Consider the following 57,671-nt stretch of genomic DNA (forward strand, 5'->3'; position numbering starts at 1 on the left):
GGGTCCAGCCGCGCAGCGCCTTGATGACGTCCGTGCCGTCCATGTCGGGCAGGCCCAGGTCGAGTACGACCACGTCGGGCTGGCGCGCGGCGGCAAGACGTAGGGCGGTGGCGCCGTCGGGTGCCGGGTCCACTCCGTATCGGCGGGCCTCCAGGTTGATCACGAGGGCCCGGACGAGCTGAGGATCGTCCTCCACCACCAGCACCCGGGTCATCGGTGTGCGCCTTTCCTCTTGTACGGAAGGCCGGAGCCTGCGGAACCTGCTTCATGGCTACGGGAGTTGACGCATCGGGGGTGTCGCCCCGTACGCCAACTCCCGCGTGGTGCGCATAAGGCCATCAGCTCTTCGCCACGAGTTCCTTGAGTGCGACGTTGAGTTCGAGGACGTTGACGCGGGGCTCACCCATGAAACCGAGGATGCGGCTGCTGGTGTGGTCCTTGACGAGCTTGTCCACCTGGGTGACGGACAGGCCGTTCTGCTCCGCGATCCGGTGTACCTGGAGGTCGGCGTACGCCGGGGAGATGTCCGGGTCGAGGCCGGAGCCGGAGGACGTCACCGCGTCGGCGGGGACGTCGGAGAGCTTGACCGTGTAGCCGCCGACCGAGTTGTCCTTGATGACGGCTGCCTTGGCGGCCACCACCTGGGCGCAGAGGGTGCCTTCCTCCGACTTCGCTGTGCACTTCCCGTTGATCGCGCCGTTGTCGCCGGACAGGTTGGTGGCACCGGAGAGGATCAGCTTGTACTGGGTGTTGACGCTGTTTTCGCCCAGGCCGTTGGAGGGGCGCGGCTGGAACCACTTGAGGTCGGGTTCCGCGGTCTCCTGGCCCTTCTTGAGCGGCAGGTCGTAGCGCTGGCCGATGAGGGACGAGCCGACGACCTTGCCCTCGGACTTGATCTCCGAGCCGTTTGCCTTGTCGTGGAAGACGGCCTGCGCGACGCCGGTCACGGCGAGCGGGTAGATCACACCGCAGACGACTGTCAGGACGAGCAGCGCACGCAGTCCCGCCCACAGCAACCGACCTGTGTTTGCCACTGAGTTGTTCATCGTGATCAGCCGATTCCGGGGATGAGGGAGATGAGTACGTCGATGATCTTGATGCCGATGAACGGCGCGATCAGGCCGCCGAGCCCGTAGATCCCGAGGTTGCGTCGCAGCAGCTTGTCGGCGCTCACCGGCCGGTACTGCACGCCGCGCAGGGCGAGCGGTACGAGCGCGATGATGACGAGCGCGTTGAAGATGACCGCGGACAGGATCGCCGAGTCCGGTGAGGACAAGTGCATGATGTTGAGCTTGTCGAGGCCCGGGTAGACCGCCGCGAACAGCGCCGGGATGATCGCGAAGTACTTCGCGACGTCGTTGGCGATGGAGAACGTCGTCAACGCGCCCCGGGTGATGAGGAGTTGCTTGCCGATCTCGACGATCTCGATGAGCTTGGTCGGGTTGGAGTCGAGGTCGACCATGTTGCCGGCCTCTTTGGCGGCCGACGTTCCCGTGTTCATCGCCACGCCGACATCGGCCTGGGCGAGGGCGGGGGCGTCGTTGGTGCCGTCGCCGGTCATCGCGACCAGCTTGCCGCCCGCCTGCTCGCGCTTGATGAGGGCCATCTTGTCCTCGGGAGTGGCCTCCGCGAGGAAGTCGTCGACGCCGGCCTCCTCGGCGATCGCCTTGGCCGTCAGCGGGTTGTCGCCCGTGATCATGACGGTCTTGATGCCCATACGCCGCAGCTCGTCGAACCGCTCGCGCATGCCCTCCTTGACGACGTCCTTGAGGTGGATGACACCCAGGACGCGGGCACCCTTGTCGTCCTCTACGGCGACCAGTAGCGGAGTGCCGCCTGCCTCGGAGATTCGGTTGGCCAGGGTGTCCGCATCGTCGGAGACCTGGCCGCCATGTTCCTTGACCCAGGTGATGACCGAACCGGCAGCGCCCTTGCGGATCTTGCGCCCGTCGACGTCGACGCCGGACATGCGGGTCTGCGCGGTGAAGGCGATCCACTCGGCGCCGGCCAGCTCGCCGCGCTGCCGCTCACGCAGCCCGTACTTCTCCTTCGCCAGGACCACGATCGACCGCCCCTCGGGGGTCTCGTCGGCCAGCGAGGACAGCTGCGCGGCGTCCGCGACCTCGGCCTCGCGGGTGCCGGTCACCGGCACGAACTCGGAGGCCTGCCGGTTGCCGAGCGTGATGGTGCCGGTCTTGTCGAGCAGCAGGGTCGATACGTCGCCGGCGGCCTCGACCGCCCGGCCGGACATCGCCAGCACATTGCGCTGAACGAGGCGGTCCATGCCCGCGATGCCGATCGCGGACAGCAGTGCGCCGATCGTCGTCGGAATCAGACACACCAGCAGGGCCACCAGGACGACCATCGTGAGGTGCTTGCCCGCGTAGTCCGCGAACGGCGGCAGTGTGGCGCACGCGAGGAGAAACACGATGGTGAGCGACGCGAGGAGGATGTTGAGCGCGATCTCGTTGGGCGTCTTCTGACGCGCGGCGCCCTCGACCAGGGCGATCATGCGGTCGATGAACGTCTCACCGGGTTTCGTCGTGATCTTGATGACGATGCGGTCGGAGAGGACCTTCGTGCCGCCGGTGACCGCGGACCGGTCGCCACCGGACTCGCGGATGACGGGCGCGGACTCACCGGTGATGGCCGACTCGTCCACGGACGCGACGCCTTCGACGACGTCACCGTCGCCGGGGATGATGTCGCCCGCCTCACACACCACCAGGTCGCCGACGGTCAGGGCCGTGCCCGGCACCTGGTCCTCGGTCTTGCCGTCCTTGGACAGGCGGCGTGCGACGGTGTCGGTCTTGGCCTTGCGCAGGGTGTCCGCCTGCGCCTTGCCGCGGCCCTCGGCCACCGCCTCCGCCAGGTTCGCGAAGATCACAGTCAGCCACAGCCAGGCACTGATCGCCCAGCCGAACCAGTCGCTCGGATCCTTGAAGGAGAACACCGTCGTCAGGACCGAGCCGACCAGCACCACGAACATCACGGGCGACTTGACCATGATGCGCGGGTCGAGCTTGCGGCAGGCGTCCGGCAGCGACTTCAGCAGCTGCTTCGGGTCGAACAGACCTGCGCCGACACGTCCTTCGTCCTTGTGACCGGTCGGCACATCGCTGTGCGGCGCCCGGGTCGGAGTGGCTTGGGACATCGCGTCCTCGTCGTTTTCTGTACGGGTCTTGGCTATACGAGTGGTCATGACGCCAGCCCCTCGGCCAGCGGGCCCAGCGCGAGGGCCGGGAAGTAGGTCAGGCCGGTGATGATGATGATCGTGCCGACGAGGAGGCCGGTGAACAGCGGCTTCTCGGTGCGCAGGGTGCCGGCCGTGGCGGGGACGGGCCTCTGCTCGGCGAGCGAGCCCGCGAGCGCAAGCACGAACACCATCGGCAGGAACCGGCCAAGGAGCATCGCGAGACCGATCGTGGTGTTGAACCACTGCGTGTCCGCGCTCAGGCCGGCGAACGCCGAACCGTTGTTGTTCGCCCCGGACGTGAACGCGTAAAGGATCTCGGAGAATCCGTGCGCGCCACTGTTGAGCATCGAGTTCGGCGGTGTGGGCAGCGCCATCGAGATCGCCGTGAACACCAGCACCAGGGCCGGGGTGATGAGGATGTAGCAGGCCGCGAACTTGATCTCGCGGGTGCCGATCTTCTTGCCCAGATACTCCGGCGTACGGCCGACCATCAGACCGGCGATGAACACCGCGATGATCGCCATGATCAGCATGCCGTAGAGACCGGAACCGGTACCACCAGGCGCGATCTCGCCCAGCTGCATACCCAGCATCGTGATGCCGCCACCGAACCCGGTGAACGAGGAGTGGAAGGAGTCCACCGCACCCGTCGAGGTAAGGGTGGTCGCCACCGCGAAGATCGACGAGCCGCCGACCCCGAAGCGGTTCTCCTTGCCCTCCATCGCGCCGCCCGCGATGTCGAACGCCGGGGCGCCGTGGTGGAACTCGGTCCACATCATCAGGGCCGTGAACCCGATCCAGATCGTGACCATGGTCGCGAGGATCGCGTAGCCCTGCTTCAGGGAGCCGACCATGCGGCCGAAGGTGCGCGTGAGAGCGAACGGGATGAGCAGGATCAGGAAGATCTCGAAGAGGTTCGTGAAACCGTTGGGGTTCTCGAAGGGGTGGGCACTGTTGGCGTTGAAGTAACCGCCGCCGTTCGTGCCCAGCTCCTTGATCGCCTCCTGCGAGGCGACCGCGCCACCGTTCCACTGCTGCGAGCCGCCCATGAACTGGCCGACCGCGTGGATTCCGGAGAAGTTCTGGATCGCGCCGCACCCCACGAGGACGATCGCACCGACCACCGAGATCGGGATCAGGATGCGGACCGTGCCGCGCACCAGGTCCGACCAGAAGTTGCCGAGCTCACCGGTGCGGGAGCGGGCGAAGCCCCGGACGAGGGCGACCGCCACCGCGATACCGACGGACGCGGAGACGAAGTTCTGCACGGCCAGACCCGCGGTCTGCACGACGTGGCCCATGGCCTGCTCGCCGTAGTACGACTGCCAGTTGGTGTTCGACACGAACGACGCGGCCGTGTTGAACGCCTGGTCCGGGTCGATCGCCGAGAAACCGAGGGAGCCCGGCAGGCTGCCCTGGAAGCGCTGCAGCAGATACAGGAACAGCACGCTCATGGCCGAGAAGGCCAGCACACCGCGGAGGTACGCCATCCAGCGCATCTCGGTGTTCGGATTGGCGCCGATGCCCTTGTAGATCCACTTCTCGACGCGCAGGTGCTTGTCGGAGGAGTAGACCCTGGCCATGTAGTCACCCAGGGGGCGGTAGGCCAGGCCGAGCGCCACTATCAGCGCGAGGAGCTGGAGTACACCAGCGAGTACGGGGCTCATATCGGTGCTCAGAACCTCTCCGGGTAGATGAGGGCGAGGACCAGATAGCCGAGGAGGGCGACGGCCACGATCAGGCCGACGATGTTTTCGGCAGTCACAGCTTCGTCACCCCCTTGGCGACGAGAGCCACCAGCGCGAACACCGCGATCGTGGTGACGACGAAGGCCAGGTCGGCCATCGCGAGCTCCTAGATGAGGTTCGGATTGAACGGACGATTAGAGGTAACCGCCTCCCTGGCCGAATTCGAGCGCCGTTGACGCCTCCCTTACGGAGGCGCGTACGCCTTTGACGGAACTCTTACGCCGGCTCATCCATCGGCAGGAACCACCACCCCCCATCCGCCTGAATACGCCGATGGCCCGCGCCGACGAGGGGCGGGCCATCGAGGGTGAAGGGCGTCAGGAACGCGGCGATCACCTGCCGGTACGAAGCGACGAGCACCGCGAGCAGTCCGCCGACGGCGAGCGTGACCGGCAGGGTGAAGCCGAGGCCGTGTGCCCCCTCCCCCCGCGGCGGCCGGCACCAAGACGATCGCCCCCGGGCCGTACGCCACTGACGTCATCGCGTCGAGAGACAGGGCGGCCAGGCCGGTGCGGGCAGTGAGCCGATGGCGCTCGCCAGTATCCGGGGGTTCCTCGCCGTCAGGGGCGGCGCCGGGCTCGGCGGTCAGGACAGACATGGGGCACGTGCTCCTACACGTCACGAAAGGCCCACGTACACGGGGAGGCGATATGCCGGTGCACCCAAGTTCTGTCCTCTCACCGCCGTCTCCGACCTCTCCTTGCGGCATCTTCGCGCCGAAGCCCCCGACCTTGACGTGAGCCTCATGAGCACGTGACACGTACGACTCCACGGGAGTGAGCCCTTCCCCACGGCCGCACCCTGACTGGGACGTCAAGGTCGGGCAGCGCGTCCATCAGAGCCCCGTCAAGGTGCGGGGAACGTGCTCCCCGGGGCTTTACCGTCGGCTCCATGGGACGCCCCGACGACGCACGACAAGACGCGGTCCACAGCCACGCGAAGCCCCCCGCAGCAGTGACGCACGACAGCCGCTGGGCAGGGGATCTGCGCAGTGCGATTCAGTGCTCGGCAGTAATCCTCGGCCTCATGCTGATGATCGACTGGGGGGCCGGCAGCTTCACGGCCCTGCGCATCACACTGTGGGTCGCCCTCGCGGCGCTGCTGTTCATGATCCTCTACCCCGCCCGGGTCACCGCGGGCCAAGGCTGGCTGGCCTCACGCGGACTCCTGCGCGAGCGGCGGGTACGCACCGACATGTTGGTGTCGGTGCGTTGCCTGGGAGGCGTCTCCCAGCGGCTCCGCCTGCGGGACACGTCGGGCCGACGGCTCGAGATCAACCCCCAGATCCTCGTGAACAACCCCGAGCTGTGGCACCGCTTCTCCAAGGACGCCCAGGAGTCTGCCGCCCGCGGACACCTGACATGCGGGGCAACCGCACTGCTCCGGATCTCGGCACGGATCGACCGCGAGACGGCCCTGACCGTGTTCAAAGCCTCCGGCCTGGACTGAGCCCTTCGCGCCCATCGGCCGACGTCGCGTCGCACCGGCCTCACTCACACGACCGTCAGCGAAATCGATGGGTCGTCACACCCGCCTGTCCGCCGGATGCGGCTGCACCCCGGTCATGAGGATGTCCAGGCCACGCCGCGTCGTCGCCAGCACCACGCGGTCGCCCGCACGCAGGACCTTCCCCTGCGAGGGGCGCCAGTCGAACCCGGGCTGGCGGAACCGGATCCCGGCGAGGGTGTCCATCGACGACTGAGCGGGTCTGTCCGCGGCAGATCCCACGGCCAGGACCCGCCACTCGTGCTCCCGGAACGCCTCGTGGACCGAGCGTCCCTCGAGCTCGGGATGCCCCGCCACATCCACCACCGTGAACAACAGCGAGCCCCGCTCGACCGGCATCACCCCCAGCACATGGCGGCCCATCATCGCGGCGGCGAAGGACGGTGCGGCGAGCGCCGAGACACTGCGGCTGCGGGTCGGGGCCTGAGGGTAGGAGGCGCGCAGGGTGCGCTGGACCGTGGCCGCGAAGTCGTCGTCGTACAGCCTCATCACCACGCGCACACCCGGGGTGGTCTCACGTGCGGCCATCACGATGTCGAGATTCTCGCCGTCGTCCCGGGTGAGAACCAGCAGCGACCTGCTGTGCCGGATGCGCGCGCGGTCGAGTACACCCGGCGTTCCGGCGTCCTCAAGGACCAGCGGAACGTCGAGTTCACGGGCGAGGGCGACGCCGCGCGCGTGCGGATTCCGCTCGACGGCAACAACCCTGTGGTCCGTGGTGCGCAGCTGCGCCAGCACACGGGTACCGATCTTCCCGAGACCGACCACGACGATGTGGTCGGTGAGGTCGTCGGAGGGCGCAAGGCCCACGGAGGCGCTGCGGAACGCCTCGGTGGCGTTCATGGTCGCGGCCACGACGAGGGGCAGGACGGCGAGCCCGACGAAGCCCGCGACCAGTTGCAGCACCCGGCGGGCCACCGCCTCGTCGGTGGCAGGGTCGCCCATGGTGAAGATGTCCAGCAGGGGGAGGTAGACGTTCTTCCACCAAGGGTGCTCGTGCCCGAACAACGCGGTGGCGACCGCGAGCGCGACGACGATCGCCGCCAGCACACCGAAGACGGCGATGACCTCGCGGGAGAGGAAGACCCGCCACGGCAGATGCGCGAGCCGCGCCCTCAGCCAGCCGCCGACGGGTCCGCCCCGCTCCCCGGCGGCCGGCTCGGAGGCGTGGTGGTGGGTGACCTCCTCGAGCATCAGCCGGCCGTGCGTGAACTGCCGGTGGTAGGCGGTGCGGGTGTCGGGCAGCAGCTGGGTGCCGTCCTCGCCCGGTGTCTCGGGGCTGTCGTCGCTCGCCGGATCGTCCTGGTGGGCTCCGGAGAGCACCGCGAGTGTGGCCAGATCGGTCGACCGGGGTGGCGATCCGGCGGGCCGCACGACTCCGCGGAAGACCTTGCCCTCGACCTGGAGGGTGTGGCCGTGGCCGACCGCGGCGGCGGCCACGAGCTCGGGCACGGCCGTGTCGGCGTCGGACAGAACCGTGGTCGACATGTCAGGCCGGGGATCGTCGTCGCCTCCGCCCATGACCTCGGCGGCTGCACGGTCCAGGAGGCGCTCGAGGTGGCGTCCGCGCTCGCGGTTGAACATGCGGATGACGAGGCGGATGGACGGGTTGAGGCCCCGGGCCAGCAGCGCCGCGGTCATGTTGATCTGGTCGTCGGCGTAGGTCAGCGCGAGGGCTGCGGCCCGCTGCACGCCCGCTGCACGCAGGATCTTTTCGTCGGGGTGTGCCGCCACCAGGAGCTCGATGGGCGAGTGCGGGTCGCGGTGCAGCGCGGCGATCTCTGCGCCGTGAGCGTCGCGTCGTGAGGGCAGCACGACGGTGACGGCCTCGCCGCACACGGCGTCCAGTTCGACGGCGAGCCGGTGCGCGAGCCCGTCGTCGCCACAGATCACCATGTGCTGGGAGCGGTGGCCAAGTTCCGTGCGGAGATGGAGAGTTGACGTCACATCAGTCAAGAACGGCAGGGCGGAGGGGTCCGGTTCCGGATCACCGGGAGTCCAGCGTCAAGGTTCCGTATGCGTACGTCCGCACTGCGGGGCGCACCAGGCGTCCCGCAGGCCGGCCGCCCGGCCCCTGGCCGGGTGTCAGCCGTCCTTCAGCGGGCCCGCCGTGTCGAGGGCCGCGCCGGTCTGGTCGGCGAGGGTCACCGCCACGAGGCGAGCCTGGAGCGGCGGGACAGGACCCGGGCCAGGAGTGAGCATGAACCGGCCAAGGTAGTGGCCGTTGCCGTACGTGCGCAGTTCCGTCTCGCCCTCCGGCCAGCCGCTGCTGTCGACGTCCCAGCGCTTGCGGCCGACCACGACACTGCCGTCCGGCTGCAGGCGGGGCGGCTGTCCCATGAGGGTGCCGTATTCGAAGCGGCAGGCGCGCAGGCCGAGCAGTTCGGTGATCTGGTGGCGGACGTGGTCGACCACCGAGTCCGAGGACTTCGCGGACTGAGCGAGGTCGGCCGTCTCATGGATACGGGCGAGGTAACCCGCATCCGTCACCGTGATGACTTCGAGGCGGCGGGCGTGTGCCGCGAGCTGGGACACGATCAGGCCGACGACCAGAAGGAGGACCGCCGTCTCGATGTCGTCGGATGCGTTGATGTCGAAGGTCCGGTACGGCCGGGTGAGGAAGAAGTCGAACCAGGCGGCCGCCGACAGCGCCGCGAGCGCGCCTGCCGCACGGCTGCCGATGGCGGCGATCGCGACGACCACCACGACCAGGATCAGCGCGGCGTTCGTCTGTGACAGGTCGGTACGGAAGGGCACGAGCGCGAGCGCCACCAGGAACGGTCCCGCGAGGCCCGCGAGCAGTGCGAGCCGGTCGCGGAGCCGGTAGCCCGTCATCATGCCGTCACCTCTCGCGTTCGTTGCGGCGAGTGCGGGCCTGGGCCCTCGTACGCCGATGTCAGAGCTCATCGAGATCCTCCGTGGATACTCCGCCCTTCAGGGGGAGAGGAAACGGACTCCTGCGGAGCAGGGCAGCGAGCGGGTATTCGCCCTGTGGGCGGATACCCGTCCCACGCACTGTCCGCGACTTGTATGCTCGGCCTTGCCCGGCTGGCGATAACCAAGCTGGCCGGGTCTACCGCCGGGCTGGCGGGATGTCAGGTCTGTGGAGCTGGCGTAAGACTGCTGGGCGTACCAACGTCCCTTGCCGTTCATTCGGGGCAGCGGCTGTCGATGAAGCAGAAAGTTCACTCCGCGAGGAATGAATCCCCCTGCTTCAGCTGGGGGAGATGTCAAGTGCTCCTCCTACGCTCTGCTGCTGCGTACCGCTGGGGTGCTCCGCCCGCTCGGCGAAGGGCAGGGACAGCACCATGGTCAGGCCCCCGCCGGGAGTGTCCTCCGGGACGAGGGTGCCGTCCATCGCCTCTGCCAGACCTCTGGACAGGGCAAGACCCAGGCCGAGTCCGGTGGCGTTGTCGGTGTCGCCGAGACGCTGGAAGGGTTCGAAGAGGCGGTCGCGGTCGGTCGGCGGGAGGCCGGGGCCCCGGTCGACGACTCGCAGTTCGACGCGTCCCGCGTGGGAGCTGGCGGTCAGCAGCACCATGCGCCCCGCGGGACTGTGGCGGGCTGCGTTGCCGGCGAGGTTGGCGACCACCCGCTCCAGCAACGGCGGGTCGGCCAGCACGGCCGGAACCTCGTCCAGGTCCCCCACCTCGACCTCTGGAGTGTCTGCCAGCGCCGCCGGGAGGACCTCGTCCAGCGTGGTGGGGCGCAGGTTCAACGTGAGCGCCCCGGCCTGCAGACGGCTGAGGTCGAGGAGGTTCTCGATCAGCCGGTTCAGCTTGGCCATCGATTCGTCCGCGGTGGCGAGGAGTTCGTCCCGGTCCGCGTCGGAGAACTCCACATCCTTGCTGCGTAGCGAGGAGACGGCGGCCCATCCGGCGGCGAGCGGGGTGCGCAGGTCGTGGCCGACCGCCCGCAGCAGCGCTGTACGCATCCGGTCGGCGGCCTTGACCGGCTCTACCTCGGCGGCGACCTCGGCGAGCCGCGCCCGTTCGACTGCGGCGCCCACGTGTGCCGCGAAGGCGGCCAGCACGCGTCGCTCGGAGGACGGGAGTGGGCGGCCGCGCAACACCAGGAAGGCTCCGGGACCGGCGGGTACGACAGTTGCGCCGTCTTCCCCGGGCGGCTCGTCCACCAGTTCTGCCGAGTCCATGCCGAAGGTCTCACGGGTGCGCTCGACCAGCGCGGGGATGGTCGCACCGCCGCGCACGATGGTGCCCGCGAGGGACGACATGGTCTCCGCCTCCGCGGTGGCGCGCGCCGAGCGCCGCGACAGACGCAGGGAGCGGTCGACGACAGCCGCCACTATGGCGGCCACCACGACGAAGACCCCGAGCGCCAGCAACGCATTCGTATCGTTCAACGTGAAGTGCCCTCTGGGCGGGATGAACCAGTAGTTGAGCAGCAGGGACGCCGTCACCGACGCGATCACCGCCGACACGACCCCACCTATGCAGGCCACCCCCACCACAGCGAGCAGGAAGAGCAGAGCCTCGCTGGTGAGGTTGAGTCTGTCCCTGGCCACGTCGAGATCCAGCAGGAAGGTCAGCGCCACCGGCAGCAGCAGACCGGCGACCGGGCCAGCGATCCTGCGGACGGTCGACAGAGTGCGGCGGCGGGAGGGCAGCAGCGTGCCACGCCCGGCGCGTTCGTGCGTGACCATGTGGACGTCGATGTCGCTGGAGAACTTGACCACCGTCTCGCCGGTGCCGCGGCCGGTGACGAACCGCTCCAGGCGGCCACGGCGGCTGGTACCCAGCACGAGCTGGGTGGCGTTCTCGGCGCGCGCGAATTCGACCAGGGCGGTGGCGACGTCGTCGCCGACCACGGAGTGGTAGCTGCCGCCGAGGTCCTCGACGAGCCGCCGCTGCCGGGCCAGGGAGGCGTGCGAAGTGCCGGCGGCGAGTCCGTCGCTGCGCGTGACGTGTACGGCGAGCAGGTCGCCGCCGGCCGACCGGTCGGCGATGCGGGCCGCCCGCCGGATGAGTGTGTCGCCCTCGGGCCCGCCCGTCAGAGCCACGACCACCCGCTCCCGGGTCTCCCACACGCCACCGATGCCGTGCTCGGATCGGTAGGTCTGCAGTGCCTCGTCGACGCGGTCGGCCACCCACAGCAGAGCGAGTTGGCGCAGGGCTGTCAGATTGCCGGGCCGGAAGTAGTTGGCGAGGGCCGCGTCGACCTTCTCGGGAGCGTAGATGTTGCCGTGCGCCATCCGGCGGCGAAGCCCCTCGGGCGGCATGTCCACCAGCTCGATCTGACGCGCTCTGCGGACGACCTCATCGGGCACCGTTTCCTGCTGCGGGACCTTGGTGATCTTCTCGACGACGTCGTTGAGGGATTCGAGATGCTGAATGTTGAGCGCGCTGATGACATCGATCCCTTCCGCGAGCAACTCCTCGATGTCCTGCCAGCGCTTGGGGTTGCGGCCGCCGCCGGGGACGTTGCTGTGGGCGAATTCGTCGACGATCGCAACCTGAGGGCGGCGGGCGAGGACCGCGGCGAGGTCCATCTCCGTGAACTCGCCGCCGCGATAGGCGCATGAGACTCGATCGACGACTTCCAGGCCGTCGAGCATCGCCTCCGTGCCGGGGCGCCCATGGCATTCCACGAACCCCACCACCACATCAGCCCCGCGCGCCGCCCTGCGCCGGGCCTCGTCGAGAATGCGGTAGGTCTTGCCCACTCCCGGGGCAGCTCCGAGGTAGACCTTCAGACGTCCGGGACGCACGTCACCCACGCCGGTCCGTGCCTCACTCCAGCCGGTCCGTACGTCACTCTTATCGTTCCGTACGTCACTCATCGCAGCCGATGCGCTCCGCTCACTGACGATCAACTCTCCCGGAGGGAAGGGTTACTTCTCTCTACCGAAGCGCTTGTGCGAGGGCATCGGCGCGCCCCTTGACGGATCCTTGGCGCCGTTCACATGGACATTGACACCACATTGACGAGATCTGGTCCGCCAGGGTGAAAGAGGCGCGCCGGGGCCTACGGTCGGCAGAGGGCCACATGATCCCCATCTCAGGGCCAACGGGGACGGCGTACGAAGCGCAGAGACCGCCGGGCTCCACCCGCCGGCCATGTGCCCCTCGCCGGGCTCATCGCGAGCCGGCTCACTCAGCGGTGAGCTCCGTGAGCTGCTCAGCAGCGGTGGTGCTGCCCTTGTCGGCGAGACGTCGCAGCTCGCCCAAGTCGCCGTACTCGGTGGCGAGTTCAATCAACTGATCGGTCGCGGTGACGTTACTGGCATCGGAAAGACGCCGCAGCTCGCCCGCGTCACCATGCTCACCGGCCATTTCAATCAACAGATCGGTCGCGGTGGCATTGCCCCCGTCGGAAAGACGCCGCAGCTCATCCATGTCACCGAGTTCGGCGGCCAGTTCGATGAGTTCGTCGACCGCATCCTTGTCACCCTTGTCGGCTCGCTCCCGCAGGACGGACAGGTCGGAGTCAGTCATGGTGGACTACCTCTCCCTACTCGTGGCCCTGGGCCGACCGGCCCAGGATCTGGCGTGTCCTGACTGGACACCTCTCCGCTATCCGCCCGAGGTGGGCAGCTTGCCCGACGCTCGAAGTTCCTCGCGGCGCGCGTGCCACTCGTCCCGCAGCTCGGGCAGCCGCTCGCCGAGGAACTCGGCCAGCGCGACCATCTCCGCCAGCGGAGCGCGACGCTCCGGCGGAGCGTCGTCCAGCACCGCCAACCCCTCCCGAAACAGAGCCGCATGCTCCTCGTGGAGGGCGGAGTCGAAATTCTGCGGCTGTTGACTGTCCGGGTTCAGACTCACCCGGTCCATCCGCTCACCGGCGACCCTCGTCCGCCGCGCCATCCGGTAGCTCTCGAGCAGCTTGACGGCACCCGTGATGGCACTTCGGCTCGCCAGCAGCCCTTCACCCAGCTCGTCGATCGTCTGCTGCGGCGGATCGCAGACGAACAGATATCCCAGCAGACGCCCCGCCATCGGCGGGAAGCCGTACTGGCGGGCGTAGGAGCGGCCGACATGGTCGGCGAAGATCAGCTGGGCGTCACGGGGCACGTCATCGCCGATAGCAGCTCTGACTGAGATGACACTTATTTGTGTCATCTCGGTTCTGCGGCCTGGGCGCCCCTCAGGTCAGCGGAACTCCGCGTACCGTGGCCGCAGCCCGAGGGCGGTGAGTGCGACCGCCGCGAGAAGCGCCCCAAGGGCCCAGGGCAGCAATCCGCCCACCGCGGATCGGCCCGCCTGTACCGAGGCAGTGAAGTGGTGGCGGTTGATGTCGGTCACTTTGTCGAGCGCGGCCATCCACGCCCCGAAGTGCGCGTTGGACATGTCGGGCTGCCAGCTGATCCCGAACGCGACGGCCTCGCGTTCCTTGCCCTGCGCGACCAGAGCACGGATCTTGCGGTCATCGCGCTGGTAGACGGCGTATGTCTCGACCGCCTTCTCTGCCGCTGCCCGCTCGCCAGGGAAGGTGATGTTGTCGAGTTCGCGCCGGAACTCGCCGGTGAAGCGCAGGTCTTCGTGGTCGGAGCGGTACGCCTGCCAGGTCGTGGCGAGTTCGTCGTCATACGTGGCGAGGGTCGCGCCCCGGACGCCGTACAACTTCTGCGAATTCGCCACGAACGCTCGCTCGTACTGGCCGCGACGCTCCTGATCGAGGAGGTAGCGGCTCTCGTCGGCGTTCGCGTCGTACGCGATCGCGCGGGCGCGGGAGAGCGCGACGACGGAGTCGAACGCGTCCCGGCGGGCGCCCCGCAGTTGCTCGGCCGTCTCGGAGAGCGCCTGAGCGCCGAGGAGGGTGGCGAGCAGGACGCAGATGGTGGCGGCCAGGACGCCGGGGTTGAGGATCCGGTGGAAGCGGCGTGCCAAATACCACTGCAGTACGGCGAGCACCGCAAGGAGCAGTACGTCGAGCGCGATGACAGCGGCGAGTTGCGCGGAAAGCGCCGAACGGGCCTGCGCGTACTGCGTGTTGAAGGCCCGATTATTGGAGGCCACCAGCTTGCGTGATTCCGGCAGGAGTTTGCGCTGGAGCAGATCCGTCGCATCCCGGTAGTCGGCGAGGGCCGACGCCTTGCCGCCGGTGCGCCCGTCGTTCTCGAGAGCGCGCCCCACCAGCTCCTGGTACTCGGCGAAGTGGTCGGTGAGGGATTCGACGGTGTGCTCGTCGGTGCGGTCGCCTTGGGCGGCGACGGCGAGGGTGCGCAGGTCGTGGCTGACGGTGGTGCGGGCGTCGCCGTAGAAGCCGACCGCTTTCCCGTACGGCGTCTTCAGACGCCCCTTGCCCGCGTCGCCGCTGGACAGCAGGATGTTCGCGGCCTGCGCGTCCATGTCGTTGAGGGCGAGGTTGAGGTCGGCGGCACTGGTGGTGCGCGGCGAGTCCCGGTCGGCGACCGCGTCCCAGGTGCCGGAAGCGGCGAGCCCGGCCAGCAGAAGCAGCAGCGCGAGGGCGGCGGTCAGCGAGACCGTGGACACGTGCAGGAGGCGCAGCCGCGCGGGCAGGGTGGCCCAGAAGCGGCGGCGCAGAGCGGCCCACGCGTCCACGGCCTCGCGACGGAGGTGAGGGCCCGGTCGCGACCCCCCTCGTGGCCGCGGACCGGGCCCGCCTCCGGGCGGGGCGACCTGTCCGTGCTGTGGCTCCGCGACAGTCTCGGCCTCGACCTCAGAACTGCGCGTGGTACCGGCCGTGATGGTCACGAGCCCTCCAACGTCACGCCACGGACGGTCGCCCGTGTCCCCCGCGCCGCTCAGTCTGCGACCGGAATCGGCCACGGACGTGGTCCGTTGACGACCCCCTGACGCTTTCTCAGGTGACCTTGACGCGAACTTGATGCCGCCGTTCGAAGGGTCGTAAGGGAGGCGCAAATTCCGTTCCGGACGGCGCACTTCGGGCATCTGGCGGGGCTAGATTTTCCCTCGGCTGCCGGTGAGGCCCGCGGGCGTCAGTGGCATGACGGCTCGCCACCGGAAGCACTCCTCGGATGCTTCCGGTCAGGGCATCTCACGGGCGGCCGAGCACGTGGCGGCGGTCTCGTCGTCCCGTCGCCGACGTCCGTGCGCAGCCTTGCGGTGCCGGGCCCCCGGCGCCGCAAGGCCCGGCGGCCACCCCGCGTTCTGTCAGCCCGACCGGTCGCCGGCGCGCCGCCCTGCGCGTGGGCCCGGTTCCCCACCGAGGCATGAAGGTCCCCATGTTTTCCGCTCCTCCCCGGCAGGCCCCGCCGTCCCCTCCATTGCAGGGACCCCGGCCAGGGCCCAAAAGAGGTCCGGGACGTCACGCGCCCAGCGGGCTGTTCGAACCTGCCCAGCTCGCGCGGTCCTTCCCCGAGGCCCTGCGGAAACTGCACCCGCGCGTCCTGGTCAGGAACCCGGTGCTGTTCGTCGTCTCCGTCGGAGCCGTGCTCACCACCCTCTCCGCGGTCCTCCATCCCGCCGTCTTCACCTGGGTCATCAGCGCCTGGCTGTGGTTGACGGTGATCTTCGCGAACCTCGCGGAGGCCGTCGCCGAGGGCCGCGGCAAGGCGCAGGCGGAATCGCTGCGCAAGGCGCGTACGGACACGGTCGCCCTGCGCCTGCGCCACTGGACCTACGGCGCCGACCCGGGCAGCGCGGAGACCGAGGCGGTGGCGGCCACAGACCTCAAGCCGCTCGATGTCGTCGTGGTCGAGGCGGGCGAACTCATTCCCGCCGACGGCGATGTCATCGACGGCGTCGCGGCGGTCGACGAATCGGCCGTCACCGGCGAATCCGCGCCCGTCATCAGGGAGTCGGGCGGCGACCGCAGCGGTGTCACCGGCGGCACGACCGTCCTGTCCGACCGGATCGTGGTCCGGGTCAGCGCGCGCCCGGGACACTCCTTCCTGGACCGGATGATCGCGCTCGTCGAAGGCGCCTCGCGCCAGAAGACCCCGAACGAGATTGCCCTGAACATCCTGCTGGCGGCGCTGACGATCGTCTTCGTCCTGGTCGTCGTCGCGCTCCAGCCGATGGCCGCGTACGCCGGTGCCGCCCAGTCCACCACCGTCCTCGTCGCCCTCCTCGTCACCCTCATCCCGACGACCATCGGAGCACTGCTGTCGGCGATCGGCATCGCGGGCATGGACCGGCTCGTCCAGCGCAATGTGCTCGCCATGTCCGGCCGTGCGGTCGAGGCCGCCGGTGACGTGGGGACTCTGCTCCTCGACAAGACCGGCACCATCACCCTCGGCAACCGCGAGGCGGCCGCCTTCGTGCCTCTGCCCGGCATCACCGAAGCGCAGCTCGCCGGCACCGCCCAGCTGTCGTCGCTGGCCGACGAGACGCCCGAGGGCCGCTCCGTCGTCGTGCTGGCGAAAGTACGGTACGGGCTACGGGCTCCGACCGAGGGCGAGTTGGTCCACGCCCGGTGGGTGCGGTTCACCGCGCAGACCCGCATGAGCGGCGTCGATCTGCGCTGGGACAACGGCGCGGTGTGCGCGATCCGCAAGGGCGCTGCCCAGCAGGTGATCGAGTGGGTGCAGATGTACGGCGGCCAGGTCCCCGCCGAGGCCCGCTGGTTCGCCGACTCGGTCGCGGCCTCCGGTGGCACCCCGCTCCTGGTTGCCGTGCACGACTGGGACGGGCCCCGCGTGCTGGGCCTGATCCACCTCAAGGACGTGGTCAAGGACGGCATCCGGGAGCGTTTCGCCGAGCTCCGCCGCATGGGAATCAGAACGGTGATGATCACGGGCGACAACCCGCTGACCGCCAAGGCCATCGCCGAAGAGGCCGGTGTGGACGACTACTTGGCCGAGGCCACACCCGAGGACAAGCTCGCGCTGATCAAGCGTGAGCAGGAGGGCGGCAAACTCGTTGCCATGACGGGCGACGGTACGAACGACGCGCCGGCCCTCGCACAGGCCGACGTGGGCGTGGCCATGAACACGGGAACCTCCGCAGCCAAAGAGGCCGGGAACATGGTCGACCTGGACTCCAATCCGACGAAACTCATCGAGATCGTCGAGATCGGCAAGCAACTCCTCATCACCCGCGGGGCGTTGACGACGTTCTCCATCACGAACGACGTCGCCAAATATTTCGCGATCATCCCGGCCATGTTCGCCGGCGCGTACCCGGGACTGGAGTCGCTCAACATCATGGGCCTGCACAGCCCGACCTCGGCCATCACCTCGGCGATCATCTTCAACGCGCTCATCATCGTCGCGCTGATCCCACTCGCGCTGCGGGGTGTGCGTTACACGCCCGCATCGGCGCACGCCCTTCTGCGGCGCAATCTGACGTTGTACGGCCTCGGCGGCCTTGTCCTGCCCTTCATCGGCATCAAGCTCATCGACCTGCTGATTTCCGGCGTGCCCGGGCTCGGGTGAACAGCCCGCGTCAAAAAGGCGTCCGGGCACGTCAGAAGCGCGTAAGGGAACGGGGCTTTAGCTTGTACGGGGCGGCTCCCGCGGGTTCCATGGACACCATGAACAGCGAGTGGCTCCTCATCGACCGGCCGCCTCATCGGGCGTCCCGTCGTGTGCCCCGCTGTGCGGAAACGCCCGCGTCCGTCGTCCGCTGACGCGCTTTCCGCTGCCCCAGGGGCGCCGTGACCCACGTCCGGCGCCCCTTTCCATGCCCGTACGCACCTGCCGTACGCGGACCTGAGCCGTACGCGAAGCCGTACTCGTATCCCCGGATGGACCATGTCTGACACCACCCTTTCGTCCCGTACCGTCCTTGTCACGGGCGCCACTTCCGGCATCGGTCTGGAGACCGCCCGGCAGCTCGCCGAACGCGGCGCCACCGTGCTGCTGCACGGCCGCACCGCCGAGGAAGCGCGTGCCGCCGCCGACCGTCTCGTCGCGACGGCCGGCATCGACGCGGGCCGGCTCTGCACCGTCGGTGCCGACTTCACGCGCCTGGACGAGGTCGAGACCATGGCGGCCCGTGTCGTCGCCGAGCACCCTCACCTGGACGTCCTGGTGAACAACGCGGGTATGGCGGCGCCCGAGCGGCACACCATCACTGCGGACGGCAACGAGATCGCCTTCCAGGTCAACTTCCTCGCCCACTACCTGCTGACCTGCCTGCTGGAACCGGCACTCACCAGCAATCCGGGCGGCCGTGTCGTGAACGTCTCCTCCTCCCTGCACCGCACCGGCTCCATCCAGTGGAGCGACCCCAACCGCGCCCGCCGCTACTCCCGGCTCGCCGCGTACGCCCAGTCGCAGCTGGCCCTGACGGTCTTCGCGGCGGATCCGCGCGTCACCGCGGTGTCCGTCCACCCGGGTGTGTGCGACACCGCGCTGCTCCCCCTCTACGCCCACGACGGCGTCACGCCCACCGAGGGCGCCGCGCACGTGGTCCGCCTCTGCGACCCGTCGGTCGAGATCGTCAACGGCGCCTACTACGACCGCGCCGAGCACGTCGACCCGGCGCCCGCCGCCACCGAGGACCGCACGGTCAAGCGCCTCAACAAGCTGGCCGACCTCCTCGTCGGCCGCACCGCTTGAACTTCCCTTCTCTCAAACGGAGTTGATGCCGATGTCGAAGCGATCCCGCAAGAAGAAAACCCGCCGCAAGAACAAGGCGAACCACGGCCGCAAGGCCGGCCAGCGCTGACCCGATCGGAGGGGCGGGCGCGGTGACGAGACCGGCCACACGGGCCGCGCCTCCCCCGCCCGCCTCTCCCCCTTTCCAAGCCCACGGAGGCATCGATGATCGAGCTCGAACCCCGTCAACTTCCGCCACTCACCCGGTGGTTCCCCGCCGGAGCCCCAGGACCGGCCACCATCGGCGAGCATGCTCTCACCACGGGCGTCGGCCGCTGGTGGGCGGACCGGGCGGATCAGCCGCGCATCATCGCCGTTTCCTGCGCCGACCACGTCCTGCTGCGCGGCTTCCCGGACACACCAGAGGACCTGGCGCCCCTGGCAGGCAGCCACATCGACGCGCCCGCCCGCTTCCTGCCCGCCCTCGGCGCGGCCTTCGACCGCCTCACCCCGTGGGAACGCATGGTGTGGACCCTGCAGGCCGAGCCCCAGCCCTGCCCGGCTCCGCGCGGCGTGACCGTGCGCCGCCTCGAACCCGCCGACACCGATGCCCTGCACGCCCTCGGGCCCGATTCGGCCTGGATCCACGCCAGTTGGGGCGGCGCCGCCGGCCTCGCCACCTCCGGTCACGGCTGGGGAGCCGTGGACCGCGGCGGACAAGTACTGGCCATCGCCTGCACGTACTTCCGCGGCACCCGCTACGAGGACGTAGCAGTCTTCACCGCCCCCGACCACCGTCGCCACCGCCTCGCGCTGGCCTGCGTCACCGCCCTCGTCGCGGACATCACCGCACGCGGCCACACCCCCAGCTGGAACTGCTCCGTCCTCAACCGCGCCAGCCGCCTCCTGGCCTGGACCGCCGGCTTCCGGCTGGTGCGCGAGTACGTTCACTACACGGTCGGGAGCCCCGCACGACGCAGCCGCCTCGCGGCATGAGGCCCTGAATCAGCCGCGCGGGCGGCGGGGATCCACCGAAACTGCGGCGGCTTCTGGTGGCCGGTCGACCCGCGCCCGTTCGCGCCGCTCGCCGAGGCGAACGAACCGCGCGTGCGGGCTACGCCCCCCGGCATGAGGCACCGGGTGTTACTTCTCGGCCGTGCCGGGTTCCCCGCTGATGGACTCCTGGTAGACGTCCGCATAGGTGCGTGAGTCTTTGACCAGGTCGTCGCAGAACGCGGCGACGTCGTTGCCGATGAGTTGCAAGACCCCCTTGCCCGCGGCGGCGCCCTCCTCGAAGAAGTCGACGATGCCGGGGAGCAGGGGCCCGTCAGGCGTCGTCGACCTGGGCGTGGGTCAGTGCGAGGGGGTGGCAGGGCGCTGTGGCCCGTCGATACTCCGCTTCGTATCGGTTCGGCACGCGTGGCTGTGCGCTGCTCCTCATGGTGCGGGGATGCGGGATCAGGACAGCTTCACGGCGGTTTCACCACCCGGGAAGCATGCCCCGTGAAGGTGCGCGCCCGACTGTTCTTAACGCGGCCTTGACGCGTTCGACCCGGCTATCCGTGGGCCCGGGGTTCACTCTCTGCATACGCTGGTCCCGCCGTGTCCTCGATGGCCGGAACTTATCGAAGAGCCGTACGTCTGGAGCACGCCGATGGCCGCCACCGACCACGACGCCCGCACGAGCCGCCTGCGTGGGTGGATGCTGGAAGGCCTGTCCGACATGGCCAAGCACCAGCAGGGACAGCGGGCCGTCGAGCCGGAGCCCGTGCACAAGGGGCAGCGCTGGTGGCGGGTGATGTGCCTGACCGGCGTCGACTACTTCTCCACCCTCGGCTACCAGCCGGGCATCGCCGCCCTCGCGGCCGGGCTGCTGTCCCCCGTGGCCACGGTCGTGCTCGTCATAGTCACCCTGGCGGGCGCACTGCCCGTCTACCGGCGAGTCGCCGAGGAGAGCCCGCACGGCGAGGGCTCCATCGCGATGCTGGAGCGACTGCTGTCCTTCTGGAAGGGCAAGCTGTTCGTCCTCACCCTGCTCGGCTTCGCCGCCACCGACTTCCTGATCACCATCACCCTCTCGGCAGCGGACGCCTCCACCCACCTCGTCGAGAACCCCCATCTGACCGCCACGCTCCACGACAAGCAGATGCTGATCACGCTGATCCTGGTCGCACTCCTCGGCGCGGTCTTCCTCAAGGGCTTCCTGGAGGCGATTGGGGTAGCCGTGGTCCTGGTCGCGGTCTATCTCGGACTCAACACCGTGGTCGTGATCACGGGGTTGTGGCACGTGATGTCCGCAGGGCACGTGGTCACCGACTGGTCCAACGCCCTGACCGCCGAACACGGAAACATCTTCGCGATGATCGGGGTGTCCCTACTGGTCTTCCCCAAGCTCGCCCTCGGTCTGTCCGGCTTCGAGACGGGTGTAGCGGTCATGCCCCATGTCGAGGGCGATGCCACGGACACCGAGGAGAAACCGACAGGCCGTATCCGCGGCACGAAGAAGCTGCTCACCACAGCCGCCGTGATCATGAGCGTGTTCCTGATCGCGACCAGCTTCATCACTACGGTGCTGATCCCGGAGAAGGAGTTCGAGTCGGGCGGCCAGGCCAACGGCCGCGCCCTCGCCTATCTGGCCCACGAGTACCTCGGCAACGCCTTCGGCACCGTCTACGACGTCTCCACCATCGCCATCCTGTGGTTCGCCGGCGCCTCCGCCATGGCCGGGTTGCTCAACCTGATGCCCCGCTACCTGCCGCGCTACGGCATGGCCCCCCACTGGGCCCGCGCCGTACGCCCCATGGTCATCGTCTTCACCCTGGTCGCCTTCCTGGTCACCTGGATCTTCAACGCCGACGTCGACGCCCAGGGCGGCGCCTACGCCACCGGCGTCCTGGTCCTGATGTCCTCCGCGGCGATCGCGGTGACCATCGCAGCGCGCAAGGCCCGCCAGCGAAACTGGACCATCGGCTTCGGCGTCGTCTCGGCGGTCCTCCTCTACGTCACCGTCGTGAACGTCATCGAGCGCCCCGACGGCGTGAAGATCGGCGCCTGCTTCATCGCCGGCATCATGCTCGTCTCATTCCTCTCCCGGCTCGCCCGCGCCTTCGAGCTGCGCGTCACCAGCGTGACCCTGGACGACATGGCCCAGCGATTCGTACGCGACATCGCCAGCCGCCGGATCCGGTTCATCGCCAACGAGCCCGACAACCGCGACAAGGCCGAGTACCGCGACAAGATCGAGCAGATCCGCCACGACAACGACGTCCCCTCCCCGGAAGACTTCGTCTTCGTAGAGGTCACCGTCCTCGACCCCTCGGAGTTCGAGTCCGGCCTGACCGTCCGGGGGGAGGTCCTCCACAACCGGTACCGGGTCCTGACGCTGGAGAGCTCGTCCGTCCCCAACGCCCTGGCCGCCCTGCTCCTGGACGTCCGCGACACGACCGGGTGCACCCCGCACATCTACTTCGAGTGGACCGAGGGCAACCCCTTCACCAACTTCCTCCGCTTCTTCCTCTTCGGCCAGGGCGAGGTCGCACCCGTCACCCGTGAGGTCCTGCGCGAGGCCGAACCCGACAGGGACCGCCGCCCCCGGATCCACGTCGGCTGAGCCGGCAAGGGCATCAAGGACACGCCAGGAACGGGCGACACGGCGTCAGAGTGCCGTCAGCGTCGGATCCGCCGTGGACTGGGCCGCCTAGCGTTTTCCATATGAAGCGCATCAGCCTCCGGGACACAGCCGACGACCGCCACTGGCGCGGCGACGCCCGGTTCGCGCTCGGCTGCGCCCTCGCCGTCTGCGGCAATCCTGCGGCGACCGCGAGTTCCAGTTCACCGGCGGAGCAGACATCGAGGCCCAGTCCCTCCTCCTTCACCCAGTGGGCCATGGCCCGGCACAGGAACGCCTTGGCGGCGTAGTGGATCTCGGCTTCCGGAAAGGCGTCCAAGTAAGTCTGGCAGCGGCGGCGGACCTCACTCTCGTCGAGGACGTACGCCGGAGTGTCGAAGCGGCCCGCGATCTCGGCGAGCGACACCCCAGCGACGGTCAGGTCACCGGGACGGGGCTCGGCGGTGGAGGCCGGCCACACCGACAGCTCTTCGGCAGAGGCCGTGGCGGGGACGGCGGGTTCGTGAACGGTGGTCATGGTGGCGCCTCCTCAGCCGATCCAGTGCGACAGCGCCGAGGCGGGCGCGGCGGTCCCGGTGCCCCGGAGTGCGCCGACCGCCTGCGGGTCCCAGGTGCTGCGGCGCTCGGCCCTCTTGCCAGACGTGGGTGCCGGGGCGGTGAGCTGCGGGTCCACCGTGACGGTGGCGGCGCCGAGCGGCGCGGTCATGGCTCGCAGGGCGGGCTCAGCGAGCCGGATCCACGGCTGGTCGGTGCCGAGGGTGGCGGTCAGGGCGCGCTCGGAGGCGAAGCCGACCGCTGTGCGGTCACCGAGCGGCGTGCGGAACAGCCGGGCGGCGTGCCCGAGCGGGCCCGGCCGGACGGGAACGTACAGCGGTCCGGCCGGGAACCGTTCAGAGGGTTCCGGGTCTTCGTCGCACAGAAGTTCTGCCATGGGAGGTCTCCTGGAGGATCCGGGGTCATACGCGATATCCCGAGGCGGCTCGCCTGAGTTCGGGACGTTCGCTTCAGTCGAAGGTGACCGGTCCCCGGTCACGGGACGGGCGACCGGGGCTCGTCGAGGACGCTATGCCCGCCCACCCGGGCCCCCTGAGCCGTCCTGACGGATTGCTGACGCGGAGAGCGGCAATGCTGACGCGATGGTGATGGGCACTGCTCCGACAGCGGGACGGCTCCGTCAGACGTACGCCAAGAAGCGACGCAGGGGCTGTGCACGGGCCCCGGCAGGGGAGTGTGATGGTCCCGGTGTTGATGAGAACCGCCGGCGGGCCCTCTCCTGCGGCGGCAGTTGACGGACGGTGAAGCAATGTCCGGTTCCGACGCGGCCCCAGACGCGCGTGTCGCCCGCGTCGTGGTCGGGGTGAGCGGGTCGCCGGGAAGCCGCACAGCCCTGCGCCGCGCCGCGGCCGAAGCCCACCATCGGCAGGCCGAGCTCTGGGCGGTGCTGGCGTGGCAGTCACCCGGCGGCGAACTCCACGCTCGCCGGGCCTCGGCTGCGCCGCTCGCGGACGGGGACTGGGAGAACCTCGCCCGCACCACGCTCGTCACGACCATCCGCGAAGTGCTTCCCGATGGCCCCAGCGTCCCCCTGCACGCCGTCCTGACTCGCGGCACCCCGGCCGGGCACTGGCGGAGACCGCCGACCGTGAGGACGACCTCCTGGTCGTCGGCGCCGGGCACCGCGGCCACCTCCACCGCGCACTGCACCCGTCGGTGAGCCGGTACTGCCTCGCCCATGCCTGCTGCCCGGTCCTCGCCATCCCGCCGTCCCCACTGGAGGCCGACCTCGCGGCAGCACACCTCCGCAATGTGTGGCGACTGCGCCTGGACACCCGACACTTCACCAAAGAGGCGACACCACCCCACCCGACGCCTGACAGCGACCTCGGGAGAACGTCGCACCCAGCCGGACCACCTGGGCAGCGACAAGGCATACAACTCACGCCGCAATCGGCGCCACCTGCGAAGACGCCAGATCAAGCACGTGATCCCTGAGCCGAAGGGCCAGGGGCCACCCGCAAACGGCGCGGCAGCAAGGGCGGCCGGCCCACCGGCTTCGACAGCAAGCACAAACGCCGCAACGCGGTCGAGCACACGATCAACCGGCTCAAGAACTCCCGGGCCGTCGCCCCCCCGCTTCGACAAGCCAGGCCACGTCTTCCACGGCGCCATCACCGTGGCTGCGATCCGCCTAGGCTCCGGCCGTGATCCGCCGGCACCCTTCAGACATCTGAGGGATCGGCGTGATTCGGGTTTTGGCGGAGCGGCAGCAGCTGGCTGAGGGCAATCAGGAGTAGCCCAGCCAACAGCAGGGCGTTCCCAGTGAAGAAGCGGGCCTCCCAGGAAACGCTCGGCAGGACTCGAAAGTAGAAGAGGCCTTGCAGAACGACGGAAGCGCCCGTGAGCAGGGCACCGAGACCGTGGAGTTGGGGCCTGGCGACGTGGCGGCGCGCCGTGGGCAGCATCCACCCTGTCCGGAGCGTGACGATTCCCAATGCGATCGCCAGCAGCCCCAAGAACGCGCCCGTTCCTACTACCCATGCCATGGTGTCACTCCGCTCCGACCGCAAGAGGCCCGGAACGCGAGTAACGCCCGGCCCGAAGATGCCCACATTGTCGCTGGACCCGGTGGTGCCTGACCATGCCGATGCCAGGCAATCTCCGTACGGCTCTGCTGCCGTCTGTGCGCTGCATGCTCAAGATCCGCCGGACACTGCCTGGACCCCGGAGCGGTTCAGGCCCGAGACGGATGCAGGGTCCTCGTGTCGCGCAGGGGAGCGGCGGACCTCGCGAGCTCTTCGCAGGCGGCGGTGCACTGCGCTCCGAGTTCGTCGACGAGTGCGGAGACGCTCCTGAACCCGATTGATCGCGCCGATGCCCCGACCCGCGCCACCCAACCTCACCTGCGCCACGCCCCACCCCCCCTCCTCGATCGGAAGGACTTCGGCCTGCCACGCCTCAGATACGACGCGGCCATGTCGCCGACGCGTTCCCTGTCGGCCCCGGATTCACGCCGGCGACGCTCGCCGTGACGAAGGGCGCCCCTACCGACGATTGCGCCCTTGGATCAGTATCGTCCGCCCCGACGCCCCGGTCCGCGGCTCAGCGGCCCGCACGAGGAGGAGCACCATGGCCGATCGCCGACAGGAACCCTCCTCGGATGACGGATCCCCGTCGCGGACACTGGACACGCGTCGGGCGAGCGCGCGCGACACGGTGCGCCTCGCGGTGGTCATCGGTGCTCTCGGCGTGGTCTTCGGCGACATCGGAACCAGCCCGATCTACACACTCCAAACGGTGTTCAATCCCGACGACCCGCACCCCGTCCCGGTCAGCACGGAGAACGTGTACGGGGTGGTGTCACTGGTGTTCTGGTCGGTGATGATCATCGTCACGGTCACCTACGTGCTGCTCGCGATGCGCGCCGACAACGACGGCGAGGGCGGCATCATGGCGCTCATCACCCTGCTGCGACGGTTGAGTTCACAGCGCGGGCGCCGGGCCGCTGTCGTCCTGGCCGCGCTCGGCATCTTCGGCGCGTCGCTCTTCTTCGGCGACAGCATGATCACCCCGGCGATCTCGGTGCTGTCCGCGGTCGAAGGACTCAAGGTCGTCGAGCCGTCCCTGGAGGACGCGGTTGTACCCATCACCGCGGTGATCATCGTCATCCTGTTCCTGGTGCAGCGCAGGGGAACCGCCGCCGTGGGCCGGGTGTTCGGGCCGGTCATGATCGTCTGGTTCGTGGCCATCGGCGCGTGCGGCGTCGCCGGCATCACCGGCCACCCGGACATTCTCAAGGCCCTGTCACCGACGTACGCGTTGGGCTTCCTGTTCGGCCACTGGGGTACGGCCTTCTTCGCCCTGGCCGCGATCGTGCTCTCGGTCACCGGCGCCGAGGCGCTCTACGCCGACATGGGTCACTTCGGCCGCCGGGCGATCACCCGAGGCTGGCTGTTCCTCGTACTGCCCGCCTGCGTCCTGAGCTACATGGGCCAGGGTGCTCTGATCCTCGACAATCCGGACAACATCAGCAGCCCCTTCTTCCTGCTCGTGCCCGACTGGGGACGCTGGCCGATGGTCCTGCTGGCGACGGCGGCGACCGTGATCGCCTCGCAGGCGGTGATCACCGGCGCGTACTCGGTCGCCTCCCAGGCGGCCCAGCTGGGCTACCTGCCGAGGCTGCGCATCGCGCACACCTCCGAATCCACCATCGGTCAGATCTACGTCCCCTGGATCAACTGGCTCCTGATGGTCTCGGTCCTCACCCTGGTCTTCGCCTTCCGCAGTTCCGCGGCGCTGGCCTACGCGTTCGGCATGGCGGTCACCGGCACCATCACCATCACCACCTTGCTGTTCTTCTACGTCGCCCGCGCCAAGTGGGGCACGCCCCGGTGGCTGCTCGGCATCGGCGCGGGTGTGCTCCTCTTCGTGGACCTGCTGTTCGTGGCGGCCAACATGACCAAGCTCGTCCACGGCGCGTGGCTGCCGCTGCTGATCGGCCTCACGGCGTTCACGGTCATGACGACCTGGCAGCGGGGTCGCGAGCTGGTCACCGCGGAACGAGCTCGCGCCGAGGGGCCGTTGCCCGAGTTCGTCGACGACCTCCGCAGTGGCAAGGCTTCCACGCTCCAGGTCCCCGGCACGGCCGTCTTCCTGAACCGGGGCAAGGAGACCACGCCGCTGGCCATGCGGGCCAACGTTGTGCACAACCATGTCCGGCACGAGCAGGTCGTGATCCTCGCCCTGCAGACAGAGCCGGTGCCCCGTGTCCCGGCCGACCAGCGGGTCGTCGTGGACGACCTCGGCTACGCCGACGACGGGATCGTCCACGTCACCGCTCGGTTCGGCTACATGGAGACACCGGACGTCCCCGGTCTGCTGGCCACGCTCGACCCGGACGAAACCGAAGGGCCGTTGCAGCTCGACCAGGCGTCGTACTTCTTGTCGAAGATCGAGCTCCGGCGCGGGAAGGCACCGACGATGGCGCCCTGGCGCAAGCGGCTGTTCATCGCCACCTCCTACATCACGTCCGACGCCGCCGAGTACTTCAGCCTGCCCCGCGACCGCACGGTCATCATGGGCTCGCACATCGAGGTGTAGACGCGCACTGCGGGAAGCCGGGCCCGTTCGGCCTGCGTGGACGGCCGGTTGAAGCAGCCCCTAGGCTGCCCGATCCTATAATGCCCAAAAAGTGACGCTATGCCGGATATGGATATCCATGGATGCCGAAAATCGCCCCACAGGCCGCCCAGCCTCCGCGAGTCGGCGCGGGCCCGACAGCGAACGATGGGAAGCGACGGCTGCCGTGGTCGCGGGCGGCGGAGCACTGGTGGTCTGGGAGCCCGCTTTCACGCTCGGCGCCTACCACGTTGTCTTCTATTACCAGTTGCTCAGCCTCTGGGCGGTATCGACTGGTGTGCTGCTCAGCGCTCTACTGCTACGTGAACGCCTGCCCCGGCACGGCTGGATGTACCTGGCCTGCCTGGCGCTACCCAGCGTTTGGCTCAGCCTCGCCGCCATCGTGCCCCACAGGGGCGGGACGCCGCGAGAGCTGCTCTTCCTGGCGGGCGGCATCCTCAGCGTCATTGGCACACCAGTGCTGACCTGGACCCTTCTTCGGATCCTGCTGTTTGGGGAATCCGAGCTCTCCGCCCGTCAGCAGTGGAGGGTCGTCGGCACGATCGCGCTCGTCGGGGTGCTCGCCTTCACGCTCGGCTCACTGAATCATGTGTTTCTGACGTGCGGAGATTTCAACGTCAGCGGCAACAGCGTCCCCAAGGGCTGCAGGCCGGGAAGCGCTTCCCCGTTCGGCTGACCAATCGGGTTGGCTGGCAAGGGGGACGACATCGGGCCATGAGAGCACTCAGATCACTATGAGGACAGCCGGCCGCCTTGGCTCACGCGTCGTCACGATGGTGGGCCGGTCCGAGTACCTCGTCGGCGCTGCCGAGCTCTGTGCGCGGCTGCTTGCGGAGCATGTGGCGCGCGATGGAGGAGTACCGGTAGACCTGTTTGCGGGCCCGCATGATGGTGCGGCGGACCCTCTGCCTCGCGCCCTTCACGGCAGGGCGCCCGCCCCTGCATCAAGGGGGCGGGCGTTGCGCTGCAGCCAGCAGACGCGGAATCGATGCCGTCAGCCCACGGGCAGGCACTGACAATCCCGGGGGCAACGCCTCGTCGTCTGGCCATGCCTTCAGCTCCGTCAATGCCCCGCGCCATGCTCGTAACGGTCGTGCTATTGGTGGCCACCGGGCCGACCCCGCCATGGCCGACCTGTTCGAGTTGCTCATCGGCACCGGCATACGGCTGCGCGACTCCTCCGCCATGGCGATGGCGGCGTACGTGGGGTTCGACCTCGAAGCGATCTTCGAAGGCGAACTGTTCAGCGAGTTCGTCCTGCTGTACATGACGCTGCACGCGTCCCGTTTCGAGGTCGGCGAGGGACAGCCAGCGTCGGCGTGCTGGCTGGATAAGTGGCGGACCCTCGCCAATCGGCGTCGGCAAGTGAGCCTTGCCCGGGTTCCAGCCCTTTGCGGCTGGCAAGTCCTTGCCATGGCGTGGACTTGCCGTCATCAGGCCTTCACGTCGGGCGTAACCGGCCGATAGACCCATGGCATGTCCTCCCCCTCTCAGTCTTCCGCCTTCCGGCGCAGACGCTGGCAGTTGATCGCGACTGCCACCGTGGTGCCGCTTCTGGCGTCGGGGCTCGCAGTTCTGCAAGCGCCCGCACAAGCTGCTCCGAGCAAGCCCACCGTTCCCGCCAAGCCCTCGGCGACCCACAAGGTCACCCTGGTCACCGGCGACATCGTCACGGTCACCACGATGGCCGACGGCAAGCAGATCGCCGACGTCGACCGGCCGGACAGCGCCGTCGGCGGCGTAAAGATCCAGGAGATCAAAGGTGACCTGTTCGTCATCCCGGACGAGGCGGTGCCGCTGCTGGGCACGGACAAGCTGGACCGTCGGCTGTTCAACGTCACCGACCTGATCGAGATGGGCTACGACGACGCGAAGTCGGCCGCGGTGCCGCTGATCGCGACGTACGCCCAGCCGAAGTCTCGCTCGGCCGCCGTCGAGCCGACGGCCCCCCGGGGCAGCAAGCTGACCCGCAAGCTCAAGGGCATCCACGGTGCCGCACTCAGCACCGAGAAGCGGCGGGCCCGTACCTTCTGGAGCACCGTCGCGCCGCAGGGCAGCGCGAAGTTGGGCGCGGGTGTGTCGAAGCTGTGGCTCGACGGTCGCGTGAAGGTCAACCTGAAGGAGAGCGTGCCGCTGATCGGCGCGCCCGAGGCCTGGGCTGCCGGGTACACCGGCAAGGGCGTCAAGGTCGCGGTGCTCGACACCGGCATCGACGTCAACCACCCCGACTTCGCCGGCTTGATCGACGGCACGACCAGTTTCGTGCCGGGTGAGGGCGTCACCGACGTCAACGGGCACGGCACGCATGTGGCGAGCACCATCGTCGGCTCCGGCGCCGCCTCCGGCGGCGACTACAAGGGCGTCGCCCCCGGCGCCGACCTGTTCGTCGGCAAGGTGCTCGGTGGCGCGGAGGGCTACGGCCAGGACTCCTGGGTCATGGCCGGCATGCAGTGGGCCGCCGAATCCGGTGCGGACGTCGTCAACATGAGCCTCGGCGACACCTACCCGACGGACGGCAGCGACCCGATGTCGCAGACGGTCGACGCGTTGTCCGAGCAGTACGGCACGCTGTTCGTCATCGCCGCCGGCAACGCGGGCCCGGAGAGCATCTCCGCCCCAGGTGCGGCCGCCTCGGCGCTGACCGTGGCTGCCACGGACAAGCAGGACCAGCTCGCATCCTTCTCCAGCACCGGCCCGCTGGCCGGCTCCGGCGGCATGAAGCCGGACATCGCGGCGCCCGGCGTGGACATCACCGCGGCCCGCTCACAGGAGATGACCGACGGTGGTGAGGGCCTTTACCGCACCCTCAGCGGCACCTCGATGGCCACCCCGCACGTGGTCGGCGCGGCGGCGATCCTGGCCCAGCGGCACCCGGACTGGACCGGCGCGCAGCTCAAGGAACACCTGATGAGTACCGCGAAGGGCTTGGACGACGGGTACTCGCCGTACGAGGTCGGCACGGGCCGTGTCGATGTGGCCGCCGCCGTGCGCACCACGGTCCGCGGCACCGGGTCGCTCTTCTTCGGCAACTACACATGGCCGCACGAGCCGAGCGATGTCGCCGTCACGAAGGACCTGACCTTCACCAACACCGGTTCCGCCGACGTCACGCTGAACGTGGGGCTGACCGACGACGGCGGCCCGTTCGCGCTCGGAGCCACCAAGGTGACCGTCCCGGCGGGCGGCACCGCTGCCGTCCCGGTGAGTGGTGACCCGCAGTCCGCCTCGGCAGGCCGGCATGTCGGCTACGTCGTAGCCACCGACGCGGCCACCGGGAAGCCGGTGACCCGCACCTCCGTGGCGCTGCTCAAGGAGGAGGAGCGCTACGACCTGAACATCAACCTGGTCGGCCGGGACGGCAAGCCCGCCGCGGGCTGGGTCACGGTCAACCTGGCCGGCGACGTCTGGCCGTGGAACGTCTACGTCGACGGCTCGACCACCATGCGCATGGCACCCGGCCTGTACACCGTCGCGGGGTACCTCGACGTGACCGGCGAGAAGGCGGACCGATCGGGTCTGGCCGTGCTGGTCGATCCGGAAACCGTGCTCAAGGACGGTTCCGCGGACGTGGTGCTCGACGCGCGCAAGGCACGCCTGCTGCAGACCGAGGCGCCGCAGCGCACCGAGGACCGCCAGCGCAAAGTCGACTTCAACGTCCACTACAAGGGCCAAGACCCATGCACGGACTACCGCAGCGCGTACGTGCTGCCGCCGACGTACGACGACGTCTACGTCGCGCCGACGAAGCCGATGAAGCAGGGCGAGTTCACGCTGACAACTCGGTGGCGCAAGGGCGAGCCGCAGCTCAGCCTGAGCGCATTGGGCGGCCGGCTCCGCTTCGAGGCGCTGGTGCAGGCGGGCAGCGCGCTGGGCACCGCCACGGACAGGCTGGACGCCGTCTACGCGGGCAACGGCGCGGTGGCCGAATACAAGAAGGTCAGGGCCAAGGGCAAGGCCGTCGTCATCAAGCGCAGCGACGAGGTCTCGCCGCAGGAGCGCACCGAGGCCGCGGCCGCGGCCGGTGCGAAGGCGCTGATCGTGGTCAACGACGGTGTCGGCGCCCTGATGGAGTACGTCGGCGAGTCGACCATCCCCGTCGCCACCGTGCACCGCGACGCGGGCAGGACCCTCGTCTCGATGGCCAAGGCCGGCACCTTGAAGCTGACCGCGAAGCAGACCGAGTACACGCCGTTCGTCTACGACCTGACCCGGGACTACCCGGGCAAGGTGCCGGACCGTGCCCTGGTCTACAAGCCGACCAAGCGTGACCTCGCCCGGATCGATGCCCGCTACTACTCGGCCACGGACGGCGGGTTGGCGGAAGGTTACCGGTCCGACTTCACCCTCAGCCCGTCGTTCAACTTCCCCGAGCGCGAGTGGCATCCGGGCACCCGCACCGAGTGGGTGACTCCGGGTCAGGTCTGGAGGGAGTTCCACACGCAGGGCGTCGACGGACCGCTGCCGTGGTCAATGGTGTCGGGCGACAACACGTATGCGAAGGGCAGCACCACCCCTCTGGACTGGTTTGCTCCGGCGACCCGGCCAGGCCAGGGAGAGGCCTTCGGTGTGTACAACTCCCGTTGGCAGAACTACATGACGTGGAACGTGCAGGCGTGGGCCTCCGCCAGCGACAACATGCGGCTGGGCGGATACCTGCCGTGGGGTGAGACGCCGACCCACCTGCAGGTCTTCCAGGGCCACAAGCTGATCCACGACAACCCGCACAGCACGGACATGCAGTGGATCGAGGTGCCGGCGGGCAACCTGCCCTACCGCGCCGTCCTCGACGCGGAGCGGCCCGCTGACGTCTTCCGGCTGTCGACGCGCACCCGCACCGAGTGGACGTTCATGTCCGACACTGTCGACTCGGACTCCTTCGAGCCGTTCTCGGTGCTGAACCTGGACTACAAGCTGGAGTCGGACCTGCACGGCGACGTCAAGGCCAATGCGACCCAGAGGATCTCGCTCAAGCCGGTGTCGATGGACCTCGGCACCGTGCCGGGCACCGTCACCAAGGTGAAGCTGGACGTCTCGTACGACGGCGGCGCCACTTGGCAGAAGGTGACCCTGGCCAAGGGGGCCCACGGCTACTGGACGGGTTCGTTCAAGACGGCCAAGAAGAGCGGAGGCTTCCTCTCGGTCCGCGCGAGCGCCGGGACGGACAGCGGCTTCAGCGTCAAGAACGAAATCATCCGGGCGTACGGCCTGCGATGAACCGCACTGTCGGGCCCCGGGGAGGCGACTCCCCGGGGCCCTTCCCGTCACACCTGCTCCCAGCAGGGACTATTCAGGGTAAGCCGCCATGGCACATACTCCCCCCTGCTGCGGCAAGCGGAAGAGAGTCGGTCGCCGATGCTGGATGTCCTGGGCCTCGAACCCGATGACGAGCGCGTCTACCGGGCGCTGCTCGGGCGGCCCGACTCCACCGCGGTGCTGCTGTCGGATCTGCTCGCCGTATCGCAGGCTGACGTCGACATGGTCTTGTCCCGTCTGGTCGAGTGGGGACTGGTGATCGGGTCGGCGGATGAGCAGTTCACCGCCGCGCCGCCGGCCATGGCGCTCGGCGCCCTCATCAGCCAGCGCCGAGACGGGCTACGGATGGCTGAGCAGGCACTGGTGACCTTCGCCGAGGAACACCGGGCGGCGATGACCGGGAACAGCATCAACGATCTGATCGAGGTCGTCACGGGAGTCGACGCCATCCGTCATCGCTTCCTCCAGGTGCAGCAGGCAGCCCGCACGCAGGTCCGCAGCTTCATCACCGCACCGTTCCTCGCCGTGCCGCCCGGCGAGAACACGGCCGAACCCATGGCCATCGGCCGCGGCGTGCACTTCCGGGTGGTACTGGACCGGGCCGTGCTGGCAGAGCCGGGCATCATCACCGATGCGATCGATTCACTGCGCAACGGCGTGCAGCTGCGTGTCGCCGACCAACTGCCGATGAAGCTTGTGCTGGCCGACGCCGACCTCGGCCTTGTCCCGCTCGCGGACACACCGGCCGGAGAGCCCGGCGCCGTGCTGCTGCACCGCAGCGGACTGCTGGATGCCCTGGACGCGCTGTTCGAGTCGGTATGGCGCACCGCCCACCCGCTCGAACTGTCAGACCCCGGCGGAGAAGCCGAAACCACCGTCGAACTCGGTGCGGAAGGCCCGAGCGACCTCGACCGGAGGATCCTCGCCCTACTGCTGGCAGGCCTGACCGATCCGACGGCCGCGACACAACTCGGACTGTCACCGCGCACGCTGCACCGACGCCTACGCCGCCTCATGGACATAGCCGGGGTCCGGACCCGGATGCAGCTCGGCGGCTACGCCATTCGACACGGGTGGGTGGAGCCACACTGAGCAGGCGTGAGGCCGGCTACGGGGCGGCTGGAACCACAGCCGACGCCTCCGGTATCGGCCGGACCGGGACCGTCCGCCCCGCCCCGCCCCGCCCCGCCCCGCCCCGCCCCGCCCTGCCCTGCCCTGCCCTGCCCTGCCCTGCCCTGCCCTGCCCTGAGGATGCACAACACAGCGAGGTCGGCCCGTCGACAATCGCCTCCGGCGGCTGATCGATCCCCACGACCGGCGGGCACGTTCCGGAACAACACCCTAGGAGCGGCCGCGGGCGAGGGCATCTTCCGCTCGGTCCAGATCGTCTTGCCCTGGTTCGTGAAGCGGGCGCCCCATCGGTGGGCAAGCTCGGCACAGATGAACAGCCCGCGCCCGCCCTCGTCCGTGGTGTGTGCGTGCCGCAGGTGTGGTGCGAGGAGGCTCGAATCGCTGACTTCGCACGTCAGGGTCGGACCGTCGATGAGGCGCAACCGGAGCGGAGACGCCCCGTAACGGACGACGTTGGTGGCGAGTTCACTCACGATGAGCGGCCCTCACCAGGGATCCGCACGTCGGCGCCGCACGGATACCCGGAGCCATGCGCGCTGTGCCCGCGAATGCCAGATCTCCCCGAGGAGGCCGGACACATCGGCCGAGCCGGGAGGCGCGGAACAACCGGGCTGCCAGGACGAAGGTCAAGCCTCGACAGTGGTGGGCTCGTAGCACCCTCCGTCGCAGGGGCATTGACGCCGGGGGCGAGCGAAGTATCACCCATTCGCCCCGTAGTGATTGCCGTAGGACGGAGTTGGGGGTGAGCTGTCAATGCGCCTGGCGATAGTCGCCGACGCCAAGAGGGTGGGGCGCCCGCTGCCGAACGCGCGGGGCCGGCCCTCGTCGACCCACACGAGATTTGGAGAACCCCATGCCTTACCGCAAGGGACAGCAAGTGGAGTACCGGGACCAGCAGGATGAGCTTCAGCGGGGCGAGATCCGCAGCGCCGAGGGCAGCGGGGCACAGACGCGCTATGCCGTCCAGAACGAGGCGACCCTGCGCGAAGACAAGGTGAGCGAGAACCAGATCGAGCGAGAGCTGTAGTAACACCTCCGCCGACGCAGCCCGCCGTTGCACCGAACCAAGGTGCAACGGCGGGCTCCTTGATTCCTGCGACAGCGGCGGTAGCAGGCATTCTCCCGACCGCAGGCCAACGCCTATGGTGAGTATGGGAATTGAACTCACGGTGCATCGCGCCACGACGGATTTCAAGTGACATCAACGGCGCCGGATGGCAACACTTCTGGGTGGCGATACAAACGGCGCGACAAGGCGGTTCCCGGCCAGGGCCGAGGAACGGTCGAGCTTCCTGAAAGGGGCGCCCGTCGGCCACTGCAACCGGGCGTCGGGTGGCAGGTCTCCGCGGGTTGTCCTCGGCGACCGAACGAGGGAGCAGCCAGCGTGGCTCCATGTGCCGAAAATCGGTAAGGCACATTCTCAACACCGTCGCGTATTCGTGTTGCGCGCCCATGCAGGTCGTAAGCCTGATGCTCGTCGATCCGAAAGTGGGAATGCCGCCTTGCCCGCACTCCGAGCCCTTGCCGGTGCCGCCGCGATTGCTACGGCCACTACCGCCTTCACCGCCGTCCCCGCGGCTGCCCACACCCCCGAGCATGTGCGGTGCAAGACAAGTGCTCTTATCGCCGCCATCACCAGAGCCAACACCCAAGGTTTTGGCAAACTCAGTCTCGCCAAGGGCTGCGTCTACGACTTCACAGCACCCTTCTCGGGTGATGACGCGACACCTCCCATCACGGTTCCTGTCACGATTGACGGAAACGGCGCCACTCTCCGGCGCGGTACCACCGCGCACCTCTTCCGCCTTCTCGATGTCGCAACCGGTGGAAGGGCGACCCTCAGCGATCTCAAAATCGAGAATGGCAACGTGACCGGCGACGGCGGGGGCCTCCTCGTCCAAAACGGGGGGACACTCCACGCGACATCTGTCCTCGTCAAAGGGAACACCGCCAGTAACAACGGCGGCGGCCTTGAGAGCCTGGGAACCCTGAGGCTCGTTCGATCCAGAGTTGCCAACAACAATGCCGCAGGCTCCGGTGGGGGGATTTCCAGCGAAGGCGCCACCTCCGTCATTTCCACCTCGATTGAGGGCAACACAGCCAGTAGATTTTTTGGCGGAGGCGTCTTCAACGACGGCCTGATCACCATCACCCGCAGCTCCATCACCGGCAACAGGGTGACGGCAGGCGACGGCGGCGGCCTTTGGAACAACTACCAGATGACCGTCAACGACAGCACGATCGTCGACAACACCGCCAGCGACCACGGAGGCGGCGTCACCAACGCACAGCTCGGAAGAGCCACCTTCAACCGGAGCACCATCGCGAAGAACACCGCCGGTCTACTGGCCGGCGGTATCTACAACGTCGACTCCGGCTCCTACCTCGTCCTCAACCTCAGCTCCGTCATCAAGAACAAAGCGGGCAGTGCCCCCGGAGGCGTGTTCAACGAGACCGGAGACGTCGTGGTGAACAAACACTCCCCCATCACGGGAAACCTTCCCACCAACTGCGTTGGCAGCCCGTCTCCCGTGACCGGTTGCACCGGCTGACCTGCCCACATCGCGCAGCCGACCCCCGGCCTCTATACCGCAGCGCACCAGCGGGTCCGCCAAGTTCACCGCTTGAACCCACGTGGCCGACCTGTCGTCTGGCCACGTGGAAAGCCACCCAAGCAAGCGCACGTGGCACGACCAGGTCTGACCGAGGTGGACGTCGTAGCCGCTGACAACCGAACGGCACTGGCATTCCAGGAGGCGATCGCCGCACAGTGGGCGACCGCGACGGCCGAGAAAGACGCCCTTCGGAACCGTGTCCCTCAGGCGCTTCCCCTGACCACACCACGCGCCTCCCCTCATGGCAGGCGCTTCTGCTGGGCCCGCTGCTTCCTGGCCGGTCACTGCTTGCGACTGATTGTTCAGACGAGCGCAGGGGTGTGAGCGGGCAGGTAGGGCGTGATGTTGCGCCAGGCGCGCTCGATGTACTCCTCCTTCTCGCCGACCGGGGCGACATAGTGCAGAGCGCGTTCCGCAGCGTCGTTGCCCACGAGGCGGGCGATGATCCAGGCGGCGAGGTAGTGCGAGGCCAGGCAGCCGCCGGCCGTGGCGATGTTGTCCTTGGCGTAGAAGGGCTGATTGAGTACCTCGACGCCGGCGGCGACGACCCAGGGCTTGGTGGTCAGGTCGGTGCAGGCGGGGATGTCGTTGAGCAGGCCGAGCTTGGCCAGCACAAGCGCACCGGAGCACTGTGCCGCGATAAGTTGGCGCGAGGGGTCCAGGCGACGCAGGACGTTCATGATCGCTGGGTCTTCGACTACCTCGCGGGTGGCGATGCCACTGCCCACGATGACGGCATCAGCGGCGCACGCCTCCTCGAGAGTGGACATCTGCTCGATGACCACCCCGTTCATGGACGTCACCTTGAGGCTGGGGGTGGCGATGGTGACGCGCCAGTCGTCGGACTTGATCCGATTGAGAACACCGAGTGCGATCAGAGAATCGAGCTCGTTGTAGCCCTCGAAGGTGAGGATGGCGACGTGCACAGCGGCTGCCCTTCCGGGTTGATCGGCGGGTGGAACTTGACCGTAAGGACCCACCAACAGGACAGTCAAAGAATTGTCATGCATACAATCCACTCCATGGCAGCCCCGCGGTACAAAACGCTGGTCGACGCGCTCGCATCCGACATCCGGACGGGGCGGCTCGCCGCAGGCGTACGCCTGCCGACACACCGCGCGCTCGCCGCCCGTGAGGGCATCGCCGTGGTGACCGCGACCCGGGTGTACGCCGAGCTGGAAACGATGGGTCTGGTGAGCCGGGAACAGGGCCGCGGTACGTTCGTGCGTGACATCGCTGTTCCCGCCGGTCACGGCATCGATCAGCAGGTCGTCGCTACGGATTCAGTAGACCTCAACTTCAACTACCCGTCGCTGCCTGGGCAAGCCGACCTCCTTCGGCAGGCCCTACGAGAAGTGGCCACCTCCGGTGATATCGACTCGCTGCTGCACTACCAACCGCATCGAGGGCGTCCCCAGGACAGAGCCTCGATCGCACGGCACCTGAGGCGTCGGGGAATCACCACCGACGCGGATCAGGTCCTCATCACCAACGGCGCGCAGCACGGCCTGGCCATCACCGTCATGGCCACGCTCAGCGCCGGCGACGTCGTCGCGGTCGACGCACTCACCTACCCGGGCTTCAAGGTGCTCGCGCACGCCCTGCATCTCGACCTGGCACCGATACCCGCCACCGCCGACGGGCCGGATCTCGACGCCCTCGAGCAGTTGTGCGCGACCCGCCCTGTGCGCGCGATCTACTCCATGCCCACCCTGCACAACCCTCTGGGCTGGGTCATGCCAGCACCTGACCGAACCCGCCTCATCGAGATCGCCCGACAGCACGGTTCGCTCATCATCGAAGACGCCGCCTACGCCTACCTGGTGGAGGACCCTCCACCGCCTCTGGCTGCAACCGCACCGGACATCACCGTCTACGTCTCAGGACTGTCCAAGAGCGTCGCCACCGGCCTCCGGGTCGGCTTCGTCGTTGCGCCGCCATCTGCCGTGCCGTCGCTCGAACGCGCGATTCGGGCGACCATCTGGAACACCCCGGCCCTCACCACCGCGATCGCCTGCCGCTGGCTCGAGGACGGCACGGTGGACCGCTTGGAAGCGCAGAAGCGAGACGACGCCAAGGCCCGCCAAGCACTCGCGCGACAAGAGCTGGCAGGCCTACCACTCATCAGCCACCCCTCGTCCTACTTCACATGGCTGCCGCTGCCCGACGACGCACGCGCCGATCGACTGACCGCCGCCCTCGCGCGTCAGCACATCTCGGTATCCACAGCCGAGCCGTTCACCACCACGATCCACACACCGCAGGCGATCCGCCTCGCGCTGGGCTCGACCGACATGGACAGTCTCCGGTCAACGCTGCGTACGGTGCGACGAGTCGCTGTCGAGGACGCCTACGCGTCAACTGCCCGGTCGTGAACGATCGGGCTTGCTGCTCGAGTCATCACTGGCTGTGATGGGTTCGGCTGCGTCCAGGACTCACGCTATGAGGGTGAGTTCGGGGGCCGTTGACTGAGCCCCGCAGACCCACACGTACCACCCGCGGTGGGCGATGTTGTGGGACGCGTTGCAGTCCGCGTGCTCAACGAAGCCGCAGACCCGGCACGAGAAAACAGCCTGGGCAGGCCGGTTGCCGCGTTCGGTGTGATGACACTTCGAGCATTCCTGGCTGGTGTACGCCGGATCGACGTAGACGACCGGCACCCCGGCCCGCTTCGCCTTGTAGACGATGAACGAGCCGAGTTGCGCGAACGGCCAGGAGTGGAGCGTGGTGCGTTGGGGCTTTCTCAGCCGTGCCCGCTCGCGGATGCCCGTGAGTGTCTCCAGGGCGATCCCGCGACCGGTGCGTTCAGCCTCCGCCACGATCCGCTTGCTGATCTTGTGGTTGATGTCCTTGGCGCGCCGGGCTTCCTTGCCCGCATGCTTCTTCGCCCGCCGCTTGGCGGACTTGGTCTGCTTCTTCTGCAGCTTGGACCGCAGCTTGCGATCCTGCTCCCGCTTGCGATTGACACGGCGACCGCAGTGGCGCTCGCCATCGGAAGTGACCGCGATGTTCACGATCCCCAGATCCACCCCGAGGAACCCGACCGGCTGAGTGTTCAGAACCCCCTCGGGGATCTCGCAGGTGGCGATCAAGAACCATTTCCCGCCCTGGCACACCAGGTCGGACTCACCCTTGCGGTGCGCGGCCAAAACCTCCAGCTGCTCAGCCTGCCCGGTGAACGCCACGCTCTTCAGCCGACCGGCCGTGGACCAGATCGACACCGTTTGCTGCTCGTGCTGCCAGGACAGCATCCGGTCGTCGTAAGGCTGCGCCGCCTCGGGCCGGAAGACCACCGGCTTGCCCGAGGCGCGAGTGTGCCGCCTGGAACCGGGCCGCCCGTAACGACCGTTACGCAGGTTCGCCTTCAAGGTGGTGTAGGCATCGCAGGATTTCTTGATCGCGTGCTGGGCGGCCTGCGCGCCCAGTTGCCACCTGACCCGGATCTCGGCATAGGTGTGCTTGCGCAACTCCAGCGGACGTCGCGCGTTTTCCTCGAAAGCAACCCCGGCCGCCCAGGTCGCCGCTTGATTGCAGGCGTGCAGGGTCGCCTCAAGTGCCGCCGCCTGTACGAGCGTCGGCAGCAGCTTTACCCGCACCACCAGCTTCACGATCAGCGAACCTATACACCTGAACGAAAATCCACCACACGTTCGCCCCCGCCCCACCCGAACGAGCGAAACCCGCCCCGCGCACACCGCCGTAGCCCGGCTCCGCCGAAACGCCTCCCAGCCGCTCCGCAGCCGTCATCGCCTGCGGCACATCACGGCGACGCTCCGCGTCGCACCCCGTGGATGCGACTCCTCCCGCGCTCCCGAAGCCGATGAGGACGGGCCGAGGTCCGGCACGCAGGAAGTCCTCCAGGCCGGCAGGCAGCCGCTCGGTCGCATCGTGATGAGGCCACCAGTTGCCCACGACATCCAGACCGGGGCGCCAGTCGGCGGGGCGTGGCACCAGGGCCGTGCTGAACCCGTGCAAGATGGGCCAGTTCGCCTGTTCCTGCCGTCGGCGCATCGCGGAGGCGGAGAGCGCGGGCAACTGGACGTGGTGGCGCAGCCTTGCGACCGCCTGCTCGTAGACACGGTCGGCCATCCGCAGAGCGAAGCGTCCGGTTGCGCGTTGGCCTGACGGCCCAGTGAGCGCGTGCCTGTGACGACGGGCGGGAAGTCACCTGTCGGCGCCGTGGGTTGGAGGTACACCAAGGCTCGGTGTGCCCGTGGACTCGGCAAGATGCCAGCCGAGCGGTGCCGTGGATCGTTCATCGCGTCGGCGAAGCCCTGACCCAGTTCGGTGACGACCGTGACGGCGCGTGTCGGCAGTCGGCTGTGCGGCTTCGGCACAGCGCTCCGGTCGGCCGATCCGACCTCTCCGGCACATGAGCAGACCTCGTGCGAGCGGCCGGTGGACGCTCTGCAGATGACTGACCTGACGGTCGCCCCGTGGCACGCGGCCGCGGAGTCAGCGCCGGTCTGCTGGATGTCTTGCTGCTGCCCGCTCTGGACGACCGCGCATGGGTGTCGACGGACGTCCTGGATCGGTCGGCTCTGACCTTCTACCAGCACCGAGGCGGGCGTCAGGTCAGCGTCTCAGCCCTCGCAGGCTCCTCGCGGGACGGCACTCAGGTGGTCCTTCTCGCTCCGCGTCACCCGGCGGCGCAGGAGACGGCTCAGCTCCCGCGACAGGTTCCGTTCCCCAACCCATAGGCAGCCGACGCCCACTAGGCAAGGAGAACAAGGTCACACCCGCGTCATCTCCTGCTCATCTGTCGATGTGACCTAGCATCCGGGCATGACGGTCCTGCCTGACGACGGGCTTTCCCTGGCCGCCGAGTTCCCTGACGCGACACTTGAGCAGTGGCAGCACCTCGTAGCAGGTGTTCTGCGCAAGTCGGGCAAGGAAGTCTCGGCCGAGGAGGCAGAAGACGCCCTGTCCACCACCCTCGAGGACGGGCTGCGCGCCCACCCTCTGTACACGCCTCGCGATGCCACCCCCGCAACCGGGATGCCTGGATTCGCCCCCTTCGTACGCGGTGGCCGCGCCGAAGGACAGGCGGTCGGCGGCTGGGATGTGCGTCAACTGCACAGCGTCGCGGACTCCGGTGCGGTGCTCACTGACCTCGAGAACGGCGTCACCTCACTGTGGCTCACCGTCGGCGAGCACACCGGCTTCCCCGTCTCCGCGTTGCCTGCCGCTCTCGACGGCGTCTATCTGGATCTCGCTCCGGTCGTCCTCGACGCGGGCACGGAGAGTCCTGCAGCCGCGGCACAACTACTGCGCATGTACGACGAAGCGGGCATCGCCTCCGACGCGGTGCGCGGCAGTCTGGGCGGGGACCCGCTCGGCCACGAGGCCCGCACCGGCGAGTCGTACGACGGCGCGCCGGTCTACGAGCTCGCCGGCCGGTGCGTCGCGGACCGGCCCGGGCTGCGGGCACTGATGGTGGACGCCCTGCCCTATCACGAGGCCGGCGGCTCCACTGCTCAGGAACTGGGCTGCTCCCTGGCGACCGGCGTTGCCTACCTTCGTGCACTGACGTCGGCCGGGCTGAACATCCAACAGGCCCTTGCACAGTTGGAGTTCCGTTACGCAGCGAGCGCCGATCAATTCCTCACGATCGCCAAGTTCCGCGCGGCACGGCGTCTGTGGGGACGGGTGGCCGAGGCCTGCGGAGCCCCGCAGCACGGAGCGCAACTCCAGCACGCGGTGACGTCACCGGTGATGATGACGCGGCGCGATCCCTGGGTGAACATGCTGCGCAGCACCGTCGCCACTCTGGCCGCAGGGGTTGGCGGCGCCGATGCCGTGACCGTACTGCCCTTCGACCAAGCTCTCGGCCTGTCGGATGGCTTCGCCCGGCGTATCGCCCGCAACACCTCCACCATCCTCATCGAGGAGTCGCACCTGGCCCGCGTGATCGATCCGGCCGGGGGTTCCTGGTATGTGGAGCGCCTGACCGACGAACTCGCCCACGCGGCATGGGACTTCTTCCAGGAGATCGAGCGTGCGGGCGGCCAGGCGGCCGCGCTGCGGTCGGGGATGATCCGCGAGCGCCTGGCCGAGAGCTGGTCCCTTCGCAGCAGGAATCTGGCGAAGCGACGCGAGCCGGTCACCGGCGTCAGCGAGTTCCCGTTCCTCGACGAGAAGCCGGTCGTCCGTGAGCCGGCGCCCGAGGCGCCGTCCGGAGGTCTGCCGCGGGTACGCCGGGACGAAGCCTTCGAAGCGCTGAGGTCCCGGTCGGACGCCCATCTCGCTGCGTCCGGCAGCAGGCCCCGCGTGTTCCTCGCTCCGCTGGGCCCGGCCGCCGCCCACTCCGCTCGGCTCACCTTCGCCGCCAACCTCTTCCAGGCAGGTGGCATCGAACCCGTGGCCGATGGCACCTTCGAGGCGAGCGGCGCGCAAGCTGTGTGCCTGTGCTCCAGTGACCAGGTGTACGCGGAGCAGGCCGAGGCCGCCGCTCAGCAGCTGCGCGCGGCCGGCGCCCGGCAGGTGTTCCTCGCCGGCCGGCCGGCGACATACGCCGGGGTCGACACCTATGTCTTCGCAGGCTGTGACGCAGCGGACGTCCTGTCCGCCACGCTCGACCGTATGGGAGTGTCCTGATGCCCAGCCCGTTCCACCCCTCCGATGCGGCCGGCTCCTCCATCCCCGACTTCTCGACTCTCTCGCTCGGGACACCTCTCGTCGATGCCGGGCCCGACGAATGGCGGACGGCGGTGAAGAAGGCCGCGGACGGTGGGGACCTGCTGTGGGAGACCCCGGAAGGCATCCCGGTCAAGCCGCTCTACACCGTGCAGGACCTCGACGGTCTGGACTTCCTGGACACCTATCCAGGCGTCGCACCGTACCTGCGGGGCCCGTACCCGACGATGTACGTGAATCAGCCGTGGACGATCCGTCAGTACGCGGGTTTCTCCACAGCCGAGGAGTCGAACGCCTTCTACCGGCGTAACCTGGCCGCAGGTCAGAAGGGCCTGTCCGTCGCCTTCGACCTGCCCACGCACCGGGGTTACGACAGCGATCATCCGCGGGTGACCGGCGACGTCGGTATGGCGGGCGTCGCCATCGATTCGATCTACGACATGCGCCAGCTGTTCGACGGGATTCCGCTGGACAGGATGACGGTGTCGATGACGATGAACGGCGCCGTGCTGCCGGTGCTCGCGCTGTACATCGTGGCGGCAGAGGAACAGGGCGTGCCACCGGAGAAGTTGGCCGGGACCATCCAGAACGACATCCTCAAGGAGTTCATGGTCCGCAACACCTATATCTATCCGCCGAAGCCGTCGATGCGGATCATCTCCGACATTTTCGCGTACACCTCCCAGCGGATGCCGCGGTACAACTCCATCTCCATCTCCGGCTACCACATCCAAGAGGCGGGCGCGACAGCCGACTTGGAACTGGCCTACACCCTCGCCGACGGTGTGGAGTACATCCGGGCCGGCCGGGAAGCGGGCTTGGACGTGGACGCGTTCGCGCCCCGCCTGTCGTTCTTCTGGGCGATCGGCATGAACTTCTTCATGGAAGTCGCCAAGCTCCGGGCGGCACGCCTGCTCTGGGCGAAGCTCGTCAAGCAGTTCGACCCGAAGAACGCCAAGTCCCTCTCCCTGCGCACCCATTCGCAGACATCCGGCTGGTCGCTCACCGCACAGGACGTGTTCAACAACGTCACCCGTACATGTGTGGAGGCGATGGCGGCGACCCAGGGGCACACCCAGTCGTTGCACACCAACGCACTTGACGAGGCACTCGCGCTGCCCACCGACTTCTCGGCGCGGATCGCGCGGAACACGCAGCTCCTGATCCAGCAGGAGTCCGGCACCACGCGCGTGATCGACCCGTGGGGTGGCAGCGCCTACGTGGAGAAGCTGACCTACGACCTGGCACGCCGGGCCTGGCAGCACATCCAGGAGGTGGAACAAGCGGGCGGCATGGCGCAGGCCATCGACGCCGGAATCCCGAAGCTGCGCGTGGAGGAGGCCGCGGCCCGTACCCAGGCGCGTATCGACTCCGGACGGCAGCCCGTCATCGGGGTGAACAAGTACCGAGTGGACTCCGACGAGGAGATCGAGGTCCTCAAGGTCGACAACTCCTCGGTACGGGCCCAACAGATCGCCAAACTGCGCAGGTTGCGCGAGGAGCGGGACCCGGCGGCATGCCAGGAGGCGCTCGACGCCCTCACCCAGGCCGCGGCCGGTACAGGCAATCTTCTTGAGCTCGCCGTGAACGCGGCCCGCGCGATGGCGACCGTCGGAGAGATCTCCGACGCCCTGGAGAAGGTCTACGGCCGCCACGCGGGGCAGATCCGTACGATCTCCGGTGTGTACCGCAACGAAGCAGGCGAATCCCCGACCGTGGACCGCACCCGCACCCGCGTCGACGCATTCGCCGAAGCCGAGGGGCGCCGCCCCCGCATACTGGTCGCCAAGATGGGCCAGGACGGTCACGACCGCGGTCAGAAGGTCATCGCCACCGCCTTCGCCGACCTCGGTTTCGACGTCGACGTCGGCCCGCTGTTCCAGACCCCGGCGGAAGTGGCGCGACAGGCCGTCGAGGCGGACGTCCATATCGTCGGGGTGTCATCGCTGGCGGCGGGGCACCTCACGCTCGTACCGGCGCTGCGCGAGGCGCTCGCCGAGGAGGAGCGCGAGGACATCATGGTCGTGGTGGGCGGCGTGATCCCGCCCGCCGATGTCCCCACCCTGCTCGAGATGGGAGCGGCGGCCGTGTTCCCGCCCGGCACCGTGATCCCTGACGCGGCCCATGACCTGGTGTCCCGGCTGGCGACCGACCTCGGCCACGACCAGCTGTGAGCGGGTGACCCCATGGCCATCGAACTCGACACGTACGTCAAGGGCGTCCTGGACGGGAAACGGGCCGTCATCGCGCGCGCGATCACTCTCGTCGAGTCCACCCGTCCCCAACACCGCACCCTGGCACAGGAGTTGCTGACCGAGCTGCTGCCCCACAGCGGCCGCTCCCGGCGCATCGGGATCAGCGGAGTGCCGGGCGTGGGCAAGTCGACGTTCATCGACGCCTTCGGCACGATGCTCACCGGCCTCGGGCACCGAGTGGCCGTGCTCGCCGTCGACCCGTCATCCAGCCGGACCGGCGGGTCCATCCTGGGCGACAAGACCCGCATGGAGCGACTCGCCGTCGACCCTGCGGCGTTCGTGCGCCCCTCCCCCACCTCTGGAACGCTCGGCGGGGTCGCCAAAGCCACCCGTGAGTCGATCGTGGTCATGGAGGCAGCGGGCTACGACGTGGTGCTGGTGGAGACCGTCGGTGTCGGTCAGTCCGAGACCGCCGTCGCCAACATGGTCGACACCTTCCTGCTGCTCACGCTCGCACGGACCGGTGACCAGTTGCAGGGCATCAAGAAGGGTGTCCTGGAACTCGCCGACGTGATCAGTGTCAACAAAGCGGACGGGCCTCACGAGCGTGACGCCCGGGCCGCCGCCCGTGAACTCGCGGGCGCGCTGCGGCTGATGCACGGCAAAGACGCCTTCTGGACTCCACCGGTGCTCAGCTGCAGCGCACGAGAGGCGACCGGCCTCGACGCCGTGTGGGAACGGCTCGAACAACACCGCACCCTGCTGGACTCCGCCGGCCGTCTCGCCGCCCGCCGCCGCGACCAGCAGATCGACTGGACCTGGGCCATGGTCCGCGACGAACTGCTCGGCCGCCTGCACGCCGACCCGGCGGTCCGGTCGCTGACCCCGGACCTGGAGCGTCAGGTACGGGAGGGAGAGCTCACGGCCACGCTGGCCGCGGAGCGGATCCTGGACGTGTTCCGGAACGGATGAGGTCGGATACCCGTGCCGTGCGGCCTCAGCAGGCCCTCACACGGCGCGGCGCTACGAAGGTGCGGCACCTCGACCATGTCGCGCCGACTCGGCGTCGCCTTCCCTGGTGCCGTTCCTCGGATGAGCCGGGGAGTCACAGATGCCGTTCCATGGTCTACGTCGGCGCGACCGCCTTGGTGGAGTGATCCACGAGTACCGACATGCCGCCTGAGATACACGGATGAGGTTTTCGGCAGGCGCGAGCCTGCCTGGACGAGCTCGGCCACCGTCGCATCGCTGCGTTCGTCGAGGTAGCGCCAGGGGATCCCGCGCCCCCTCACGGGGAAAGGGGGTGCGGTCTTCCAGCGGCTGTGACCGCGTCAGCGGCTCCCCTGCCTTCCCGGCTCTCGGGACCCGGCGCAGCGCAGCGTTCAGTACTGCTCGGTCTCCACGAACCCCGCGTCCGCGTCGTCGTCGGCGCCGAAGGCGTCGGCGGCGGCGGTCGGGTCGAAGCCGGGAGGCGAGTCCTTGAGTCCGAGGCCCATACCGGCCAGCTTCGCCTTGACCTCGTCGATCGACTTCGCACCGAAGTTGCGGATGTCCAGGAGGTCCGCCTCGGAACGGGCCACGAGCTCACCCACGGAGTGGACGCCCTCGCGCTTGAGGCAGTTGTACGACCGAACGGTGAGGTCCAGCTCCTCGATCGGCAGTACCAGATCGGCAGCGAGCGCGGCGTCCGTGGGGGACGGGCCCATGTCGATGCCCTCGGCGTCGATGTTCAGCTCGCGGGCGAGACCGAACAGCTCGACCAGGGTCTTACCGGCCGACGCCATGGCGTCACGCGGACGCATGGCCTGCTTCGTCTCGACGTCGACGATCAGCTTGTCGAAGTCGGTGCGCTGCTCGACACGGGTCGCCTCGACCTTGTACGTGACCTTCAGGACCGGCGAGTAGATCGAGTCGACCGGGATGCGCCCGATCTCCTGACCGACCTGCTTGTTCTGAACGGCGGAGACATAGCCGCGACCGCGCTCGACGGTCAGCTCCATCTCCAGCTTGCCCTTGCCGTTGAGCGTGGCGAGGACGAGGTCGGGGTTGTGCACCTCGACACCGGCCGGGGGCGCGATGTCGGCGGCGGTGACCAGACCCGGGCCCTGCTTGCGCAGGTACATCACGACCGGCTCGTCTTGCTCGCTGCTCACGACGAGCTGCTTGATGTTGAGGATGAGGTCGGTGACGTCTTCCTTGACGCCCGGCACGGTGGTGAACTCGTGCAGGACACCGTCGATACGGATGGACGTGACCGCCGCACCCGGGATCGAGGAGAGAAGGGTCCGGCGAAGCGAGTTGCCGAGGGTGTAACCGAAGCCCGGCTCCAGCGGCTCGATGACGAACCGGGAGCGGAACTCGTCGACGACCTCTTCGGTCAGGGACGGACGCTGAGCAATCAGCACGAGGTGTTGCCTCCAGTAGTTCGGCGCCCGCTATGTGGCGCCGTAGACACCACGAAGGGTACGTGCGATCTGGGCGATACAGCCTCCGAAGAGGCCGAACTGCCCGACTCCGCCCGTCTGCCGACCACTCGGCGGGCCCAGCTCTCGCTGGCGTGGGGCCCGACGATCAGCTGCTCCTGCTCCTGGGCGTCAGTCATACGCCGAGGGCCGGGACTCGTACAGCCGGGTGTGACAGCGGCCTTCCGCCTCCAGTCCGGTGGGGTCGTTGCCGGCACGGAGCACCTTGCTGATGCCAGAAACCTCGTCCCCGCTGGTCAGGTCCCGCAGGGGCGTGGTCGTGAGTTCCTGGCAATCGCCGGTGATGGAGGGGCGTCCTCGGTGATTGCCGGGCAGCAACGGCCGGCGCCAGGATGATCCGGTGCTGATGCGACTGTCTGACTGGCCCTGACAAGCATGTTCACCTTGATACGGCTCCTACCGATGAGGGACCGGGACAAGGACGCGGAGATCATGACGCTGCGCCACCAACTCGCCGTACCGCAGCGGCAGATCGACAACCGAAGCTCACCTGGCCGGACCGCGCGCTGCCGAGACCCTCAAGTTGCCGCACACCCGACACTCAGTGGCGCCCTCCTCAGCCGGAGGATGGATGCGGCCAGTGCGCGAGGCTGCCAGGCAATGGAGCAGACGCCGTAGCTTCCGCCGTCGAGGGGAAGATTTCGTAGCTCTCGCGCATGCCGCTCAGGTCGAAGATCTTCAGTACCCGGCTGGAGGCGGACGCGATACGCAGTGCGCTTTCGTGTTCACGGAGGCGCTTGGTGATCGCCACGATCATGCCCAGCCCCATCGAATCCATGAAGGTGACAAAGCCCAGGTCCAGGACGAAATGGGAGTGTCCCTCATTGAGGAGCTTGATCACTCCTTCGCGGATCACGGGGGCGGTGTGGGCGTCGACCTCACCGTCGACCTCGATGACCGTCCAGCCGTTGACCACGTCGTAGCTCACCATCATGTTCTCGTGCCGGATGATGTTGGTTCGCATTGCCATCCCTCCTCACGTCTCGAGGCGGCGTGGGATGCCCAGAAGCGTGCGGTGGAGACGGCCGGCCGGTGCCCGATCAAGGCCTCCGCAAGGGGCCAGTTCGCGTGAACGGCAGTGATCGCCACCACTGGTCTCACGTACTGGTCACCGGCTCCTGGTCAGCCACTCGGCGAGAGCAGCTCCGGCTGTGATCCACATCCTCAGCGGCGTCCAAGACGATCTGTTCGGCCATAACGGTGCCCTTCCAGACCGGTCGGCCGCCCCGGCCTTGCGGGTGACCGGCTCCGCCCCCGCTGCGAAGCGGTTGGTGCCGACCCTGTGCCGCTCGAACACCTCATCCTGCGCCTGGCCCGGGAGAACAGCAACTGGGGCCACCTCCGGATACAGGGCGAACTCGCCCACCTCAACTATCCGATCGCCCCGTCCATGGCCTGGGAGATCCTCCACGCAGCCGGCATCGACCGCGCAACGCAACGCAGCAGCACAAGTTCCCGCAGGCAACCCTGGTCCCCGACAGACCTTCCGCGCACCCGGCGGCCCTGCCCACCTCAGCCATTCGCGCCGGTCGCGGACCTGAGCCACCCGGCGATCACCGCCCGGCGCACCCTCGTGTTCTCCGAGAACCGCGCGCCCGTCATTTACGGGCTCCCCTCGTCCCGCATCGCGGGTTCGGTGCCCCTCGGACCGTACGCATCGTGCGCCGTTCGGAAACTCATCGCCCCTGGTCAGGTGGCCTATTTGTACGCGTTGATCACGCCGCCGAGTATTCGGGTGCGTAGCACCGGGTGAGCGGACGTGGCGACCATGGGTGTCGGGTGCTCCCGGGCGAGGGGAGGGAGCTGTCGGCGAGCCTGGCGGGGGCGATGACCGTGGTGATGCCGGGCGTACTCATCGAGGACGTGCCAGGCGTGGAACTCGTTCCAGATCAAGAGGTGGCCGAGGACCTCGGGCCGCAGGGTGCCGATGCCCCGTTCATGCGTAGCCGGCGTGTGCCGTGCTCGAGGAACACGAGCGCGTAGACCCGGCGCAGATCAACCAGGTCGATGTGGACGAAGTCGCAGGCGATGATGCCTTCGGCTTGCGCGGTCAGGAACTCGCGCCACGTCGGGCCGCTACGGCGTGGAGCTGGATCAATGCCCGCCGCCAAGGGCGGCCGACGGGCGAATCGTCCTCGCGGTCGATGTGAGCAACTGGGTGCTTGCCCGACGCCCCTCAGGCGCCGGCGGACACCGGTGAGTCGGTCCGAGCGGCCACCGAGTTCTCGGTCGCGGATTTCGGGATAGGACGGTCGTCGCGCAGGGCCTGCCAGACCTGGTGGGACGCCTTGGTCAGTGGCAGGACGCAGCCGGCGTCCTGGGCGTCGTGGCTGACCGGCAGCGTGACCATGTTCATGTGGTCGGGGCTGATGCCCTACAGGTCCTTCGCCAGGCGGAGCAGTTTGTCCGCGGACGCGAGACCGGAGTCGGCGCTCACGGTCTTGGTCGCGGTGTCGGCGAGCTCGTACGCCCTGGCGGGGTCGCCGACCACGTCGATCGATTCGGCGCGGTTGATGTCCGTGCCCTTGAGATTCCCGTTCAGGTGCGACCATGCGTAGGCCACACCACCGCCGCCGACGAGGACGGCGCCGAGCGCGGGTGTTCAAGGGCGTCGGCTGAGGGCGCGTGTCCTTCGGCTCCGCTGGTGTGCGGCATGGGCGCTGCCCTCCGTTCGAGGGTTGAGATGTGCCGTGGATCAGTTACGGCGTGTGCGTGTGGTGACGGCGACTCAGTACGCGGAGTTGACGTTGTCGATGGAGCCGTAGCGGTCGGCGGCGTAGTTGGCGGCCGCGGTGATGTTGGCGACCGGGTCCGTCAGGCTCTTGGCGGTGCCGGCGACGTGGTAGGCGTCGAAGGTCGGCTGGATGACCTGGAGCAGGCCCTTGGACGGGGTGCCCTTGACCGCGTTCACGTCGTAGCCGTTCACGGCGTTCGGGTTGCCGGAGGACTCACGCATGATGTTGCGCTTCAGACCCTCGTAGGAGCCGGGGATGCCCTTGGCCTTCATGACCTTGAGGGCTTCGTTGATCCAGCCGTCGACGTTGTTCCCGTCGGTGGCCTTCTTGGTCGACACCGAGTGAGCGGCCTTCGGCGTCGCGGCGGGCTCGGCGGCCTGCGCGGGCGACGGGGCGAAGGTCAGTGCTGCGCCCGCGAGACCGGCGGCGGCCAGGACCGTGACGGTGGCGCGCTTGAAGGTGGTGGGGCGGGCGGCAGCGGTGATCGGGGTGGAGAAGGTCATACGGGATTACCTCTTCATGTTCGGGGACATCGTGCGGCGCCGGCCTGTGGTGGCGCCTGGAGCGGAGTCGGGATCCGCGTCCTGTCCCGGGAGTCCGGAGCGAGCGTCTTCGCTCGTGCTCCGACCCGTTCTCCGGGACGACAGCCATAGTTAGCGATGCCCGAGAGGGGGCGCAAGGATGTGACGTACTACCCCACTACGGAGGAATGTCCGAAATGACCGAATGAGGTGGCTTCTATGCACCCCAGAGTGGCCCCGCCAGCCACTACCGCCTTTAGTATGTGATCTGGCTCCTATGGGGTGCTTCACAGGCCCGACCCCCCTCCGCGTTACCCAGGTCACGCGTTCAGCCCGGTTCGGAGACCAGGACGATGCCCTCGGAGGGCCACTCCCATAGAGGGCAACTGATCTGCTTGCAGGACCTCGGCGCCCTCATCGCAGTGACGTCTCTGATGCCCGTCGGGCGTTGATCAAGCCAGTGTTCGGAGCATGGCGGGCCGCTCGGACCGGCCCGGGAACCGCGGCACGGGCGCATGATCTACGGGACATCGTGAACGCCATCCTCTACGTCAGCCGCACGGGCATCCCGTGGGAGTACCTGCCGCACGACATTCCCTCCGTGCAAGACCGTGTACGACTACTACGCGAAGTGGGAAGTGGACGGCACCGCTCAAAAAGTTCACGATCTGCTGCGTGACAAGGCCCGCCGCACACAGGGCACGCAAACGTCTCCGAGGCGAGCCAGGGCATCGACGCGGGCAAGAAGATCAAAGGGCGCAAGCGCCACGTGGCCACGGACACTGCGCCTGCCGAGAATGCCGTCCGTGCAGCTCAGGGGTCTGTGCGGTGCTGCGACAGGATGAGCGCTTGAGTTGCTTCGTCTCGTCTGCCGACCGTCACCAACGCGTTCGCCATGCTGCGACTGGTACCGATGAGCGACCGCGACAAGGACGCGGAGATCCTTGCCCTGCACCACCAGATCACGGTCCTCGAACGGCAACTCGGCGCGGACCGAGGGAAGTTCACTTCCCAAGACCGAGCCTTCCTCACCGCTCTGCTGATGCCGCTCCCGCGCCAGGCTCTGCGCCGGCTCCGGCTCCGGCTCCAGCTCCGGCTCCGGCTCCGGCTCCAGCTCCAGCTGCCGATCCAACCCGACACCGCGCTGTGCCGGCACCGCAACCTGACCAAGCAGCGCCACGCCCACACCTGCCGGCCGAAGAGACCAGGCCGCCCACCCACCGTTCGCTCGATCCGCACGCTGCTGACCCTGCGCCTGCAGTGAGGGCCGATTGCCACCACATCCAGCGCCGCAAGAGAGCGATGAGTGCGGCTCCTCGGCCCCTCTGGAGGGGGAGGGCCCCTGAGGCGCCCGGAGCGGCCGATCGAATCCACACCGGGCAGGTCTAGACAGGTCGGCTTCTTCATGTCTACCTTCTAGACATGCCTGGACAGGTTCATAAGCATCATCGCGTCGCCCTGGCCCTCGCCGACGAGATTCGTGCGGGTGTGCACGCGGACGGCGCCAAGCTGCCCGGCGAGCACGCCCTGCGGGAGCGATTCGGGGTCAGCCGGACCACCGTGCGGCAGGCCCTCGGGGTCCTGGGCGAGCAAGGGCTCATCGAGACGCATGCCGGAATCGGTTCGATCGTCACCTTCGACGGCGCCCCGCTCGACCAGCGGCTCGGCTGGACCCGTGCCCTCGCCGATCAAGGCACCGAACTCAGCACCCACGTCCTGCGGTTCGAGCGGATCAAGGACGCAGCCCTGGCCGCCGAACTCGGCCTGGAAAGCGACGAGTTCACCGCCCTTGACCGGGTGCGGCGACTGCCCGACGGACACGGTGTCTCCCTGGAGTTCAGCCGAGTGCCCGCCGTGGGCGCGCTCGCCGGTCTGGCCGAGCGCGGCCTGGACGGGGACTCGCTGAGCCGCACGCTCACCGCGGCGGGCCGGATCTCGGACTCCGCCGAGGCACAAATCGGCGTCGCGGGACTGGCGGACGCCGACGCCTCGGCCCTGCACCGCTCCCCCGGCGAGTCCTTCCTCCGCGTCTCCCAGGTGTTCCGCGACGCGGACGGGGGCGTGGTCGAGCAGGTGACGAGCCTGCTGGATCCCGCCCGGTTCCAACTACACGTACATACCGGCCGAGGAGGCCACCTGTGACCGACACCTCCCAGTTCGACCGCGCCCTCGGGGCCTTCTACGGTCTCGCGCTCGGCGACGCCCTGGGCATGCCGACGCAGGTCATGTCGCGCGCCGACGTCGTCCGCGTCTACGGCACACTGCGCGGCTTCGAATCCGCGCAGCCCGACAACCCGGTCAGCGCAGGGATGCCCGCCGGGTCCGTCACCGACGACACGGACCAGGCAGTCATCGTGGCGCGGCTGCTCGTCGAGGGCGGCGGGCACGTCGACCCGCTGCGGTTCGCCGAGGAACTCCTCGCCTGGGAGAAGGAGATGAAGGCCAAGGGGTCGTTCGACCTGCTCGGCCCGTCGACAAAGGCGGCGCTCGACTCCGTGGCCCGCGGCACCGACCCCAAGGAGGCCGGGAAGTACGGCACCACGAACGGTGCCGCGATGCGGGTCACCCCGGTCGGCATCGCCTTCGCCTGCGCTCCCGACACCGAGCGGTTCCTCGACCGGGTCGTCGAGTCCTGCCAGGTCACGCACGACACCACCGTCGGCATCGCGGGCGCGGCGGCGGTCGCGGCCGCGGTCTCCACCTGCGTCGCGGGTGGCAGCCTCGACGACGCCTTCGACGCCGCGATCAGCCTGTCTGCGGCCGGTGCCCGGCGCGGGCACTGGATCGCGGGCGCCAGCATCTCCGCGCGGATCGGCTGGGCGCGCGACCTGGTCGTCGGCCTCGACGAGGACGCGGCGCTCGACCGGATCGACGCGCTCATCGGCACCAGCGTCGCCAGCCAGGAGTCGGTGCCCGCCGCCTTCGCGGTGCTCGCGCTGGCCGACGGCGACCCGTGGCGCTCCGCGCTCCTCGCGGCGAATCTCGGCGGCGACAGCGACACGATCGGCGCGATCGCGGGCGCGATCGCCGGTTCCGTGCACGGCTTCGCCGCCCTGCCCGCCACCGAGGTACGCACCCTGCACGAGGTCAACGACCTCGAACTGGAGCCTCTGACACGCCAGTTGCTCACCCACCGCCCCTGACACCCACCGCTCCACACACCCACCCCACCGACAGCCCAGCAAGGAGGTTCCGCGATGGCCGCTTCAACGGAGAACGATCGCGTCGGCACCGTGGAGACCCGGGGGATCGAGCCGGTCCCCGACACCGAGCGGCACGGCCACGCCGGCCAGATGTTCTGGACGTGGTTCGCCGCGAACATATCGATCCTCGGGCTGCCGCTCGGCGCGACGCTCGTCGCCTTCCGCGGCCTGAACATCTGGCAGGCCGCGCTCGTCGCGGTCGTCGGCTCGGTCGGATCGTTCACCCTGGTGGGCGCGCTCAGCCTGGCCGGCAAGAAGGGCGGGGCGCCGGCCCTGACGCTGTCGCGGGCCGTGTTCGGGCAGCGCGGCAACCACGGCCCCACGCTGGTGACGTGGCTGAGCCGGGTCGGCTGGGAGACGATCACGACGACCACAGCGGCGTACGCCCTCCTCGCTCTCCTCAACACCCTGTTCGGGGTGGGCAAGGGCACCGTCCTCACCCTGGTCTGTCTGCTGGTCTTCATCCTCTGCACGCTGCTGATCAGCGGCCTCGGGCATGCCACGATCATGTGGATCAACAAGTGGGCGACGGTGGCCTTCGGCGTTCTCAACCTCGTCGTCATGGGCTTCCTCGTCGCAACCGTCGACTGGCAGAAGGTGCTCGACGCACCGGCGGGCCGGGCCAGCGCGGTCGTCGCGGGTATCGGGTTCATCGCTTCGGGCACCGGCATCGGCTGGGCCAACGCCGGTGCGGACTACGCCCGTTACCTGCCGCGATCGATCCCCGGCGGGCGTCTCGTGCGCGCCTCGGCCTTCGGCGCCGGCATCCCGCTCGTGCTGCTGATCTCGCTGGGCTCGCTGCTCACGGCCGGCGACCCGGCCCTCGCCACCTCCGCCGATCCGGTCGCCGCGATCAACGCGATGCTCCCGTCGTGGATGGCGGTGCCGTATCTGATCGCGGCGTTCGGCGGGCTGCTGATGTCCAATCACCTGTCCACGTACTCGGCCGGCCTGACGATGATCACGCTCGGTCTGCGGGTGCCGCGCGCCTGGGCGGTCTGCGTCGACATCGTGCTGATGTTCCTCGGCGGCATCTACTTCATGCTGATCGCCGATGACTTCTACGGTCCGTTCAGTACGTTCCTCACGCTGCTCGCCGTGCCGATCTCGGCGTGGATCGGGGTGATCGCCGTCGACATGCTGCGCGGACGGGAGTACGACCCGTCGGCGCTGATGAACACGGGTCGGGGCAGCCGGTACTGGTATCGCGGTGGCTTCCATCTGCCCGCCGTCACCGCCTGGCTGGCGGCGATCGTGGCCGGGCTGCTGTTCACGACGGCCGCGACGAGCGCGGACGACGTGTGGTTCAAGGGGCCGCTCGCCGACTCCTGGCTCGGAGTGAACGGGCTCGGCTGGCTCGTCGCCATCGTCGTGGGCGGCGCACTGTACGCGCTGCTCGGGCGTCGCTCGCCGGTGACCCTCACCACCCCTGCCACTGACTCCGCTGCCGCTGACTCCACCACCCTTGAGGAGGCCACCCGATGACCGCCCGCTCCCGTGTCGTGCTCGCCGGAAACGTCATCGCCGACCTGGTCATCGAGGTGCCTGCCCTGCCCGAGCGCGGTGGCGATGTCATCGGTACGCGTACGGAGTTGTACGCGGGCGGCGGCTTCAACACGCTGACCGCCGCGCGCCGCCTCGGCGCCGAGGCCGTGTACGCGGGGCTGCACGGCAGCGGCCCCTACGGCGACCTCGTACGCTCCTCGCTCGCGGCCGAGGACATCGGCACGGTGCTCAGGGCGCGCACGGACGGCGACACCGGTTTCTGTGTGGCGCTGGTCGACGGCGGCGGCGAGCGTACGTTCGTGACGAGTTTCGGGGTCGACGCACGGATGACCCCCGAGGAGGCGCGGACGATCGCCGGGTCGGTGCGCGGCGGCGACCTCCTGCAGGTCTCTGGGTACGGCCTGGTGATGGAGGTCAACGGGCCGCTCCTGGCCGAGGTGGTGACGGGCCTCGCGGACGACGTACGGGTCTGCTTCGACCCGGCGCCGCTGGTGGCGGACATCCCGGCCGCGGTGCTCGACCCGGTGCTCGCCCGCACCGACTGGCTGAGCTGCAATGCGCGGGAGGCCGAGCTGATGACCTCGCTGGCCGATCCGCGCGCGGCGGCCGAGGTGCTGCGCGGGCGGCTGCGGGCCGGGGCCGGTGTGCTGGTGCGGGCCGACAAGGACGGCTGCTGGCTGGCCGCGCCGGACGGCGGTGATGCGGTGCACGTGCCCGGGTTCCCGGTGGACGCCGTGGACAGCAACGGGGCCGGGGACGCCCACGTCGGCGCGTTCCTGGCACTCCTTGGCCGCGGGGTTCCCGCTGACGAGGCGGCCCGGGGCGCGAACGCGGCGGCCGCTCTCGCGGTCACCCGGCGCGGGCCGGCGACCGGCCCGACGGCGACCGAACTCGCGGCGTTCCTCGACGCACGCGGCGTGCGGCTCGACGGGTGACCACGGGGATGTGACCACACGGCTGTGGCCCCGGACGAGGTCCGGGGCCACAGCCATGCGATCGACTCCACGTCGAGAGAGTGCTCGGCGGGCCGCGAGGCGGCACGGATGGCCTCGGCCTGCACATCGGGATTCGTGTCCGGGTCTCCGACGACCTCCATCGCGATCGTATCGCCGTGCCTCATCTCGTCGATCGCAGCGTGGTCGTCGCGGGCAGGACGAGGGCGCGGAAACTCCGGTCGCCGATGCGCAGGCCGCCGTCCTTCGCTTCCGCGGCGGCGAGGTCACGCTCGTCGATGAGGTGGGGGCGCCGATCTCGGCGGCGGTGGGGATCGACGCGGCCGCGCCGGCCCGGGACACCGCCGTCGAGCGTGGACGTGTCCCCGGCTCGGTTCCGGGTTCAGTGGGCGGCGAGTTCGGCGGAGCGTCCGCCGAGGAGACTTCCGGCTCCCGGCACGATCGGAGGCAGACCGAGTTCCTGCAGGATGCGGTACGCCGTCGCCGTCGCGGCGGACAGCACCGGCAGCCCCGTCTCGTCCTCGACCGTCTGGATGGAGGCGAGGGACGGCATCTGCACGCAGGCCGAGAGCACCAGGGCGTCGGCCCGGCTCAGGTCGAGCCGGCGGTGGTGCTCGCGCAGATCCGCTGGGTGCAAACGGGCGACGGCCAGGTTGTCGGGGACTTCGAGGCTCAGGGCATCCACCACCTCGATCCCCGCGTCCTCGATATAGGCGACGACCTTGGCGGTGAGCGGCTTCATGTACGGCGTGATGATCGCGACCCGCTGGGCGCCGAGCGCCTCGATGCCGCTGAGCAG

Annotated in this window: 48 protein-coding genes and 6 pseudogenes (2 of these 54 cut by a window edge); 27 read left to right on the forward strand and 27 right to left on the reverse strand. The window is 68.8% G+C overall.

The window, feature by feature from the left end:
- The 6 genes and pseudogenes from OG574_RS09445 to OG574_RS09470 all read right to left on the reverse strand — a co-directional run.
- Positions 1–214: the start of a response regulator gene (locus OG574_RS09445; RefSeq protein ID WP_326772768.1), read on the reverse strand. Its footprint begins 470 nt before the window's first position; 214 of the gene's 684 nt are visible here — the first part of the coding sequence; the start codon lies at positions 212–214; its stop codon lies off the left edge, out of view.
- 124 nt (positions 215–338) lie between these two features.
- Entirely contained in the window at positions 339–1,046 is a 708-nt protein-coding gene (locus OG574_RS09450; RefSeq protein ID WP_326772769.1) for a potassium-transporting ATPase subunit C, read from the reverse strand.
- A 5-nt stretch (positions 1,047–1,051) separates the two neighbouring features.
- Positions 1,052–3,202, reverse strand: a complete 2,151-nt coding sequence (kdpB, locus tag OG574_RS09455; RefSeq protein ID WP_326772770.1) for a potassium-transporting ATPase subunit KdpB — start codon at positions 3,200–3,202, stop codon at positions 1,052–1,054.
- Positions 3,199–4,863, reverse strand: a complete 1,665-nt coding sequence (kdpA, locus tag OG574_RS09460) for a potassium-transporting ATPase subunit KdpA (RefSeq protein ID WP_326772771.1) — start codon at positions 4,861–4,863, stop codon at positions 3,199–3,201. Before kdpA ends, kdpB (OG574_RS09455) begins: the two co-directional genes overlap by 4 nt.
- An 8-nt stretch (positions 4,864–4,871) precedes the next feature.
- Positions 4,872–4,961 carry a K(+)-transporting ATPase subunit F gene (kdpF, locus tag OG574_RS09465; protein ID WP_018536030.1) on the reverse strand — a complete coding sequence of 30 codons (90 nt, stop codon included), beginning with the start codon at positions 4,959–4,961 and terminating at the stop codon, positions 4,872–4,874.
- 304 nt (positions 4,962–5,265) lie between these two features.
- Positions 5,266–5,542, reverse strand: a pseudogene (locus OG574_RS09470) (amino acid permease); the annotation flags it as partial.
- Positions 5,543–5,835: 293 nt separating this feature from the next.
- Between OG574_RS09470 and OG574_RS09475 the strand changes: the two are divergent.
- On the forward strand, positions 5,836–6,393 hold the full coding sequence (locus OG574_RS09475) for a hypothetical protein (protein ID WP_326772772.1): 558 nt from the start codon (positions 5,836–5,838) through the stop codon (positions 6,391–6,393).
- A gap of 75 nt (positions 6,394–6,468) precedes the next feature.
- Here the strand turns inward: OG574_RS09475 and OG574_RS09480 are convergent, their stop codons facing one another.
- From OG574_RS09480 to OG574_RS09505, 6 genes are all read right to left on the reverse strand, one after another.
- Positions 6,469–8,397 (reverse strand): NAD-binding protein, encoded by a 1,929-nt coding sequence (locus OG574_RS09480; RefSeq protein WP_326778417.1) that lies wholly within the window; start codon positions 8,395–8,397, stop codon positions 6,469–6,471.
- A gap of 138 nt (positions 8,398–8,535) precedes the next feature.
- Positions 8,536–9,357 (reverse strand): DUF4118 domain-containing protein, encoded by an 822-nt coding sequence (locus tag OG574_RS09485; RefSeq protein ID WP_326772773.1) that lies wholly within the window; start codon positions 9,355–9,357, stop codon positions 8,536–8,538.
- A gap of 307 nt (positions 9,358–9,664) precedes the next feature.
- Positions 9,665–12,187 carry an ATP-binding protein gene (locus OG574_RS09490; RefSeq protein ID WP_326778418.1) on the reverse strand — a complete coding sequence of 841 codons (2,523 nt, stop codon included), beginning with the start codon at positions 12,185–12,187 and terminating at the stop codon, positions 9,665–9,667.
- Positions 12,188–12,560: 373 nt separating this feature from the next.
- Positions 12,561–12,905, reverse strand: coding sequence for a hypothetical protein (locus OG574_RS09495; RefSeq protein WP_326772774.1), 345 nt, complete (start codon positions 12,903–12,905; stop codon positions 12,561–12,563).
- Positions 12,906–12,983: 78 nt separating this feature from the next.
- On the reverse strand, positions 12,984–13,481 hold the full coding sequence (locus OG574_RS09500; RefSeq protein WP_326772775.1) for a GbsR/MarR family transcriptional regulator: 498 nt from the start codon (positions 13,479–13,481) through the stop codon (positions 12,984–12,986).
- Between the two features lie 78 nt (positions 13,482–13,559).
- Positions 13,560–14,972 (reverse strand): hypothetical protein, encoded by a 1,413-nt coding sequence (locus OG574_RS09505; protein WP_326772776.1) that lies wholly within the window; start codon positions 14,970–14,972, stop codon positions 13,560–13,562.
- A 644-nt stretch (positions 14,973–15,616) separates the two neighbouring features.
- On the opposite strand from OG574_RS09505, the gene kdpB (OG574_RS09510) reads away from it, so the two are divergent.
- The 4 genes from kdpB (OG574_RS09510) to OG574_RS09520 all read left to right on the forward strand — a co-directional run bounded on the left by kdpB (OG574_RS09510) (position 15,617) and on the right by OG574_RS09520 (position 19,873).
- The gene (kdpB, locus tag OG574_RS09510; protein WP_326772777.1) at positions 15,617–17,770 is read left to right on the forward strand and encodes a potassium-transporting ATPase subunit KdpB; all 2,154 of its coding nucleotides are present in this window, start codon (positions 15,617–15,619) and stop codon (positions 17,768–17,770) included.
- 318 nt (positions 17,771–18,088) lie between these two features.
- On the forward strand, positions 18,089–18,898 hold the full coding sequence (locus OG574_RS09515; protein ID WP_326772778.1) for an SDR family NAD(P)-dependent oxidoreductase: 810 nt from the start codon (positions 18,089–18,091) through the stop codon (positions 18,896–18,898).
- Between the two features lie 31 nt (positions 18,899–18,929).
- Entirely contained in the window at positions 18,930–19,007 is a 78-nt protein-coding gene (locus OG574_RS52705; RefSeq protein WP_398378172.1) for a 50S ribosomal protein bL37, read from the forward strand.
- A 95-nt stretch (positions 19,008–19,102) separates the two neighbouring features.
- The gene (locus tag OG574_RS09520) at positions 19,103–19,873 is read left to right on the forward strand and encodes a GNAT family N-acetyltransferase (RefSeq protein ID WP_326772779.1); all 771 of its coding nucleotides are present in this window, start codon (positions 19,103–19,105) and stop codon (positions 19,871–19,873) included.
- Between the two features lie 147 nt (positions 19,874–20,020).
- Here the strand turns inward: OG574_RS09520 and OG574_RS09525 are convergent.
- Positions 20,021–20,209: pseudogene (locus OG574_RS09525) on the reverse strand (DUF1048 domain-containing protein); the annotation flags it as partial.
- Between the two features lie 322 nt (positions 20,210–20,531).
- Between OG574_RS09525 and OG574_RS09530 the strand changes: the two are divergent.
- A complete protein-coding gene (locus OG574_RS09530) occupies positions 20,532–22,487 on the forward strand; it encodes an amino acid transporter (RefSeq protein ID WP_326772780.1) in 1,956 nt (651 codons plus the stop codon).
- A gap of 145 nt (positions 22,488–22,632) precedes the next feature.
- Here OG574_RS09530 and OG574_RS09535 read toward each other — a convergent pair.
- Both OG574_RS09535 and OG574_RS09540 read right to left on the reverse strand, forming a co-directional pair.
- Positions 22,633–23,022 (reverse strand): annotated as a pseudogene (locus OG574_RS09535) (diaminopimelate decarboxylase); the annotation flags it as partial.
- A 12-nt stretch (positions 23,023–23,034) separates the two neighbouring features.
- Positions 23,035–23,436, reverse strand: coding sequence for an SAV_915 family protein (locus tag OG574_RS09540; protein WP_326772781.1), 402 nt, complete (start codon positions 23,434–23,436; stop codon positions 23,035–23,037).
- A 372-nt stretch (positions 23,437–23,808) separates the two neighbouring features.
- Here OG574_RS09540 and OG574_RS09545 point away from each other — a divergent pair, with 372 nt between their 5' ends.
- The 3 genes and pseudogenes from OG574_RS09545 to OG574_RS09555 form a co-directional block, all read left to right on the forward strand.
- Entirely contained in the window at positions 23,809–24,219 is a 411-nt protein-coding gene (locus OG574_RS09545; protein WP_326772782.1) for a universal stress protein, read from the forward strand.
- A complete protein-coding gene (locus tag OG574_RS09550) occupies positions 24,162–24,497 on the forward strand; it encodes a universal stress protein (protein WP_326778419.1) in 336 nt (111 codons plus the stop codon). Before OG574_RS09545 ends, OG574_RS09550 begins: the two co-directional genes overlap by 58 nt.
- Positions 24,391–24,696 (forward strand): annotated as a pseudogene (locus tag OG574_RS09555) (IS5/IS1182 family transposase); the annotation flags it as partial. The gene OG574_RS09550 and the pseudogene OG574_RS09555, both read left to right, overlap by 107 nt.
- 28 nt (positions 24,697–24,724) lie before the next feature.
- On the opposite strand, the gene OG574_RS09560 reads toward OG574_RS09555, so the two are convergent.
- Complete coding sequence (locus OG574_RS09560) at positions 24,725–25,018, reverse strand: hypothetical protein (RefSeq protein WP_326772783.1); 294 nt, start codon at positions 25,016–25,018, stop codon at positions 24,725–24,727.
- A 613-nt stretch (positions 25,019–25,631) separates the two neighbouring features.
- Here OG574_RS09560 and OG574_RS09565 point away from each other — a divergent pair.
- Together OG574_RS09565 and OG574_RS09570 are read left to right on the forward strand one after the other, a co-directional pair.
- A complete protein-coding gene (locus OG574_RS09565; protein WP_326772784.1) occupies positions 25,632–27,602 on the forward strand; it encodes a potassium transporter Kup in 1,971 nt (656 codons plus the stop codon).
- 229 nt (positions 27,603–27,831) lie between these two features.
- A complete protein-coding gene (locus OG574_RS09570) occupies positions 27,832–28,317 on the forward strand; it encodes a hypothetical protein (RefSeq protein WP_326772785.1) in 486 nt (161 codons plus the stop codon).
- Between the two features lie 82 nt (positions 28,318–28,399).
- Here the strand turns inward: OG574_RS09570 and OG574_RS09575 are convergent, their stop codons facing one another.
- Entirely contained in the window at positions 28,400–28,528 is a 129-nt protein-coding gene (locus OG574_RS09575; protein ID WP_326772786.1) for a hypothetical protein, read from the reverse strand.
- A 280-nt stretch (positions 28,529–28,808) separates the two neighbouring features.
- On the opposite strand from OG574_RS09575, the pseudogene OG574_RS52710 reads away from it, so the two are divergent.
- From OG574_RS52710 to OG574_RS09590, 3 genes and pseudogenes are all read left to right on the forward strand, one after another.
- Positions 28,809–28,991 (forward strand): annotated as a pseudogene (locus OG574_RS52710) (hypothetical protein); the annotation flags it as partial.
- A 126-nt stretch (positions 28,992–29,117) separates the two neighbouring features.
- Positions 29,118–32,855 carry a S8 family peptidase gene (locus OG574_RS09585; RefSeq protein ID WP_326772788.1) on the forward strand — a complete coding sequence of 1,246 codons (3,738 nt, stop codon included), beginning with the start codon at positions 29,118–29,120 and terminating at the stop codon, positions 32,853–32,855.
- A gap of 138 nt (positions 32,856–32,993) precedes the next feature.
- Positions 32,994–33,986: a TrmB family transcriptional regulator gene (locus OG574_RS09590; RefSeq protein WP_326772789.1), complete on the forward strand. Its 993-nt coding sequence runs from the start codon at positions 32,994–32,996 to the stop codon at positions 33,984–33,986.
- Here the strand turns inward: OG574_RS09590 and OG574_RS09595 are convergent.
- Positions 33,950–34,498, reverse strand: coding sequence for an ATP-binding protein (locus OG574_RS09595; protein ID WP_326772790.1), 549 nt, complete (start codon positions 34,496–34,498; stop codon positions 33,950–33,952). The two genes, OG574_RS09590 and OG574_RS09595, sit on opposite strands and share 37 nt — an antisense overlap.
- Before the next feature lie 380 nt (positions 34,499–34,878).
- Between OG574_RS09595 and OG574_RS09600 the strand changes: the two genes are divergently transcribed.
- The 3 genes from OG574_RS09600 (at position 34,879) to OG574_RS09610 (ending at position 36,964) form a co-directional block, all read left to right on the forward strand.
- Entirely contained in the window at positions 34,879–35,052 is a 174-nt protein-coding gene (locus OG574_RS09600) for a hypothetical protein (protein ID WP_326772791.1), read from the forward strand.
- Between the two features lie 475 nt (positions 35,053–35,527).
- Positions 35,528–36,577, forward strand: a complete 1,050-nt coding sequence (locus OG574_RS09605; RefSeq protein ID WP_326772792.1) for a hypothetical protein — start codon at positions 35,528–35,530, stop codon at positions 36,575–36,577.
- Positions 36,578–36,709: 132 nt separating this feature from the next.
- The gene (locus OG574_RS09610; protein WP_326772793.1) at positions 36,710–36,964 is read left to right on the forward strand and encodes a DUF6207 family protein; all 255 of its coding nucleotides are present in this window, start codon (positions 36,710–36,712) and stop codon (positions 36,962–36,964) included.
- Here the strand turns inward: OG574_RS09610 and OG574_RS09615 are convergent.
- A complete protein-coding gene (locus OG574_RS09615) occupies positions 36,943–37,566 on the reverse strand; it encodes a DJ-1/PfpI family protein (protein ID WP_326772794.1) in 624 nt (207 codons plus the stop codon). The two genes, OG574_RS09610 and OG574_RS09615, sit on opposite strands and share 22 nt — an antisense overlap.
- Between OG574_RS09615 and OG574_RS09620 the strand changes: the two genes are divergently transcribed.
- Positions 37,561–39,015: an aminotransferase-like domain-containing protein gene (locus OG574_RS09620; protein WP_326772795.1), complete on the forward strand. Its 1,455-nt coding sequence runs from the start codon at positions 37,561–37,563 to the stop codon at positions 39,013–39,015. The genes OG574_RS09615 and OG574_RS09620 overlap by 6 nt on opposite strands.
- A 60-nt stretch (positions 39,016–39,075) precedes the next feature.
- Here OG574_RS09620 and OG574_RS09625 read toward each other — a convergent pair whose 3' ends face one another.
- Both OG574_RS09625 and OG574_RS09630 read right to left on the reverse strand, forming a co-directional pair.
- Complete coding sequence (locus OG574_RS09625; RefSeq protein ID WP_326772796.1) at positions 39,076–40,248, reverse strand: RNA-guided endonuclease InsQ/TnpB family protein; 1,173 nt, start codon at positions 40,246–40,248, stop codon at positions 39,076–39,078.
- Positions 40,202–40,944: pseudogene (locus OG574_RS09630) on the reverse strand (glycosyltransferase); the annotation flags it as partial. The pseudogene OG574_RS09630 and the gene OG574_RS09625, both read right to left, overlap by 47 nt.
- Positions 40,945–41,425: 481 nt before the next feature.
- On the opposite strand from OG574_RS09630, the gene OG574_RS09635 reads away from it, so the two are divergent.
- Genes OG574_RS09635 through meaB form a run of 3 tightly spaced genes read left to right on the forward strand, consistent with a single transcriptional unit; the run spans position 41,426 to position 46,443 of the window.
- Entirely contained in the window at positions 41,426–43,237 is a 1,812-nt protein-coding gene (locus OG574_RS09635) for a methylmalonyl-CoA mutase family protein (protein WP_326772797.1), read from the forward strand.
- Positions 43,237–45,450, forward strand: a complete 2,214-nt coding sequence (gene scpA / locus OG574_RS09640) for a methylmalonyl-CoA mutase (protein ID WP_326772798.1) — start codon at positions 43,237–43,239, stop codon at positions 45,448–45,450. The genes OG574_RS09635 and scpA overlap by 1 nt, the downstream gene beginning before the upstream one ends.
- Positions 45,451–45,462: 12 nt before the next feature.
- The gene (gene meaB, locus OG574_RS09645; protein WP_326772799.1) at positions 45,463–46,443 is read left to right on the forward strand and encodes a methylmalonyl Co-A mutase-associated GTPase MeaB; all 981 of its coding nucleotides are present in this window, start codon (positions 45,463–45,465) and stop codon (positions 46,441–46,443) included.
- 410 nt (positions 46,444–46,853) lie between these two features.
- On the opposite strand, the gene OG574_RS09650 is transcribed toward meaB, so the two are convergent.
- The 5 genes from OG574_RS09650 to OG574_RS09680 all read right to left on the reverse strand — a co-directional run bounded on the left by OG574_RS09650 (position 46,854) and on the right by OG574_RS09680 (position 51,192).
- Entirely contained in the window at positions 46,854–47,876 is a 1,023-nt protein-coding gene (locus OG574_RS09650) for a DNA-directed RNA polymerase subunit alpha (RefSeq protein WP_326772800.1), read from the reverse strand.
- A gap of 634 nt (positions 47,877–48,510) precedes the next feature.
- Complete coding sequence (locus tag OG574_RS09655) at positions 48,511–48,918, reverse strand: STAS domain-containing protein (protein ID WP_326772801.1); 408 nt, start codon at positions 48,916–48,918, stop codon at positions 48,511–48,513.
- Between the two features lie 1,212 nt (positions 48,919–50,130).
- Complete coding sequence (locus OG574_RS09670; protein ID WP_326772802.1) at positions 50,131–50,310, reverse strand: hypothetical protein; 180 nt, start codon at positions 50,308–50,310, stop codon at positions 50,131–50,133.
- A gap of 18 nt (positions 50,311–50,328) precedes the next feature.
- Positions 50,329–50,517 (reverse strand): hypothetical protein, encoded by a 189-nt coding sequence (locus OG574_RS09675; protein ID WP_326772803.1) that lies wholly within the window; start codon positions 50,515–50,517, stop codon positions 50,329–50,331.
- 165 nt (positions 50,518–50,682) lie between these two features.
- On the reverse strand, positions 50,683–51,192 hold the full coding sequence (locus tag OG574_RS09680) for a transglycosylase SLT domain-containing protein (protein ID WP_326772804.1): 510 nt from the start codon (positions 51,190–51,192) through the stop codon (positions 50,683–50,685).
- Between the two features lie 409 nt (positions 51,193–51,601).
- Here OG574_RS09680 and OG574_RS52715 point away from each other — a divergent pair, with 409 nt between their 5' ends.
- From OG574_RS52715 to OG574_RS09710, 6 genes are all read left to right on the forward strand, one after another.
- On the forward strand, positions 51,602–51,889 hold the full coding sequence (locus OG574_RS52715; protein ID WP_442816920.1) for a transposase: 288 nt from the start codon (positions 51,602–51,604) through the stop codon (positions 51,887–51,889).
- Positions 51,890–52,105: 216 nt separating this feature from the next.
- On the forward strand, positions 52,106–52,474 hold the full coding sequence (locus OG574_RS09690) for a hypothetical protein (RefSeq protein ID WP_326772805.1): 369 nt from the start codon (positions 52,106–52,108) through the stop codon (positions 52,472–52,474).
- Positions 52,475–52,632: 158 nt separating this feature from the next.
- Positions 52,633–53,352: a GntR family transcriptional regulator gene (locus OG574_RS09695; protein ID WP_326772806.1), complete on the forward strand. Its 720-nt coding sequence runs from the start codon at positions 52,633–52,635 to the stop codon at positions 53,350–53,352.
- Complete coding sequence (locus OG574_RS09700; RefSeq protein WP_326772807.1) at positions 53,349–54,353, forward strand: ADP-ribosylglycohydrolase family protein; 1,005 nt, start codon at positions 53,349–53,351, stop codon at positions 54,351–54,353. The genes OG574_RS09695 and OG574_RS09700 overlap by 4 nt, the downstream gene beginning before the upstream one ends.
- Before the next feature lie 54 nt (positions 54,354–54,407).
- Positions 54,408–55,898, forward strand: coding sequence for a purine-cytosine permease family protein (locus tag OG574_RS09705; RefSeq protein WP_326772808.1), 1,491 nt, complete (start codon positions 54,408–54,410; stop codon positions 55,896–55,898).
- On the forward strand, positions 55,895–56,854 hold the full coding sequence (locus tag OG574_RS09710; RefSeq protein ID WP_326772809.1) for a PfkB family carbohydrate kinase: 960 nt from the start codon (positions 55,895–55,897) through the stop codon (positions 56,852–56,854). Before OG574_RS09705 ends, OG574_RS09710 begins: the two co-directional genes overlap by 4 nt.
- Positions 56,855–57,254: 400 nt before the next feature.
- Here OG574_RS09710 and OG574_RS09715 read toward each other — a convergent pair whose 3' ends face one another.
- Positions 57,255–57,671: the 3' portion of a maleate cis-trans isomerase family protein gene (locus OG574_RS09715; protein WP_326772810.1), read on the reverse strand. The gene runs 354 nt beyond the window's last position; only the last 417 of its 771 coding nucleotides appear in the window; its start codon lies off the right edge, out of view — the gene reads right to left on this strand; the stop codon is at positions 57,255–57,257.

Source organism: Streptomyces sp. NBC_01445, from assembly GCF_035918235.1.
GTDB lineage: Bacteria > Actinomycetota > Actinomycetes > Streptomycetales > Streptomycetaceae > Streptomyces.

What these genes read in the sequence shown, in the direction of transcription:
- OG574_RS09450 (WP_326772769.1), bottom strand. Translation starts at nt 1,046, where the DNA reads ATGAACAACTCAGTGGCAAACACAGGTCGGTTGCTGTGGGCGGGACTG.
- kdpB (WP_326772770.1), bottom strand. Translation starts at nt 3,202, where the DNA reads ATGACCACTCGTATAGCCAAGACCCGTACAGAAAACGACGAGGACGCG.
- kdpA (WP_326772771.1), bottom strand. Translation starts at nt 4,863, where the DNA reads ATGAGCCCCGTACTCGCTGGTGTACTCCAGCTCCTCGCGCTGATAGTG.
- OG574_RS09475 (WP_326772772.1), top strand. Translation starts at nt 5,836, where the DNA reads ATGGGACGCCCCGACGACGCACGACAAGACGCGGTCCACAGCCACGCG.
- OG574_RS09485 (WP_326772773.1), bottom strand. Translation starts at nt 9,357, where the DNA reads ATGAGCTCTGACATCGGCGTACGAGGGCCCAGGCCCGCACTCGCCGCA.
- OG574_RS09495 (WP_326772774.1), bottom strand. Translation starts at nt 12,905, where the DNA reads ATGACTGACTCCGACCTGTCCGTCCTGCGGGAGCGAGCCGACAAGGGT.
- kdpB (WP_326772777.1), top strand. Translation starts at nt 15,617, where the DNA reads ATGTTTTCCGCTCCTCCCCGGCAGGCCCCGCCGTCCCCTCCATTGCAG.
- OG574_RS09515 (WP_326772778.1), top strand. Translation starts at nt 18,089, where the DNA reads ATGTCTGACACCACCCTTTCGTCCCGTACCGTCCTTGTCACGGGCGCC.
- OG574_RS52705 (WP_398378172.1), top strand. Translation starts at nt 18,930, where the DNA reads ATGTCGAAGCGATCCCGCAAGAAGAAAACCCGCCGCAAGAACAAGGCG.
- OG574_RS09520 (WP_326772779.1), top strand. Translation starts at nt 19,103, where the DNA reads ATGATCGAGCTCGAACCCCGTCAACTTCCGCCACTCACCCGGTGGTTC.
- OG574_RS09530 (WP_326772780.1), top strand. Translation starts at nt 20,532, where the DNA reads ATGGCCGCCACCGACCACGACGCCCGCACGAGCCGCCTGCGTGGGTGG.
- OG574_RS09540 (WP_326772781.1), bottom strand. Translation starts at nt 23,436, where the DNA reads ATGGCAGAACTTCTGTGCGACGAAGACCCGGAACCCTCTGAACGGTTC.
- OG574_RS09545 (WP_326772782.1), top strand. Translation starts at nt 23,809, where the DNA reads ATGTCCGGTTCCGACGCGGCCCCAGACGCGCGTGTCGCCCGCGTCGTG.
- OG574_RS09565 (WP_326772784.1), top strand. Translation starts at nt 25,632, where the DNA reads ATGGCCGATCGCCGACAGGAACCCTCCTCGGATGACGGATCCCCGTCG.
- OG574_RS09575 (WP_326772786.1), bottom strand. Translation starts at nt 28,528, where the DNA reads ATGCGGGCCCGCAAACAGGTCTACCGGTACTCCTCCATCGCGCGCCAC.
- OG574_RS09585 (WP_326772788.1), top strand. Translation starts at nt 29,118, where the DNA reads ATGTCCTCCCCCTCTCAGTCTTCCGCCTTCCGGCGCAGACGCTGGCAG.
- OG574_RS09590 (WP_326772789.1), top strand. Translation starts at nt 32,994, where the DNA reads ATGCTGGATGTCCTGGGCCTCGAACCCGATGACGAGCGCGTCTACCGG.
- OG574_RS09600 (WP_326772791.1), top strand. Translation starts at nt 34,879, where the DNA reads ATGCCTTACCGCAAGGGACAGCAAGTGGAGTACCGGGACCAGCAGGAT.
- OG574_RS09635 (WP_326772797.1), top strand. Translation starts at nt 41,426, where the DNA reads ATGACGGTCCTGCCTGACGACGGGCTTTCCCTGGCCGCCGAGTTCCCT.
- scpA (WP_326772798.1), top strand. Translation starts at nt 43,237, where the DNA reads ATGCCCAGCCCGTTCCACCCCTCCGATGCGGCCGGCTCCTCCATCCCC.
- meaB (WP_326772799.1), top strand. Translation starts at nt 45,463, where the DNA reads ATGGCCATCGAACTCGACACGTACGTCAAGGGCGTCCTGGACGGGAAA.
- OG574_RS09655 (WP_326772801.1), bottom strand. Translation starts at nt 48,918, where the DNA reads ATGCGAACCAACATCATCCGGCACGAGAACATGATGGTGAGCTACGAC.
- OG574_RS09670 (WP_326772802.1), bottom strand. Translation starts at nt 50,310, where the DNA reads ATGAACATGGTCACGCTGCCGGTCAGCCACGACGCCCAGGACGCCGGC.
- OG574_RS09680 (WP_326772804.1), bottom strand. Translation starts at nt 51,192, where the DNA reads ATGACCTTCTCCACCCCGATCACCGCTGCCGCCCGCCCCACCACCTTC.
- OG574_RS09690 (WP_326772805.1), top strand. Translation starts at nt 52,106, where the DNA reads ATGCTGCGACTGGTACCGATGAGCGACCGCGACAAGGACGCGGAGATC.
- OG574_RS09695 (WP_326772806.1), top strand. Translation starts at nt 52,633, where the DNA reads ATGCCTGGACAGGTTCATAAGCATCATCGCGTCGCCCTGGCCCTCGCC.
- OG574_RS09705 (WP_326772808.1), top strand. Translation starts at nt 54,408, where the DNA reads ATGGCCGCTTCAACGGAGAACGATCGCGTCGGCACCGTGGAGACCCGG.
- OG574_RS09710 (WP_326772809.1), top strand. Translation starts at nt 55,895, where the DNA reads ATGACCGCCCGCTCCCGTGTCGTGCTCGCCGGAAACGTCATCGCCGAC.